Source organism: Pseudomonas sp. BAV 4579 (genome assembly GCF_009765395.1).
GTDB classification, from domain to species: domain Bacteria; phylum Pseudomonadota; class Gammaproteobacteria; order Pseudomonadales; family Pseudomonadaceae; genus Chryseomonas; species Chryseomonas aestiva.
Genome location: NZ_WHOV01000006.1, coordinates 1 through 54832, shown reverse-complemented (window position 1 = coordinate 54832; position 54832 = coordinate 1). Strand labels below are relative to the sequence as shown.

The following is a 54832-nucleotide window of genomic DNA, read 5'->3' as shown; positions in this document are numbered from 1 at the left end:
CGCCGACTGCTTCCAGCGCCTCGACCTGACCGGTCGCCACGTGGTCATCACCGCCGGCCCGACCCAGGAAAACATCGACCCGGTGCGCTACATCACCAACCACAGCTCCGGCCGCATGGGCTTCGCCCTGGCGGAAGCGGCGGCGGAGGCGGGCGCGCGCGTCAGCCTGGTGAGCGGCCCGGTGCATCTGCCAACCCCCGATCGCGTCGAGCGCATCGACGTGATCAGCGCCCGCGACATGCTGGCCGCCTGCGAGGCGCTGATGCCCTGCGACGTGCTCATCGCCTCGGCGGCGGTGGCGGACTATCGTCCCGAGGTCATCGCGCCGCACAAGCTGAAGAAGGACCCCACCCGCGGTGACGGTCTCCTGCTGGAGCTGGTGCGCAACCCGGACATCCTCGCCACCCTGGCGGGGCGCCCGGATCGGCCCTTCAGCGTCGGCTTCGCCGCGGAAACCCAGAATCTGCTGGAGTACGCCCAGCGCAAGTTGCGTGACAAGAATCTCGACCTCATCGTCGCCAACGACGTGGCCAACCCGGCCATCGGTTTCAACAGCGAAGACAACGCGGTCACCGTGATCGACCGTGGCCTGCACGAGATCCGCTTCGAGCAGACCAGCAAGGGCAAGATCGCCCGGCAACTCATCGCTCTGATTTCCACCCACCTGAAAGACACTGCCCAGACCCATGCATAGCCTTCAAGCCAAGATCCTCGACCCGCGCCTGGGGCGCGATTTCCCGCTGCCGTCCTACGCCACTCCCGGTTCGGCCGGCCTCGACCTGCGCGCCATGCTGCAGGAGGATCTGCTGCTGGAGCCGGGGCAGACCGTGCTGATCCCCACCGGGCTCGCCATCCATGTGGCCGATCCGTCGCTGGCGGCGCTGATCCTGCCGCGCTCGGGTCTGGGCCATAAGCACGGCATCGTGCTGGGCAACCTGGTCGGCCTGATCGACTCGGACTACCAGGGCGAGCTGATGGTCTCCTGCTGGAATCGCGGCCAGACCACCTTCACCGTGAGCGTGGGCGAACGTATCGCCCAGCTGATGCTCGTACCTGTGGTCCAGGCGCACTTCGATATCGTCGACAGCTTTACCGAGACCGAGCGGGGCGCTGGCGGCTTCGGACACTCCGGTACCCGCTGACGCCAGACACGCAAGACGCGCCGTGACATAAAGGAGAAGAACGGCATGGCAAGGGGCAAGAACGGCAAGGATGTGCGCAAGGCGGCTCCCCGGGTCGCGGTTTTGCCCGGCCTGGGCGCGGGGCTGCTGCTGGCGCTCGCCGGCCTGCTGCTGGCCGCGTTGCTGCTGTGGTTCCTGGTGTTGCAGCCGCAGGGCGCGCGCAATCAGGAGCAGCAGGCGGACCAGGCGCTGCAGGCCCAGGCGGCCTCTCTCAATCAATTGCTGGTCGGCCTGACCCGCCGGCTGCAGGGCGTCGCCGGGGATGCCCTGGTGTTGCAGGCCTTGCAGGGCGATGACCCCGCGGCGCGTGCGGCGGCGGAAAGCCAGCTGCGCGAGCGCCTTGGCGTGGTCGATGTGCTGGTGGTGCCGGCCGGCATGCGCCAGATCGAGGACGATCGCCCCGGTCCCCTCAACTATGCCGCCCTCGATCTGCTCAAGCGCCTGGAAAGCGGCCAGCGGACCCCGCCGGAAGCCTATCGCGTAAGGGATCGCTGGCTGGTCTACAGCGCTCAGCCCATCCGCCGTGGCGATCAGCTGCTCGGCAGCGCCGTGCTGGTGGAAGCACTGCCGGACGTCTTGCAGGGCTGGGCCACGCCGCCGGCGAACGTTGGCCAGTGGCGCCTGCTGCAGCAATTTCCCGGTGGCAGTGTGCAGGTGCTGGCCAGTGGCGGCAGCCCCGGTGATCCGGCGCTGATGCGCCGGCTCGCGACCGGCAGTCCGCTGTGGACGCTGGAGCTGGCACCCGCCGCCGAGGCCGGTGCCGATACGCCCCTGGGTATTCCGCTGGTGGCGCTGCTGCTGGCGCTGTTTGGCGTGCTGACGGGCTTTTGGCTGTTTTCCCGGGAGCTGTCACGCCGGCTCCGTGACGACGTCCGCAGTCTGACGGCCTATGCCGAGGAACTTGAATCCAATCAGATAGCCAAAAGCCCGACTTTGCGCCTGGCGGTAATGGAACCCGTGGCCAAGTCGACGGCCCGATTGGCCAGCCGATCGGCCGGGTCGTCGCCGGACCTATATGCTGCGGCACCTAGCGATGCCGTGGCCAAGACCCTGGCGGAGTTTGCCGACAGAGGCCGCGCTCAGCAGAGCGAGCCGCTGTTCCAGACCACCGACATCCTCGATATCAGTATCCTCGACGAAGACCAGGATCTCCTGGGATTGGAGAAACCCCCGATGAGCACTACCCCGCAAGCCCCCCAACTCAACGCCAGCATCTTCCGCGCCTACGACATCCGTGGCGTGGTGGGTGACTCCCTGACCGCCGAAGCCGCCTACTGGATCGGGCGCGCCATCGGCTCGGAGAGCCTGGCGCGTGGCGAGCCCAACGTGGCCGTCGGCCGTGACGGCCGCCTGTCCGGCCCCGAGCTGGTCGCCCAACTGATCAAGGGCGTGGCCGACAGCGGCGCCAATGTCAGCGATGTCGGCATGGTGCCGACCCCGGTGCTCTACTACGCAGCCAATGTGCTCGAAGGCAAGTCCGGCGTCATGCTGACCGGCAGCCACAATCCGCCGGACTACAACGGCTTCAAGATCGTCATCGCCGGCGAGACCCTGGCCAACGAATCCATCCAGCGTCTGCGCGAGCGCATCGAGACCGGCGACGTGGCCAGCGGCCAGGGCCAGATCAAGCAGGTCGACGTGCTCAAGAGCTATGCCGACTACATCCGCAACGACGTGGTGCTGGCCAAGAAGCTCAAGGTGGTGGTGGACGCCGGCAACGGTGTCGCCGCGGTCAATGCCCCCCAGCTGATCGAGTCCCTGGGCTGCGAGGTCATCCCGCTGTTCTGCGAGGTGGACGGCAACTTCCCCAACCATCATCCGGATCCGGGCAAGCCCGAGAACCTGGAAGACCTGATCGCCAAGGTCAAGGAAACCGGTGCCGACCTGGGCCTGGCCTTTGACGGTGACGGCGACCGCGTCGGCGTGGTGACCAACGAAGGCAAGATCATCTATCCCGACCAGCTGCTGATGCTGTTCGCCAAGGACGTGGTCTCCCGCAACCCGGGCGCCGACATCATCTTCGACGTCAAATGCACCCGCCGCCTGAACAACCTCATCGCCGGCTACGGCGGTCGTCCCATCATGTGGAAGACCGGCCACTCGCTGATCAAGAAGAAGATGAAGGAAACCGGCGCCCTGCTGGCCGGCGAGATGAGCGGCCACGTGTTCTTCAAGGAACGCTGGTTCGGTTTCGACGACGGCATCTACAGCGCCGTGCGCCTGCTGGAGATCCTCAGCCAGGAGAAGAACAGCGCCCAGCAGGTGTTCGATACCTTCCCGGTAGACATCTCCACCCCGGAGATCAATATCCAGGTGACCGAAGAGAGCAAGTTCGGCATCATCGAGACCCTGCAGCGCGACGCCCAGTGGGGCGATGCCCAGATCACCACCCTGGACGGCGTTCGCGTTGATTACCAGAACGGTTGGGGTCTGGTGCGTGCGTCCAACACCACGCCGGTGCTGGTGCTGCGCTTCGAGGCGGAAACCCTCGAGGAGCTGGAGCGCATCAAGACGGTGTTCCGCAAGCAGCTGCTGGCGGTGGAGCCGGATCTGAATCTGCCGTTCTGACCTCGGGTCAGCGGTAGCACAGAGGGCGCCTAGGCGCCCTTTGTTTTTTCTTAGTCGACCTTGAGAGGTGAGCCATGACCCTGAGCCGCGAGGATGCCTCGCACGTCGCCGAGGTGCTGTCCGAGGCGCTGCCCTATATCCGCCGGTTCGTCGGCAAGACGCTGGTGATCAAGTACGGCGGCAACGCCATGGAGAGCGACGAGCTCAAGGCCGGCTTCGCCCGTGACATCGTGCTGATGAAGGCGGTGGGCATCAACCCGGTGGTGGTGCACGGCGGCGGTCCGCAGATCGGCGACCTGCTCAAGCGCCTGTCCATCGAGAGCCACTTCATCGACGGCATGCGCGTCACCGACGCCCAGACCATGGATGTGGTGGAGATGGTCCTGGGCGGCCAGGTCAACAAGGACATCGTCAACCTGATCAACCGCCATGGCGGCAAGGCCATCGGCCTGACCGGCAAGGATGCGGGCCTGATCCGCGCCACCAAGCTCAAGGTCAGCCGGCAGACGCCGGAGATGACCAAGCCGGAGATTATCGACATCGGCCATGTCGGCGAGGTCACCGGGGTCAACATCGACCTGCTCAACATGCTGGTGCGTGGCGACTTCATCCCGGTCATCGCGCCCATCGGCGTGGGTCCGGAGGGCGAGTCCTACAACATCAACGCCGACCTGGTGGCAGGCAAGGTGGCCGAGGCGCTCAAGGCCGAGAAGCTGATGCTGCTGACCAACATCGCCGGCCTGATGGACAAGCAGGGGCAGGTGCTCACCGGGCTGTCCACCGAGCAGGTCAATTCGCTGATCGCCGACGGCACCATCTACGGCGGCATGCTGCCGAAGATCCGCTGCGCGCTGGAAGCGGTGCAGGGCGGGGTGCAGAGCGCCCACATCATCGACGGTCGGGTGCCCAACGCGGTGCTGCTAGAAATCTTCACCGACGTCGGCGTCGGTACGCTGATCTCCAACCGCAAGCGCTGAGCGCTTTCGCTCGGACCCCAAACGGCGCCCCAGGGCGCCGTTTCTATTGCTGGCCCGGACTCACTGCTCCCAGCTGGCCTTGGGCAGGGTCAGGCCGTGCTGACCGTTGTAGGCCGCCCGCTTGGGCGACTCCCAGCCCTGCAGCAGCGCTTCCTCGACCCGGTAGATCTCCACCCCCAGCGGACGGCAGACCCTGAGCGGGTCCTCGGCATCGGGCCCCCACATCGCCAGGGACAGATCGCCGCCCGGGCAGGTGGACAGGGCGCAGAGCACGTCGATTTCGGCGAAGAATTCCAGATAGTCGCCGGGCCTGGCCGGGCAGGCCTTCATGAAGTACAGGTCATCGTGGTTGAGGCCGGTGCACTGGAAGATGTTCAGCACATCGTGGACGTCGAATTCGGTGAGGCCGTGGGGCAGCACCGCGCGGGTGAGATTCGAGTGGCAGTGGTGGTGGAAGTCCTCGCCAGTGAGCATCTTGTTGACGTAGGGATCGCAGCGGGTGCCGAGCAGGTCATGCAGGCGGCCGCCGTGTTCGTCGATGCCGTAGCCGGCCAGGCTGTCGTCGGTGATGGTCAGCAGGGGCCGCAGGAAGGGCAGGTTGGACCAGAGGCGGTCATGGGTGCTGACGTGGGCGCCCTGCAGTTGCCGGGTGCGCGCGGCCCACATGCGTTCGCGCGGATCCTCGGCGTTCCAGACGTTGAAGTCGCCGACCTGAGGCCCGTGCGGGGTGGTGACGCGGAACAGATGGCCGGCGGGGACCTTCCAGGCGCGACCGGTACGGATCGGGATCTCGAATTTCTCGATCAGGGTGCGTCCGTCCTTGCGTTCACGCAGCCGATCATAGAAGGCCTGATCGACCTGCAGGGCGGAGCCCTGGGTGGACTGGTAGGCGGCGGGGTAGTCCTTGTACATGGGAGGTCTCCTCGGTCAGAGCGGCCTGGCTGCGCTGAGCAGATCCAGCAGCCGGTTTTCGGAATCGTCGAGATAGCTGGCCATGGCCTCGCCCGCCGCCTGGCGGTGCCCGGCGGCGAGCAGGTCGTGGATCTGGCGGTCGCGGGCTATCCAGGGCCGCTGGAAGTGTTCCTCGTCGGGCGCGAGGGAAAACAGCAGGCGCATCTGGGCGGCGACGGTGGCGAAGAATTCATCGAACAGCGGACTGCGCAGCAGGCCGACGATGTGCTGATGGAAATGCAGGCTGTGGGTGCCAAGGGCGCGCCAGTCCTCGCGCGACTGCGCCAGTTCGGCCGCCTCCAGGGCATCCAGCATCCGATCGGACTGGTATTCGCGCAGCGGGCGGCTGGTGAGGATGGCCTGCAGTTCCAGGGTGCGACGCACCTGGAAGATGTCGCGCACCTCGGCCAGGCCCAGGCGCCGCACCATGACCCCCTTGTGGCGAACATAGGTGGCCAGACCCTCGCGATCCAGCTGGTGCAGGGCTTCGCGGATGGTGTTGCGCGAGGCGTTGTAGGCCTTGACCAGCTCACCCTCGACCAGCGCGGTACCGGGCAGCAGGCGGCCGCCGATGATGTCTTCGCGCATCTCCAGCAGCAGTTGAGCCCCCAGGGACAGCGCCGCCGTTTCCTTGCCGCTCATGAGTCTTGGCTATCCGATTGTTCAACAATGCGTTGCAAACGGACTTGCACGATGAGTGCCAGAAATCTCGAGTGCAAGAGGCTGAGCACCCAGGATCAGGGCGTCGGCCACTGACGAGGAGGTCGTCTGCTGATAGCCAGCCAGAGGTCTGGTGGGTGTCAGGAGCAGGTCCGGGCGTTGCGCCCTGCCGGCTCAGCGATCCGTGTCGGGGGCGCCTTCCAGGCGCTGCATGCGCGCACGGTCGGCGTCGAAGGCGGCGCTGGTGCTGGTGCGCATTTCGGCGTAGCGCTGCAGATCGGTCTGCAGACGCACCTGATCGGCCGCCGCGGCGTCGAGGCGTGCCTGCAGATCCGCCGGGAGCGCCTGGCCATTGCGCTGCTGCACCGCCGCCTGCTCCATCAGCTGGCTTTGCAGCTGGCGCGTGGCCTCCAGGTTGGCCTTCTTGATCTGCAGCACGCCGTCCAGCTCGGCCAGCTTGCGCGCCTTGGCGCGGTCGACGTCCTCGACATTGCTGTAGAGCTTGCGCAACTGGCCATCGACGACCGCCTGCTGACGCTCGCGCGCCTGGCGATCGAGTTCCGCGGCGGGCAGCGCCGGCGCGACCTTGCGGATCACCCGGCCCTGTTCGTTGAGCACGTCGTAGCCCTTGCCGGCGTACTCCGGCGGCACGCCCTGGCGATCGATGACCAGGGTACCGTTGCGGTCCAGGTAGCGGTACAGCTCGGCCGCCTGACCGGCCAGCGGCAGGACGATGAGCAACAGGCTGGCAGCGGCGCGACGTACGACCATGGCCGTCTCTCCTGGGGCTGACGGCTAGATGCCGTATTGGGCGCGATAGTCCTGGACGGCGGGCAGATGACGCTTGAGCTCGGCATCCTCGGCCAGGTACTCGAGCACCTGATCCAGGGCGACGATGCTGAGCACCGGAATGCCGTAGTCACGCTCGACTTCCTGGATGGCCGACAACTCGCCGCGCCCACGCTCCTGGCGATTCAGGGCGATGAGCACCCCGGCCGCGCTGGCACCCTGGCCTTCGATGATCTGCATGACCTCGCGGATGGCGGTGCCGGCGGTGATGACGTCATCGATGATCAGCGCCCGACCGGTCAGGGGCGCGCCCACCAGCAGGCCGCCTTCGCCGTGATCCTTGGCTTCCTTGCGGTTGAAGCACCAGGGCACGTCGCGGCCGTGGTGCTCGACCAGGGCCACCGCCGTGGCCGCGGCCAGGGGGATGCCCTTGTAGGCCGGGCCGAAGAGGACATCGAACGGCAGATTGGCCTGGACCAGCGCATCGGCGTAGCAGCGGCCGAGCTGGGCCAGCGCCGAACCGCTGTGGAACAGGCCGGCGTTGAAGAAATAGGGGCTGATGCGACCCGATTTCAGGGTGAATTCACCAAAGCGCAGAACTCCGCGCTCGATGGCGAAACGAATGAAATTACGCTGGTACGCCTGCATATAAGTCCTTGCGCGGCTTGTATTTAGCTAAACCGGTTTAGCTCGGGTATCATACATCCACGATTTTTTGGGGGCCATTTATGCGGATCATCAGCTTGAACGTCAATGGTATTCAGGACGCTGTGGAGCGGGGCCTGCTGCCTTGGCTCAAGGCGCAGAATGCCGACGTGATCTGCTTGCAGGATACCCGCGCCTCTTCTTACGACATGGACGACCCGGCCTATGCGCTGGAGGGTTACATCCTCTATGCCTGCGATGCCGAAGTGCCGTCCCAGGGCGGTGTCGCGCTCTATACGCGGGTCCAGCCGAAGGCGGTGATCAGCGGCCTGGGCTTCGAGTCCTGCGATCGTTTCGGTCGCTATCTGCAGGCGGACTTCGACAAGGTCAGCATCGCCACCCTGCTGCTGCCTTCGGGCAAGCGCGGCGATGAAGATCTGAACATGAAATTCAAGTTCATGGACGACTTCACCCACTACCTGAACAAGCAGCGCCGCAAGCGCCGCGAGTACATCTATTGTGGCTCGCTGTACGTGGCGCACCAGAAGCAGGACGTGAAGAACTGGCGCGACTGCCAGCAGATCCCCGGTTTCCTGGCCCCCGAGCGGGCCTGGATGGACGAGGTGATCGGCAACATGGGCTATGTGGATGCCCTGCGCGAAGTGAGCCGCGAAGGCGACCAGTTCAGCTGGTGGCCGGACAGCGACCAGGCCGAGCACCTGAATCTGGGCTGGCGCTTCGACTACAACATCCTCACCCCGGGTCTGCGTCGCTTCGTCCGCTCGGCGCGCCTGCCGCGGCAACCGCGCTTCTCCGAGCATGCGCCGCTGATCGTCGACTACGACTGGACCCTGAGCATCTGATCCACGCGGTGCCCGGAAACGAAAAAACCAGCCCGAGGGCTGGTTTTTTGTTGGGTGGCTATTTCACCAGGATCACCGGTAAGGGCACCTGGTGCACCACGCGATGGGCCACCGAACCGAGCAGCAGGCCACTGAGCGAACCCAGGCCGCGGGTGCCCATGACCACGGTGTCCACCTCCAGGCGCCGCGCCGTCTCGCCGATGGTCTCGGCGATGCCACCGAAGCCGACGTGGGTCTGGGCCTCGATACCGGCTTCGAGCAGGGCAGGGCGCGCCCTGACCAGGATATCCTCGGCCTTGTCCTGCAGGCTGCCGCGCCATTCGCGCAGGATGCGGTCATCGAAGGGCGCGCCATAGATCTCCGGCTCGTTCTGCACGTTGAGCAGGTGCAACTCCAGCGTCAGCCCGGCCTTCACCAGGTCGAGGATATAGCGCAGAGCGTTGTCGGCGCTGGGAGAACCATCGTAGGCGACCAGGACAGTGTGCATGGGGCATCTCCACGAGAGGGGTGTGCCTTCATGCTAGACCCTGGCTGTCAGGGTCGCTTGATCCCGATCAAGCCTGTGGCCTCAATGGCCCACCCAGTTGCGCGCGCCTTTGGGAATCACCTCGGATTCGTCCAGCTTACTGGCGAACATGCTCACGGCTTCCACGGCGTCGCTGGCGCCATCGCGGATCTGCACGATCACCGCGCCGGCCTGGTCCGCCAGCTCGACGCCCTTGACCGCGCGCCCCTGGGTGCTCTCCATGCTGGCCACCGCCTGCTGGGTTTCGTTGAGAATCCGGCCGATCATCTCGGCAATCTCTGCCGTGGCGCTGCTGGTGCGCCCCGCCAGCTGACGAACCTCGTCGGCGACCACGGCGAAGCCACGGCCCTGGTCACCGGCGCGCGCCGCTTCGATGGCGGCGTTGAGCGCCAGCAGGTTGGTCTGGTCGGCGATGCCGCGGATGGTGTTGACGATGGCGGTGATCTGCTCCGAGCGCTGACCCAGCTGGCCGATCACCTCGGCGGAGGCGCTGACGTTGTGCGCGATCTCGCGCATCTCGCCCGCGGCAGCCTGGATGATCCGGGTGCCGTGCTCGGCGACCTTCTCGGTTTCGGCGGAGATGTGATAGGCCCGCGAGGCGCTGCGGCCGTCGCTTTCGTGCTTTTCCACCCGCTCGCTGATGTCGCTGGCGTACTTGACCACCTTGTACAGCCGGCCGGTGGCGTCGTACACCGTGTTGTAGCTCGCTTCCAGCCAGATCACCCGGCCATGCTTGCCCAGACGCTTGAACTGGCCGCGAAAGAATTCGCCGGCGTTGAGGCGGCGCCAGAAGTCGGCGTATTCGCTGCTATTGACCAGGGCCGGCTCGCAGAACAGCCGATGCTGCTGGCCCTGGATCTCCTTCAGGCTGTAGCTCAGGGTGGCCAGGAAGTTGTCGTTGGCGTCCAGGATGCGTCCGTCCAGGTCGAACTCGATGCGCGCCAGGGCGCGGTCCAGCGCCTTGAGCTTGCTCTGGGCTTCGCTGTCGCGCTCGACCTGGGCGGTGATGTCGAGGGCGTACTTCACCACCTTGGCGATCTTGCCGCTGCTGTCGGGCAGCGGGTTGTAGCTGGCTTCCAGCCAGAGGGTACGGCCCTGGGCATCCAGGCGCTGGAAGGTGCCGGCGATGAAATCGCCACGCTTCAGGCGCGCCCAGAAGTCGCCATAGTCGCGACCCTGGACCACGCTGGCGGGGCAGAGACGACGATGGTGCTGGCCGACCAGGGCGTCGGCGCGGTAGCCGGTCAGGCGGAGGAAGTTGTCGTTGGCGCGCAGGACGGTGCCGTCGAGATCGAACTCGATCACCGCCATGGAACGCTCCAGGGCCTGGGTCAGGCCCTGATTGGCATGCTGCTCGGCTTCCAGCCGAGCGATGGTCTTCTTTAGATGCGCATTGAACATGGCAGAACTCGCTGGCTGGGGCAAAGGCGTAACCAGCCTATCGGCGCCAGGAGAGCCGACTTGATAGGACCCGGCGAACGGCAGAACTCGCCCCTTGAGTGGCTGTCGCAAACGCGCCGGCCCGGGGCGTAAACAGGCATCTTGGGGTCAGGGGCGGGGCCTACCATCGCGGCAAGGGGGTGGTTTTCACCGCCACAGACTTTAGGAGCGCCGCGATGTTCAGCAAGCAGGACCAAATCCAGGGCTACGATGATGCGCTGTTCGCCGCCATGGGCGAGGAAGCGCGGCGCCAGGAGCATCACCTGGAACTGATCGCCTCCGAAAACTACACCAGCCAGCGCGTCATGGAAGCCCAGGGCAGCGTGCTGACCAACAAGTACGCCGAAGGCTATCCGGGCAAGCGCTACTACGGTGGTTGCGAGCATGTCGACAAGGTCGAGCAACTGGCCATCGAGCGCGCCAAGCAGCTGTTCGGCGCCGACTACGCCAACGTCCAGCCGCACTCCGGTTCCCAGGCCAACTCGGCGGTCTACCTGGCGCTGCTGCAGCCCGGCGACACCATCCTCGGCATGAGCCTGGCCCACGGCGGTCACCTGACCCACGGCGCCAAGGTCAGCTCCTCCGGCAAGCTGTACAACGCGGTGCAGTACGGCATCAACACCGACACCGGGCTGATCGACTACGACGAGATCCAGCGTCTGGCCGAAGAGCACCAGCCCAAGATGATCGTGGCGGGCTTCTCCGCCTACTCCAAGACCCTGGATTTCCAGCGCTTCCGCGACATCGCCGACAGCGTGGGTGCCCTGCTGTTCGTCGACATGGCCCACGTGGCCGGCCTGGTCGCCGCGGGTGTCTATCCGAATCCGGTGCCCTTCGCCGACGTGGTGACCACCACCACCCACAAGACCCTGCGCGGCCCCCGTGGCGGCCTGATCCTGTGCAAGGCCAACGCCGACATCGAGAAGAAGCTCAACGCCGCGGTATTCCCGGGCGCCCAGGGCGGCCCGCTGATGCACGTCATCGCCGGCAAGGCCGTGTGCTTCAAGGAGGCCCTGGAGCCGGGCTTCAAGACCTACCAGCAGCAGGTGATCAGAAACGCCCAGGCCATGGCCGGCGTGTTCAAGGCACGCGGCTACGACGTGGTCTCCGGCGGTACCGACAACCACCTGTTCCTGGTCAGCCTGATCAAGCAGGGCATCACCGGCAAGGACGCGGACGCCGCCCTGGGTCGCGCCTGCATCACCGTGAACAAGAACGCCGTGCCCAACGATCCCCAGTCGCCCTTCGTGACCTCGGGTTTGCGCATCGGCACCCCGGCCCTGACCACCCGTGGCCTGGGCGTCAGTGAAAGCGAACGCGTCGCGGGCTGGATCTGCGACATCCTCGACCACCTCGGCGATGCCGATGTGGAAGCCCAGGTGGCGCGCCAGGTGGCCGCGCTGTGCCGCGACTACCCGGTTTACCGCTAGTCGCCGCGCGCCTGACGCAACCCTTATCCAACCCCTTTCCCCCTCGCGGAAAGGGGCGTCGTCTGCAGGAGTCTCCAGATGCAACGCTATTCCGGCTTCGGCCTCTTCAAGCACTCCCTAAGCCATCACGAGAACTGGCAGCGGATGTGGCGCACCCCGACGCCCAAGCCGGTGTACGACGTGGTCATCGTCGGTGGTGGCGGTCACGGCCTGGCCACCGCCTACTACCTCGCCAAGCAGTTCGGCGTGAAGAGCGTCGCGGTGATCGAGAAAGGCTGGCTGGGCGGCGGCAACACCGCGCGCAACACCACCATCGTCCGCTCCAACTACCTGTGGGACGAGTCGGCGCACCTCTATGAGCACGCCATGAAGCTGTGGGAAGGCCTGTCCCAGGACCTCAACTACAACGTCATGTTCTCCCAGCGCGGCGTCTACAACCTCTGCCACACCCTGCAGGACATGCGCGATTCCGAGCGCCGGGTCAGCGCCAACCGCCTCAATGGCGTCGACGGCGAACTGCTCGACACCCGCCAGGTGGCCGAGGAGATTCCCTACCTGGATTGCAGCAAGAACACCCGCTATCCGATCTTCGGTGCCACCGTGCAGCGCCGCGGCGGCGTGGCCCGTCACGACGCCGTGGCCTGGGGCTTCGCCCGCGCCGCCGACGCCCTGGGCGTCGACCTGATCCAGCAGACCGAGGTCACCGGCTTCCGCAAGAAGGACGGCAAGGTGATCGGCGTGGAAACCAACCGCGGCTTCATCGGCGCCCGGCGCGTCGGCGTGGTCACCGCCGGCAACTCCGGGCACATGGCCAAGCTGGCCGGTTTCCGCCTGCCGCTGGAGTCCCACCCGCTGCAGGCGCTGGTCTCCGAGCCGATCAAGCCCATCATCGACAGCGTCATCATGTCCAACGCGGTGCACGGCTACATCAGCCAGTCCGACAAGGGCGACCTGGTGATCGGCGCCGGCATCGACAGCTGGGTCGGCTACGGCCAGCGCGGTTCCTACCCGGTGATCGAGCACACCCTGCAGGCCATCGTCGAGATGTTCCCGATCCTCTCGCGGGTACGCATGAACCGCCAGTGGGGCGGCATCGTCGACACCTCGCCCGACGCCTGCCCGATCATTTCCAAGACCCCGGTGGAAAATCTGTTCTTCAACTGCGGCTGGGGTACCGGCGGCTTCAAGGCCACCCCCGGCTCGGGCAACGTCTTCGCGGCGTCCCTCGCCTCCGGCGAGATGCATCCGCTGGCCAAGCCCTTCTCCATCGACCGTTTTCACACCGGCGCGCTGATCGACGAACACGGCGCAGCGGCCGTCGCGCACTAAGGAGCCCGAGCATGTTGTACATCCATTGCCCCCACTGCGGGGAATTGCGCTCCGAAGAAGAATTCCACGCCGCCGGCGAGGCGCACATCCCGCGTCCGCTGGATCCCGAGGCCTGCAGCGACGCGGAGTGGGGCGATTACATGTTCTTCCGCGACAATCCGCGCGGCCTGCGTCACGAGCTGTGGGTTCATGCTTCGGGCTGCCGCCAGTACTTCAACGCGACCCGTAACACCGAGACCTACGAAATTCTCGAAACCTATCCGATCGGCGAGCAACCCCGCTTCACCGCCGAGCGAGGAGATCGCACATGAGCCAGGTCCATCGACTCACCCAGGGCGGTCGCCTGGACCGCAGCCAGGCCATCACCTTCACCTTCAACGGGCAGACCTACCAGGGTTTCAAGGGTGACACCCTGGCCTCGGCGCTGCTGGCCAACGGCGTGGACGTGATCGGGCGCAGCTTCAAGTACTCTCGTCCGCGCGGCATCGTCGCCGCCGGTGCCGAAGAGCCCAACGCCATCATGCAGATCGGCGCCACCGAGGCCACCCAGGTGCCCAACGTTCGGGCCACCCAGCAGGCGCTGTACCAGGGCCTGGTCTCCGCCAGCACCAACGGCTGGCCGAGCGTCAACAACGACCTCATGGGCATCCTCGGCAAGGTCGGCGGCAAGATGATGCCGCCCGGGTTCTACTACAAGACCTTCATGTATCCGCAGAATCTGTGGATGACCTACGAGAAGTACATCCGCAAGGCCGCCGGCCTCGGCCGGGCGCCGACCCAGGTCGATCCCGACACCTACGACAACTTCAACCAGCACTGCGACGTGCTGGTGGTGGGCGGTGGCGCCGCCGGTCTGGCCGCGGCCCTGGCCGCCGGTCGCAGCGGCGCCCGGGTGATCCTGGCCGACGAACAGGAAGAATTCGGTGGCAGCCTGCTGGACAGCCGCGAGCGTCTCGATGGCGCTCCGGCCGCCGACTGGGCCGCTAAGGCCGTGGCCGAGCTGCAGGGTCTGGACAACGTGGTGCTGCTGCCGCGCGCCACGGTCAACGGCTACCACGACCATAACTTCCTCACCATCCACGAGCGGCTCACCGATCACCTAGGTGATCGCGCGCCCCATGGCCAGGTGCGTCAGCGCCTGCACCGCGTCCGCGCCACCCGCGTGGTACTGGCCACCGGCGCCCACGAGCGGCCGCTGGTGTACGCCAACAACGACCTGCCGGGCAACATGGTGGCCGGCGCCGTGTCCACCTACATCCGTCGCTATGCCGTGGCCCCGGGTCAGCGCCTGGTGCTGTCCACCAACAACGACTACGCCTACCGCGTGGCCCTGGACTGGCTCGAAGCCGGTCGCCAGGTGGTGGCCGTGGCCGATGCGCGGCCCAACCCCCGCGGCGCCTGGGTCGAGGAAGTGCGCAAGCGTGGCGTGCGCGTCATGGGCGGGACCGCCGTGAGCGAAGCCCGCGGCAACACCCGGGTGACCGGCGCCAAGATCGCCACCATCGACCTCACCGCCTTCCGCACCCTGGGTGGCGGCGAGTGGGTCGACTGCGACCTCATTGCCACCTCCGGCGGTTACAGCCCGGTGGTCCACCTGGCCTCGCACCTGGGCGGTCGTCCGCAGTGGCGTGAAGACATCCAGGCCTTCGTGCCCGGTCCGGCACCGCAGAAGCGCGTCTGCGCCGGCGGCGTGAATGGCGTCTTCGCCCTGGGCGATGTGCTGGCCGACGGTTTCGAAGCGGGCGCGACTGCCGCCGCCGAAGCCGGCGCCAAGGTGGTCAGCGGCGAGCTGCCCCAGGCCGAATTCCGCCAGGAAGAGCCGAGTCTTGCGCTGTTCCAGGTGCCCCACGACAAGCCGTCGTCGCGGGCCCCCAAGCAATTCGTCGACCTGCAGAACGATGTGACCGCCGCCGGCATCGAGCTGGCCTGCCGCGAGGGCTTCGAGTCCATCGAGCACGTCAAGCGCTACACCGCCATGGGCTTCGGCACCGACCAGGGCAAGCTGGGCAACATCAACGGTCTGGCCATCGCCGCCCGGGTGCAGAGCAAGGCCATCCCGGAAGTCGGCACCACCATGTTCCGCCCGAACTACACGCCCATCACCTTCGGCGCCATCGCCGGACGGCATTGCGGCCACCTGTTCGAGCCCAAGCGCTACACCGCGCTGCACGCCTGGCACCTCAAGCAGGGCGCCCTGTTCGAGGACGTCGGCCAGTGGAAGCGCCCCTGGTACTTCCCCAAGGCGGGCGAGGACCTGCACGCCGCGGTCAATCGCGAGTGCCTGGCCGTGCGCCGCAGCGTCGGGCTGCTCGACGCCTCGACCCTGGGCAAGATCGACATCCAGGGCAAGGACGCGCGGGAATTCCTCAACCGCGTCTACACCAACGCCTGGACCAAGCTGGACATCGGCAAGGCCCGCTATGGCCTGATGTGCAAAGAAGACGGCATGGTCTTCGACGACGGCGTCACCGCCTGTCTCGCCGACAACCACTTCCTGATGACCACCACCACCGGCGGCGCCGCGCGCGTCTTCGAATGGCTGGAGCTCTACCACCAGACCGAATGGCCGGAACTGGAGGTGTACTTCACCTCGGTCACCGACCACTGGGCGACCCTGACCCTGTCCGGTCCCAACAGCCGCAAGCTGCTGGCCAAGCTGACCGACATCGATCTGGACAACGCCGCCTTCCCCTTCATGGCCTGGAAGGAAGGCCAGGTGGGCGGGGTGCCGGCGCGGGTGTTCCGCATCTCCTTCACCGGCGAGCTCTCCTACGAGATCAACGTGCCGGCCAACTACGCCATGGGCGTGCTGGAGCAGGTGGTCGCCGCGGGCAAGGAATTCGACCTGACCCCCTATGGCACCGAGACCATGCACGTGCTGCGGGCGGAGAAGGGCTTCATCATCATCGGTCAGGACACCGATGGTTCGGTCACGCCCCAGGACCTGGGCATGGGCTGGGCGGTGAGCCTGAACAAGAGCTTCTCCTTCATCGGCAAGCGCGGCATGCATCGCGTGGACTGCGTCCGCGAGAATCGCAAGGAGCTGGTGGGCCTCAAGCCCCTGGATGCCCGCGACGTCCTGCCGGAAGGCGCGCAACTGGTGTTCGAGCGCAACCAGCCGATCCCCATGGACATGGTCGGTCACGTGACCTCCAGCTACCACAGCGCGACCCTGGGCTACGGCTTCGCCATGGCGATGGTCAAGGGTGGGCTGGGCCGTATGGGCCAGACCGTCTACGCCCCGCTGGCCGATGGCCGCTACATCGCTGCCGAGATCGTCTCGCCGGTGTTCTACGACCCCAAGGGTGAGCGGCAGAACGTCGCCTAACGAGGATAGCGCCCCATGAACAACATCAATGTCTACGACCAATACTCCGCCAAGGCGCGCGCCGAATCCCCGCTGTTTCACGCCGAGCTGAACAAGCTCGTCGGTCGCGGCCCGGCCACCGCCGGGGTGACCCTGCGCGAGCGGGCCCTGCTGGGGCACCTGGTACTGCGTGGCGACGCCCATGACGAAGGCTTCACCGGCGCCGTGCAGAGCGTGGTCGGTCTGGAAGTGCCCGGTCCGCTGGCGATCACCCAGAAGGGCGAGAGCTCGCTGCAGTGGCTCGGTCCGGACGAGTGGCTGCTGGTGGTACCCGGTGGCAGCGAGTTCGCCACCGAGCAGGCCCTGCGCCAGGCCCTGGGCGAGCGCCATGTCGCCATCATCAATGTCGGTGGCGGCCAGACGCTGGTCGAGCTCAAGGGACCCAAGGTGCGTGAAGTGCTGATGAAGTCCACCTCCTACGACGTCCATCCGGACAACTTCCCGGTGGGCAAGGCCGTCGGGACGGTGTTCGCCAAGTCCCAGCTGGTGATCCGCCACACGGCGCCGGACACCTGGGAACTGGTTGTGCGCCGCAGCTTCGCCGACTACGTCTGGCTGTGGCTGCAGGACGCGAGCGCCGAGTACGGACTGCGCATCGAGGCCTGATCGGTCGCTGCGTTCAGACGCTCCATCGAACCCGACCTGCGTTGCGCGCAGGTCGGGTTTTGTGATTCTGGCTTCATCTCCATGCAAAGGAATTCATCATGAGCCGCACGCCCGATACCTGGATTCTCACCGCCCAGAGCCCGAGTCGCCTCGGCACCGTGGACGTGGTCACGCGCTACCTGTTCGAGCAGGGCTGCTATGTCACCCAGCACCACAGCTTCGACGATCGCGAAGCCCAGCGGTTCTTCATCCGCGTGGAATTCCAGGTACCCAGCGACTTCAACGAAGGCCTGTTCCGCGTCGGCCTGGACCTGCGCTTCACGCCCTTCGACATGACCTTTGAACTGACCCCGCCCGGCTATAGAGCCAAGGTCGCCATCATGGTCTCCAAGGCCGACCACTGCCTCAACGACCTGCTCTATCGCCAGCGCATCGGCCAGTTGCCCATGGACGTGGTGGCGGTGATCTCCAACCATCCGGATCTGGAGCCCCTGGCGGCCTGGCACGGCATTCCCTATCACCATTTCCCGCTGGATCCCCAGGACAAGCCGGCCCAGGAAGCCAAGGTCTGGCAGGTGCTGCAGGAGACCGGCGCCGAGCTGGTAATCCTCGCGCGCTACATGCAGGTGCTGTCGCCCGAGCTGTGCCGTCGCCTCGATGGCTGGGCGATCAACATCCACCATTCGCTGCTACCGGGCTTCAAGGGCGCGCGGCCCTATCACCAGGCCTATGCCAAGGGCGTCAAGCTGGTGGGCGCCACGGCGCACTACATCAACAACGATCTGGACGAAGGCCCCATCATCGCCCAGGGCGTCGAGTCGGTGGACCATGCCCACTATGCCGAAGACCTGGTAGCCCGCGGCCGTGACATCGAGTGCCTGACCCTGGCGCGTGGGGTGGGCTATCACCTGGAGCGCCGCGTCTTTCTCAATGCCGGGCGGACGGTGGTGCTCTAGGTCTCCTTCCTACGCTACTGCGAGGCGCGTCCATGCGCTCGCAGCACCCCTAGCCCCTTGCGGTAGCCTTGCAGGTTTCCGACTGGGTCGCCATCTTGGTCGTAAGACGGGGACTCGGATCGTCATCAAGGCACTGGCAGCAAAGGCGCTCGTACGCCGAACCCTGTCGATTCCTACCAACGACTGGCGTTGAAACGTTTAACGTTATGCGTTAAATTTGTCCTTGACGAGCTACGTTAAGGTGGCCTGGTGATTCTGAGCTTCAAGTGCAAGGATACCCAGGCGCTTTTTACCGATGGCGACAATCGGAAGTGGAGTCAGATAGCCAGGGTGGCGACACGCAGACTGACAGCGCTGAGTGAGGCGGTGGAGTTGCGCGACCTCAGATCGCCGCCCGGTAATCGCCTCGAGCTCTTGGAAGGCAAGCGGAAGGGTCAGCACAGCATCCGCATAAATGACCAATGGCGCATCTGTTTCGAATGGACGCCGCAAGGACCCGCCAACGTCGAAATAGTCGACTATCACTGAAGGGGCCGGCACCCGCCAAACCAGGCGCTGGCTCAGATATCGATCAAGATCCGACCCGTGTCTTAGCCCTAGCTGGAAATAAAGAGGTAACGCCATGCTGACCAACGGAATGCGCCCGGTTCATCCCGGGGAGATTCTGCGGGAAGACTATCTGGTCCCCATGAACATGACGCCGTCGGCCTTGGCCCGTGCGCTGGGCGTCTCGGCACCTACGGTAAACGACGTGGTACTGGAGCGTCGTGGAATCTCTGCGGATATGGCCTTGCGGCTTGCCGCTGCTTTCGACACCACGCCGAATTTCTGGATGGGCCTTCAGGCCACCTATGAACTACGGGTGGCGGAAACCTCGAAAGGCGAGCTGATCCGCCAGCAAGTGAAGCCGCTGCACGTCGCCTGACGTACGCTTCGCCAGCTTGATCATGACCACCCGGACACCTGGGGTGCCTTTTGCGTTGTCTGGTCGCGCACGCTGCAGACGGGGTGTCTGGTGCACAGCCTTCACTTATCGCAGCGGGCAACAGGCACTGTGTCGGTTATAGAGGTGCGGGACCTAGACAGGTAGGGAAGAGGCGCGAGAGCGGGGCAAATCCTGAAGACTTCACGGACCTGCCAGGCTCCTGGCCACCCGCCTCTGCCGGAGAGAGGCGGGCGGCGGGCCAGGCGGTCAGCCCGCCTGGGACAGGGTCGAGCGGACCGCGGGCGGGACGACGTCTTCGCCGGCCTTTTCCAGATTCTTGCCCAGCAGGGCGTGGTAGAGCTCCTTGTCACCGAGGATGCCCACGGCGCGGCCGTCGGTCTCCAGCACCAGCTTGTGCCCGGTGTGGTAGCGGATCTCCAGGGCGTCGCGCATGCGGATGTCGGCCGGCGCCAGGGTCGGCTGGCGCTGCAGGCTGGTGACCGGCATACCCGGGGTCCAGCGTTGCAGGGCCAGGCTCTCGCCGCCGCGACGCAAGGCCTTGACCGTCTGGTTGTCCAGCGCCAGCCAGATGTCATGGCTGCGCTCCAGGCAGATCTCGTTGCCCTCGCGACCGCACTTGTCCAGGCCGCGCATCAGGCTGTAGCCGCTGAGAACGTTGAGCGGATTGGTGTGGGCGACGAAGGTGCGCACGTATTCGTCGGCCGGATTGAGCACGATGTCCTCGGGGCGGCCGTGCTGGATGATGCGGCCGTCCTTCATGATGGCGATGTTGGTGCCGATCTTCAGGGCTTCATCGAGGTCGTGGCTGACGAAGACGATGGTCTTGTTGACCTTGGTCTGCAGCTGCAGCAGTTCGTCCTGCAGTTGCTGGCGGATCAGCGGATCGAGGGCGGAGAAGGGCTCGTCCATCAGCAGGATGTCGGCATCCATGGCCAGGGCGCGGGCCAGGCCGACGCGCTGCTGCATGCCGCCGGAGAGGGAGTCGGGTTTCTTGTTGCGCCACTGGGTCAGGCCGACCAGTTCCAGCTTCTCGTCCACCAGCTTCTTGCGCTCGGCGGCCGAGCGGCCCTGCATCTCCAGGCCGAAGCCGACGTTCTCGGCCACGGTCAGCCAGGGCATCAGGGCGAACTTCTGGAACACCATGGCGATGCGCGTGGTGCGCATGTCCTTGAGCACAGTGGGCGAGCAGTTGGCGATGTCCACTTCGCTGCCTTTGTGCTCGATCAGCAGCTTGCCGCGGCTCACGGTATTGAGGCCGTTGATGCAGCGCAGCAGGCTGGACTTGCCCGAGCCGGACAGGCCCATCAGCACGCAGATCTCGCCCTTCTGGACCTCCAGGCAGGCGTCCTCGACACCCAGCACCTGGCCGGTTTCCTGGAGGATCTCGCTGCGACCCTTGCCCTGGTCGAGCAGCTCCAGGGCACGCTTGTTCTGCTTGCCGAAGATGACGTCGACGTGTTCGAAACGTATGGCGGTCATGACTTATTTAACCTCGCGAGGGGCGGGTTGCTTGCACACCCGGTCGAGCAGGATGGCGATCAGGACGATGGACAGGCCGGCTTCGAAGCCCAGGGCGATGTCCGCGGTGTTGAGGGCGTTCACCACCGGCTTGCCGAGGCCGTCGGCGCCCACCAGGGCGGCGATCACCACCATGGACAGCGACAGCATGATGCACTGGGTGATACCGGCGCCGATGCTGGGCATGGCGTGGGGCAGCTCGATGCGGGTCAGCAGCTGCCAGCGCGAGCAGCCGAAGGCCTTGCCGGCGTCCATCAGCTCGGCGGGAACGTCCTGGATGCCCAGGCAGGTCAGGCGGATCGGCGCGGCCACGGCGAAGACCACCGTGGAAATCAGCCCGGGTACCACGCCCAGGCCGAACAGGGTCAGGGTCGGAATCAGATAGACGAAGGTGGGGACCGTCTGCATCAGGTCCAGGACCGGGCGCAGGCCGGTGTAGAACCAAGGCTTGTGCGCGGCGATGATGCCCAGCGGCACGCCCACGGCGATGCACACCAGGGTGGCGAAGACCACCTGGGCCAGGGTTTCCATGGTTTCCTGCCAGTACCCCAGATTGAGGATCAGCAGCAGGGAGATGAGGGCGAAGATCACCAGGCCGATGCTGCGTTGCAGCAGATAGACCCCTACCGCGACCAGGGCAATGAAGGCCAGCGGGTTGAACCACATTAGGCCGGCGGTGAGGCCGTGGATGAGGCCGGACAGCACATCGGAGATCTTGTCGAAGACGCTGGCGCCATGCAGCGTCAGCCAGTCGATGAAATCGGCGATCTGCTGGCCGAGAGGGAGCTTGTGGTCGGTGATTAACATAACGGTGCCCGTCAGGTAGGGGTGGACAGATCGAAGCACGAGAACCGCGGATTCGTGCTTCGGCTGTGGCAGTACCCGCCCGAACTGGCGCGGGACAGTCGAATGTTAGTGTTCGCTCAGGGGGCCAGGGCGGTCTTCGCCGCCTCCAGCGCAGGCTTGCCATCGCGGGTGGTCACGCCGGCCAGCCACTGGTCGAGCACCTGCGGATGCGCCTTGAGCCAGGCCTTGGCGGCGGCGCTCGCGGCTTGTTTTTCGTTGAGGACCTTGTCCATCAGCTGGTTTTCCATGTCCAGGGTGAAGGACAGGTTGGTCAGCAGCTTGCCCACGTTGGGGCATTCCTGGACGTAGCCCTTGCGGACGTTGGTGTAGATGGTGGCGCCGCCATAGTTGGGACCGAAGACGTCGTCGCCGCCCTGGAGATAGGCCATCTTGAAGCGGGTGTTCATCGGATGGGGTTCCCAGCCGAGGAAGACCACCCACTGCTGGCGCCGCTCGGCGCGCTGGATCTGCGACAGCATCCCGGCCTCGCTGGACTCCACCAGCTTGAACTTGCCCAGGTCGAAGGTGTTCTTGTCGATCATGCCCTGGATCAGGCGATTGCCATCGTTGCCCGGCTCGATGCCGTAGATCTTGCCGTCGAACTTGTCGGCGTTCTTGGCGATGTCGGCGAAGCTCTTGACCCCGGCGTCGTAGACGTACTGCGGCACGGCCAGGGTGTATTTGGCACCCTCCAGGTTGGCGCGCACGGTCTCGACGCTGCCGTTGTCGGCATAGGGCTTGATGTCCGCCGCCATGCTCGGCATCCAGTTGCCGAGGAAGACGTCGATGTCCTTGTTCTGCAGGGACTTATAGGTCACCGGTACGGAGATCATGTTGGTCGTGGTCTGGTAGCCGAGGGCGTGCAGCACCTCGCTGGTCACGGCCGTGGTCACGGTGATGTCGGTCCAGCCGACGTCAGCAAAGCGCACCTTGGCACAGGAAGCCGGCTCGGCCGCCTGAACAGCGAGCGGCGCCAGCAGGGCGGCACTCATGAGCCAACGGGAACAACCTTTCATGGACACATCTCCTTGCGTTTGGCGGGGTACCTTTCGGTGCGCCCCACGTGTATTTATCTGTAACCCATCCCCCCAGGCTCGCCTACCGCCTGCGTCGCTACCAGTGTACGCGGCGTCGTAACCAGAAGCGGAAATGTCGTATCCAGCGTGAGCCCCAGGCGCGTCCGCGTCCGGCCCGTGGCGGCCGAGCGAGAGAGGCGGGCAGTGGCGCCCTTCGCCGCGGCGGCCCGCTGCCCAGAGGTGTCGGCGACGGCTGGAGCGTTCGCGAATCAGTTGGCCAGACTGGCCTTCACCGCGGCGCTGCCTGGTGCGCCGCTGAGGGTGACGACACCCTTGAGCCAGGCGTCGAGCCGTTCGGGATTGCGCTTGAGCCAGTTGCGCACGGCGCGGCGCGGATTGTCCTTTTCGTTGAGCACCCGATCCATCAGCTGGTTTTCCATGTCCAGGGAAAACTCCAGGTTGCCCAGCAGCCGGGCCACGTTGGGACACTGCTGGGCATAGCCCTTGCGCACTACCGTGTAGACCGTCGCCCCGCCCTGGTTCGGCCCGAAGTAGTCATCGCCGCCGTCGAGGTAGGCCAGCTTGTGCCGGACGTTCATCGGATGGGGTTCCCAGCCGAGAAAGACGATCCACTGGTGGTCCAGCAGCTCCTTCATCCGCACCTGGGTCAGCATGCCCTGCTCGCTGGATTCATCGAGTCTGAAGTCGCCCAGGCCGAACGCATTGCTGGCGATCATCTTCTTGACCAGGGCGTTGCCGTCGTTGCCGGGCTCGATGCCGTAGAGGGTGTGATCGAAACGCTCGGCGAAGCGGGCGATGTCGGCGACGTTCTTCACGCCGGCGTCATAGACGTACTGGGGCACCGCGAGGGTGTAGCGGGCGCCTTGCAGGTTGGCGTGCAGGCGTTCGACCGTACCCGCATCGACCAGCGGCTGGCTGAGCTTGGCCTGCGCCGGCATCCAGTTGCCGAGAAAGACATCGGCCTCGCCCGCGGCCAGGGCGTCGTAGGTCTGCGGCAGGGACAGGCGCAGTACCTCGGTCTCGTAACCGAGGGCGCTGAGCAGATAGCGGGCCGTGGCGTTAGTGATATTGAGATCCGACCAGCCGACATCGGCCAGGCGCACCTGCTGACAACTCTCGACCTCGCCCGCTTGCACGGTCGAACTCAGCAACAGGCCGGACAACCACAGCGCTTGGGGGATTTTCATCCTGAACTCCAGGGTTCGCGAAGGGGAAGGGCACGGGTCACTGCACGTACCGGTCCGTCTGGCTCGGGCCTTGGTGGCTTTTCGCCATAAGTAGCCAAAAGGGCGACAGACGGTTGAAACGCCTGACCTACAACCGTGCCCACTGAGTCGCCATGCCACATTTTGGCGCGCGTTGGTTAAGTCCTGGTGTTACCGATGGAATACATCTGGCGAAGTGCCATCGGTAAAAGGTCGGTCTCGGACCCGAAAGGTCGCAAATAAAAACCCTAGCTAATCAACGCCATTGAGCGCTGCTGAATGGGTTATTCGCCCCAGACAGCCTGCCTGCGTGGGGGTTCACCCATTTTCGGCATGGGAATTGCGACATAACTTATGCGTCCGCGACACATCTTTCGCCCAACGTTGTCCGCCGCACCTCATTAGAGCCCAGCCAAGGGCCCCAGCCTGCGTGAAGGAGATTCAAACCATGTCGCCCATTCCCACCTCGTCACAGGCCCGTGCGATCCAGTCCATCGGCTTTCTGCTGCTGGACAATTTCACACTCATCTCCCTGGCGTCGGTGGTGGAGCCGTTGCGCATGGCGAATCAGCTATCAGGGCGGGAGCTCTATCGCTGGTGCACCCTGAGCCTGGATGGCCGCCCGGTGCGCGCCAGCGATGGCCTGCAGATCACTCCGGACAGCGCTGTGAGCGCCGCTCCGGTCATGGACATGGTGATCGTCTGTGGCGGTGTGGGCATCCAGCGCAGCGTGTCGCGCGAGCATTGCACTTGGCTGCAGAGCCAGGCGCGCCAGGGCCGCAAGCTGGGCGCAGTCTGTACCGGAAGCTGGGCCCTGGCCCGGGCCGGCCTGCTCGACGGCTACGACTGCAGCGTGCACTGGGAAACCCTGGCGGCCCTGCAGGAAGCCTATCCGCGCGTGGTGCTCAGCACCCGGCTGTTCACCATCGACCGCAATCGCTGCACCGCCTCGGGCGGTACCGCACCAATGGACATGATGCTGCACCTGATCGGCCGCGAGCATGGCCGCGAGCTGTCGGCGGCGATTTCGGAAATGTTCATCTACGAGCGCATCCGCAACGAGCAGGATCACCAGCGCGTCCCCCTCAAGCACATGCTGGGCACCAACCAGCCTAAGCTGCAGGAAATCGTGGCGCTGATGGAAGCCAACCTCGAAGAACCCATCGACCTCGACGAACTGGCGGTCTATGTGGACGTGTCCCGGCGCCAGCTGGAACGCCTGTTTCAGAAGTACCTGCACTGCTCGCCGTCGCGCTACTACCTCAAGCTGCGGCTGATCCGCGCCCGGCAGCTGCTCAAGCAGACCACCCTGTCGATCATCGAGGTGGCCTCGGTGTGCGGCTTCGTCTCCACCCCGCATTTCTCCAAGTGCTACCGCGAATACTTCGGCATCCCACCGCGCGACGAGCGCCAGGGTCCGACCATCCAGCAGCCCATCGCGCTGATGCCGCTGTCCCAGGAGCTGTCGCTGATGCCGGCCTCGTCTGCGCTGGCGGCCCTGAGCCAGGCCCAGGGCGAATCCACCTTCGCCAGCGTGCGGCTGTAAGCCGCCTCCGGCCACCTAGGTTCTGTACGAAGCATCAGCGAGCGTAGGCATTTTTCGTACAGAAACTAGCGACCGCTGGGCAAGCTGAGTAGTAGCGCCGCCGTCTGCAGGTCCGGCTGGCCGTCGAAACGACCCGGCCGGTACTTCATCTGGAAGGCGCCTATGACGTCGCGGGTGGCCGCATCGAGCACGCCGGTGCGCGGTACCGCATAACCGATCCGTGCCAGTTGATCCTGAAACCAGGCCGGCGGCGGCAGCACGCCGCCCAGGCTGGCCTGGCGCTGGGCGACCACCGCCGGATCCGGCCAGTTGATCAAGCCTGCTGCGGCCAGCCGCGCCCAGGGAAACAGCGGCCCGGGGTCCTGCTTGCGACCCGGGGCGATGTCGCTGTGGCCGACGATGGCGCGGCGATCCAGGCCGTGGCGCTGTTCGATGTCCTTGAGCAGCGGAATCAGCGCCTGGATCTGGGCTTCGCTGAAGGGATACCACTGGCGCCCGGCCGGGGTGTCGCGAAAGCCCAGGTTGACCATCTCGATGCCGATGGAGGTGGAGTTGAGCCAGGTGCGGCCTTCCCATTCGCTCACGCCCGCGTGCCAGGCACGGCGATTCTCGTCCACCAAGCGATAGACCGTGCCATCGGTGTCGATCAGGTAGTGGGCGCTGACGCCGGCCTGGGTCAGCAGCTTGAGCGATTGCTGGGAGCCGGCCGCGGTGTAGTGCAGCACGATGTACTGCACCCGGCTGTCCTGATCGCGGGCGGTATAGTCGTCATTGATGCGCGGACCGCTGGAGCAGCCGGCCAGGAGGAGGCCGCAGAGCAACCAGGGGAGGAGCTTGAAGGGCTTTCGCACGATTACCTCGCGAACGTGGAAGGGGTCAGGCCACGTCCAGGCGATCGCGTCCGGCGCGCTTAGCGCGGTAGAGCGCCTGGTCGGCACGTTCGAATACGGTATCGGCATCCTCGCCCGGCGCAAAGGCCGCGAGACCAGCGGACAGGGTGATCACCACCCGTTCGCCCTTGAAATGGAAGGGACAGGCGGCGACTGCGGCGCGTAACTGCTCGATCAAGGTGACCCCGCCGGCAACCGGTGTGGCGCCCAGCAGCATGACGAATTCCTCGCCGCCGAAGCGGGCGATGAAGTCGGTCTTGCGCAGGCGGCGCTGCAATTCGCTGGCGATGATCTTGAGCACCTTGTCACCGGCCAGGTGACCGTAGCCGTCGTTGATGCGCTTGAACAGATCGACGTCGAGCACCGCCAGCAGCAGGTCACCGCCATGGCGCTGCCAGCGGGCCACCTCCAGCTCCAGGCGCTCGCTCCAGGCGGCGCGATTGGGCAGCCCGGTGAGAGGATCGCAGAGGGCCTTCTGCCGCTGTTCTTCCAGGTGGCCGCGATACTGCTGGGCCTCGCGCTCCATGCCGGCGACACGCTCGGTGAGGGCGCTGAGTCTTTCGCTGGCTTCCTGCTCGCGGGTCTCGCGCTGGCTCTGCTGGTCGGCCAGGCTGGTCAGCAGACCTTCCAGGCGACTGTCCAGCGACAGCTTGAGGCTGTCCAGGTCCGTCGCCTCCTGCACCTCGCTTTGCAATTCGCTGACCTGGCCGCGCAGAGCGTCGCCAAAGGCGCGCTCCTGGGTCTGGCCGTCCTGACGCCCGGCGTGGACGTCCTGCAGACCGGTCTGGAAGGCGGCGAGACGCTCGTTGAGGCGGCGTAGGTAGAGCTGGAATTCGCTATGCCCGGAATGGTTGAGGGCCAGCACCAGCACTGACAGGTCATCGAGCACGGGTACCAATTCGTACCAGTTCAGACTGCCCTGGATGCGCTGGCGCAGGTGCTCGGCCTGGGGCTTGTGGCTGTCCAGCAGCGCCAGATCGTCGAGTAGTCGCAGCAGGGTGGCTTCCAGATGCGGCGCTATGGCGCTGTAGCCGGGTTCGGGTACCGGGGGCAAGGCATAGGCCGGATCGGCCTGGACTGCCAGGGGCTCTACAGGGGATTCAGATGGCGCAGCGGCTATACCTTCGACCGGCAGCGGCGGCGGTTCGGGCGTTGCCAGCGCTTCCGCCGCTGGCGAGGCTACTGGCGCCGGCGAGGCGTCTTCAGCTAGCGGACTCGACGTTGTCGCCGGCGCCTCTTCCGCAACCTCGCCCCGACCGCCCAGCAGGCGCTGCAGAAAGCCGGCGCGGGCGGGCTGTTCGGGGTGCAGATGACTCAGCGCCTGTTGCTGTAGACGACTGAATTCGCCGAGCAGCGCAGGCAGTTCGCCCGGTTGGTCGGCTGCGGCCTGGGCGCGCTTGGCAAAGCCCTTGAGCGCCTTGCGCTGGTCGCGCGGCAATTCCAGGGTCTGCAAGAGCCGGCAGAGTTCGGCGAAGGCCTCGGCCACCTGGCGCGCGCGCAATTCCCGGCGCTGCTCGGAGTCGAGCACGGTACGCTCCAGGCGCGGAATCAGCTTGGCGAGATCGGCGTCACTGTCGTCACGGCGGAGGATGTCGCGCAATTCGACCAGGCAGGCGTCCACCGCCGCGTCGTTGCCTTCGGCGGCCAGGCTGCTGCGCACGAGGCCACGACGCACCAGGTCCAGGCGGTTTTCCCACCGGCTTTCCAGGCGCTCGAGATGCTCGAGGCTCTCCAGGTATTTGCTTTTCCAGCGTTCGACGTCCGCGCGCTCCATCCGCCCGCTCCAGAGGCTTGAGGGTGGCCAGCAGGCAGGCACGATGGGGCGCCAGCCGACTTGTCAGAACCTGTTCACGATCTGCTGCGTGTCGGCCAAACGGCGTTGAAAAGGCCTTCGGAATGCTCATTTACCATTCGTAAACTGCGCTTCCTCAGGTGTTTTCGCGGGGCCGCCTAGGCCTTGTTTGTCTCTAGCTCGCGAGATCTTGAACAGGCTCTTGGTGGCTAGGGTATCGGCGGTTTCGGGGAAAGTTTGAGCAGGACGACCGGAGGCCGCTTGGGAGGGACGAGCTAAGGAGCCGCCGCCGCGGGACGCGGCGGCGGGTGACGCTTACTTGGCGGCGCGTTCTTTCTGGATCAGGAAGTCGGCGACCTTCAGGGTTTCGTCCGGACCACCCGAAGAGCCCAGGTCGAAGCGGTACTTGCCGTTGACCACCATGGTCGGCACGCCGGTGATCTGGTAGGCCATGGCCAGCTTCTTGTCCTTTTCCACCTGCCCCTTCACGGCGAAGGAGTTGTAGGTGCTGAGGAATTTTTCCCGATCCACGCCCTGGGTGGCGAGGAAGTCGGCCATCTCCTCGGGGGTGGCCAGCTTCTTGTGCTCCTTGTGGATGGCGGCGAAGACGGCGTCATGCACCTTGGCTTCCACGCCCATGGCTTCCAGGGTCACGAACAGCTGACCGTGGACGTTCCAGATGCCGCCGAACATGGCCGGCACGCGCTTGAAGGAGACGTCGTCGGGGAGCTTCTTGGACCAGGCGTTGAGGGTGGGCTCGAAGGCGTAGCAGTGCGGGCAGCCGTACCAGAACAGCTCAACCACTTCGATCTTGCCGGGTTCGGACACCGGAACCGGACTGCTCAGTTCGGTGTACTGCTTGCCGGCCTGGATGTCGTCGGCATGGGCGGCCGCGCCGAACAGACTGGCGGCGGCGAACACGGCGGAGAAAAGCAGGTTGCGCATGGGACTACTCCTGGAAGAAGGCACGCCCACCAACCGGGCATGACGGATTGCGGGCATTGTAGCCGGGTGCATCGCCGCGCCTAGTCGCCGCAGCGCCCGAGGCCGGCCATGTTCAGGCTTCGTTCAGGTTACCAGGGGCGCGGCTCTCGCCCGGCGCATCCGATATACTGCTGGCTTTGCCGCGCGCTCGCGAGTACCCCCATGTCCAGCTTCAAGAATCCCATCGTCGGTCTGTGCCAGCAGGCGTCCTTTCTCATCAGCGCCGCCAAGGTCGATCAGTGCCCGTTCGACAGCGGTCGCGAAGTGGCCTTCGCCGGTCGCTCCAACGCCGGCAAGTCCAGTGCGCTGAACACCCTGACCCACGCCAACCTGGCGCGTACCTCGAAGACGCCCGGGCGTACCCAGCTGCTCAACTTCTTCACCCTCGACGACGAGCGGCGCCTGGTGGACCTGCCCGGCTACGGCTACGCCAAGGTGCCGATCCCGCTCAAGCAGCATTGGCAGGAGCACCTGGAGGCCTATCTGAGCAGCCGCAATTCGCTCAGCGGCGTGGTGCTGATGATGGATATCCGCCATCCGCTGACCGAATTCGACCGCCTGATGCTGGACTGGGCCCAGGCCAGCTCCATGCCGCTGCACATCCTGCTGACCAAGGCTGACAAGCTGGCCTTCGGTGCCCAGAAGAATGCCCTGCTCAAGGTGCAGCGCGACGTACGCCAGGGCTGGGGCGATACCGCCAGCATCCAGCTGTTCTCGGCGCCCAAGCGCCAGGGTATCGAGGATGCCCAGCGCGTGCTGGCCCGCTGGCTGGGCCTCGACGAACCCGTCGCCGAGGCATAAAAAAACTCCGGACTTCCATCGGGGGAGGGGAGAAGTCCGGAGTTCAAGACTGGACCGCCAAAGCAGGGGTCCAGCATCTGCCAACACTAAACAGCAAAGGAGCAGAACGGTTATCCGAACCGTTCAGCAATTCAGACGGGGCGCCTTGAGAAAGGTTCGCCCCGTCCGAACAGAAAGCCGGCGCCCTGACTAGCGGCCGCTGGCGAGCCCCAGACCCTCGTCGGCGCCCAGGTGCACGTTCATGCACTGGACCGCAGCACCCGCCGCGCCCTTGCCCAGATTGTCCAGCCGCGCCACCAGCGTCATCCGCTCGGCATTGCCATAGACGAAGAGATCGGCGCGGTTGGTGTCGTTGCTGGCCTGGACGTCGAAGAAGCCATTGTCCAGTTCCTCCTCGGCGGCCACCGACGCCACGCGAATGAAGGCTTCGCCATCATAGTGACGGGCCAGCGCCGCCTGCAGGTCGGCCACGGTGGTGCCCGGACGCAGCTGGCTGGCGTGCAGCGGAATGGTCACCGCCAGACCCTTGAGGAAGGGGCCGACGATGGGGCTGAACACCGGCGCGGCGGCCAGGCCGCTCTGCACGCGCATTTCCGGCAGGTGCTTGTGGCCCTGGCCCATGGCATAGGGACGCGGACTCAGCAGGCGGGCGTCGCCGCCGGCTTCGTAGGCGGCGATCATCTGCTTGCCGCCACCGCTGTAGCCGGTCAGGGAAAAGGCCGACAGCGGGGTGTCCGGGGCCAGCAGGCCCGCGTCCACCAGCGGCCGGGCCAGCAGGATGAAGCCGGTGGCGTGGCAGCCGGGATTGGCGATGCGCTTGCTGGCGCGCAGCGCCTCGCGCTGACCGGGCGCCAGTTCCGGCAGGCCGTAGGTCCAGCTGCTGTCGGTGCGGAAGGCCGTGCTGGCGTCGATGATGCAGGTGTTGGGATTGGTCACCAGGCTCACCGCTTCGCGAGAACCGGCATCGGGCAGGCAGAGGAAGGCCACATCGGCGGCATTGAGGAAGCGTGCGCGTTCGGCCGGGTCCTTGCGCTTGCTCTCGTCGATGCGCAGCAGTTCGATGTCCGAACGACCGGTCAGGTAGTCCAGCAGACGCAGGCCGGTGGTGCCTTCCTGGCCGTCGACGAAAACTTTGAAGCTCATGGCGGTGCCTCTCGCGGATGGGCGCTGAAAGCCTCGATTGTAGCGATTCACGCCGACCAGGGGTACGTCGCGGCAGGAGATACAGTTCGCTCCCGATGAAGCGGTGCAGAGTGGCGTCGCAGAGCGATCACCACGGGCATGTCTAGTACAGATCGACCTGCTTTAAATTTGTACGGGTACAGTGTTCTCTGGCTGTAAGTGGTCTACCCGCGCCGTACGGATGAAGCTTGAGGCTCCCTTGCTGCGCTGGAGATCGCCATGGACAGCCGGTCACTGCTTACCTCACCCATAGAATCGTCGGGTTTTCGCCGCCGCTTTCACCCACTGCTCGCGCTGCTGGTCCGCTGGCACCGGCGCCTCGTCACACGCCGGCAGTTGCAGCGCCTGGACGCTCGCGCCCTGGCCGACCTGGGGCTGAATCTCGCCGATCAGTACCGGGAAGGCGGCAAACCCTTCTGGCGGGAGTGAAAATCTGCCTCGGGATGCGACTTCCTCGGGCTGGCGGTAGTCTCAGTCAGGCCTATCCAGACGGGAGTCCCCCATGAAAACCCTGCACCTGGGCGCCGCCGCGGCGCTGTTCTGCCTGTCCACCGCCGCCTCGGCGTCGAGCTTCTATGTCACCACCGACATCATCGTCAACGCCATCGATGCGACCTCGGACACCACCTCGTCCATCACCGGCTCCTTCAAGAACGACAAGCTGGTCCAGGAAGCCCGTGACGATGCGGCCACCTACGTCGGCAGCGCCGGCGACATCCGCGGCGTGCGCCTGGAAGCGGCGCTGGACCACCTGCGCAGCCAGGCGCCCGAACTGCGTCAGGCCAGCGATGACCAGCTGGCCCAGGCGATTCTCGCCATCTGACGCGCAACACCGCGATACCCCCCGTACCCCGTGGCTGCTAGCCCGGAACGGGGGGCTGCGTTAGCCTTGGCGACCATCTGCCACCGGAGGGTCGCCATCCATGTATATCCGTCGTTCTGCCGCGCTGTTGCTCGGTCTCTGTCTCGCCACGCCGGTCCTGGCGTTCGACTCCACCACCGAGGGTCTGGTAAAGACCATCTATGGCACCAGCCAGATCACCACGGCGCCGTTCCAGAACAAGCTGGTCCTGGCAGCGCGTGACGATGCCGCAGCCTTCGTCGCCACCGACGGTGCCCTGCGCGGCGCCCAGCTGGAGGAAACCTTCCGCGCCCTGCGCGCAGCCGATCCGGCGCTGCAGGCTTCCGACCGGGAACTCGCCGCGGCGATTCTGAGTCAGTAGTCCGTTTCAATTCCGTGACATCCCTGGAGTATCCATGCGCCGTTCCCTGCTTATCGCCGCTGCCCTGACCCTGGGCGTTTCGAGCCTGGCTCAGGCCCAGACCCTGGTGGCCACCAGTAACATCGTGGTGCGGGCGCTGCAGCGCAGCATCGACTTCACTTCCGACACCACCACCTCCATCCGCGACGCCAAGATGATCCAGGCCGCGCGTGGTGATGCCGCCAGCTTTGTCGCCACCGACGGCGACATCCGTGGCGTCCAGCTGGAAGAAGCCTTCCGTAGCCTGCGCGAACAGTTCCCGGCCGCGCGCCAGGCCAACGACTTGCAGCTGGCCCAGGCCATCCTGGCGCTGTGATGAACCGCGCCGGCCGGCTGCGGCAGTGGCTGGCTGGCCTTGCGGCCGGCCTGGCCCTCGGTGGGGCTCAGGCCGCCCTGCACCTCGAACTCGATACCCAGGGTCTGACGCCCGAGCAGATCCAGGCGACCCAGCAACTGCTGGCTGAAGCCCAGGCGCTGTTGCCACCCAAATTCAAGGCAGCGCTGGATGAGCGCATCCCGGTGCGCTGGAGCAGCGAGCTGCTGGAAGAAGCCTATGGCGAGGCGGACCGGCGCAATCTGCTGCTCAATCGCCGCCTGCTGCCCAGTCTGGTGGACGGCAGCGACACCCGCATCCAGACCGGCCGACCCCATGGCACCCAGCACCGCGAACTGCTGGCCACGGTGCTGCACGAGCTGACCCACTTCTATGACCGCGAGCGCGTCTGGACGCCTGAGCAGCGCCAGCTGATCCTCTCGTGCGGCGGCCTAGGGCTGACCTCCGACCAGCTGCCGGTGAAATGCCAGGGCCAGGCCGGGCGCAGCTACACCCTGTCCGACGATCCACGGCTGCTGGACCTGGCCGGCTGGCAGGTAAAAACGCGCAAGCACGGCAATCGCGAGTCGAAGAATCTCTTCATCGCCCGAAGCCCCGATCTCTATGAAGTCACCAACCCGAAGGAATTCGTGGCGGTGAACATGGAGTACTTCCTGCTCGATCCGAGCTACGCCTGCCGGCGGCCGGCGCTGCAGCGCTATTTCGCCGAGCACTTCGGCTGGTCGCCTGCGCATGACGCCTGTCCGGGGCGCTATCCCTATCTCAACGCCGGCAACGACTTCGGCGAGGCGCCCCTGGGCTGGATCGATCCGGAGCGGGTCTATGCGGTCGACTACCTGCTGGCCGAGGGCAACGAGCAGGTCATGAGCCGCTGGGGCCACAGCATGCTGCGCCTGGTGGTCTGCGCCCCCGGTCGGCCGCGCGGCCCGGATTGCCGGCTGGACCTGCAATACCATCTGGTGCTGTCGTTCCGCGCCTTCGTCAACGACGTCCAGCTCTCCAGCTGGCGCGGCCTGACCGGCTCCTATCCGTCGCGGCTGTTCGTGCTGCCGCTGGCCCAGGTGGTGGACGAGTACACCAAGGTGGAGTTGCGCGGCCTGCAATCCGTGCCGCTCAAGCTGACCCGTCCGGAGATCGCCGACTTCCTTGAGCGGACCGCCCAGGTGCACTGGAGCTATGACGGCCAGTACTACTTTGTGACCAACAACTGCGCGGTGGAGACCTTCAAGCTGCTGCACGACGGGGTGCCGCGCCTGGCCGCTGCCCAGCTCGATGTCATCACCCCCACCGGGCTGATGGATGCCCTGAGGTTCAAGGACCTGGTGGACACCTCGGTACTCGACGATCCGCGCGAGGCCTTGCGGCTGGGCTATCGCTTCGACAGCTTCCGCGAGCGCTTCCAGGCGATGTTCAAGGTGGCCCGGGAGCGCCTGAAGCTGCCCCAGGCGGATGTCGAGGCCTGGCTGGCGCTGACCCCGCAGCAGCGTCGCGAGCAATTCCAGCGCGCCGACCTGCGCGCCAGCGCCGCCCTGCTGCTGCTGGAGCAGGCGGCCTATCGCCGGGCGCTGCTGCAGGCGCAGACCGAGCTCAAGGATCGCTACCTGGGTGAGGACGCGGTGGACAAGGCACGCTTCGGCAAGGCCGGCGGCGCCCTGGAGCAGATCCTCAAGGACAGCGGCTACCTGAGTCGTCCGGCCGAGTTGCTCGGCACCGACGGCTACGGCCTGCCGCAACCGGGCGAGTGGGAACAGCTGACCGCCGAGAGCCAGAAGCGCCAGGCGCACCTGCGCAGCCTCAGGGACACCCTCAACAACGAGGTCCGCCAGCTGCTCTCGCCGGAGGCCCGCGATGGCCTGGATCTGACCGAAGCCAACCTGGATCTGCTCGGCAAGCACCTACGCGAGCTGAACAAGGCCAGCGGCGGGTTGGAGTTGAAGTAGGGCGGTCGGGACGTTGTTGGGCTTCGCTGCGCTCAACCCGACCTACGGTGCCTGCGTAGGTTGGGTTGAGACGGCGCCATCGTCGAAGCCCAACAGCCCCGGCATCCGCTAGCGCTTCGCCTTGCCCTGGGGTTTGGCGGGTGCCGCAGGTTGCGGGCGTTCCAGCAGGGCCAGCAGCTGTTCCGGCGGGACCTCCTGGCCGTTGAGCAACAGCCGCCCGGCGCTGTAATTCAGGGTAGCCACCAGATCCTCGCCTTCAGCCTTGAGCAGGCCGCTGTTGAGGCCGATGCCGGCCAGGGCTTCGGCGGTCGCCTGGGCCTGTTGCTGCATGGCTGGCTGGCTGCGCTGGGCGCCCGCCTGGAACAGGACGCCATCCACCAGGCTGCCCCGCGCCACCGACAGGCGCGCCTCGAGACCCGCCAGCAACTGGGCCGCGAGTTGCTCCGGTGGCAGATCGTAGGTCGCCGGCTTGGCCAGGGTCAGGTCCAGGCGCAGGCGGTTGCTGCCGCCGGGGGTGTCGAGACGCAGCTCGTCCACCACCAACCGGGGACGCGCGGCGAGCACATCGCCGAGATGCTGCTGCAGGGTCGCCTGGGTGGTGGGATCAAGACCTTGCTCGGTATCCAGCTGCAGGTGCTGCAGCAGCGCATTGAGCTGAGCCAGGGCCGGGCTGTCGAGATTGCTGTAGTGACTGCGCAGGGTCGCCTTGCCCAGGGTCTGGCCGGCGATATCGAGCTGGCCGAGGCTGGCGTTGAGCGTGCCCGCCAGCTGCTGGCCCTGTTGTTGGGTGTCGCCCTGAAGCTGCAGATCCCGCAACTCGACCGCGGGCTTGCCGGGCATGGCCAGCAGCAGGCGGCCGAGGCGCAGCTGACCCGGGCCGAGCCAGAAGCCATCGGCATTGCGGCGATTGTCGCCGGTCAAGGCGAAGCCTTCGGTCTCCAGCTTGGCCCAGCCCTCCGGCGTGCGCACATTGAGGCTGAATTGGCCGACCGTGCTGTCCAGGCGCAGTCGGCTGGCCTCCATGTCGGTAGCGAAGGTGGCAGTCAGGCCGGAGAAGGCCACCGCGCCCTGGGGCTGGTCCAGGTGCAGGGCGGCCAGGGTCAGACCGCCGTCCACCGTGCGGTCGTAGCCCAGGGTGGCGTCGAGCCGCACGGGTTCGGCGCCCTTGGCCAGGGTGAAGAGATCGGCGGTGAGCGGCGTGCGCGCCAGGGTGAAGCGGTTGACCGCCATGACCGGCGCCAGCTGCAGGGATTTGAGGCGGGTCAGGGGGAAGGGGCCGTGCTGGATGTCGTCGAGCACCCGCAGCACTTCCACGGGCGGGCGGTCCTCGGCCTGCACGCTCAGGCTGAAGGTAGCTGTGCTGCTGAATACACCGCGTTGCAGCTCAACTAGCTGAAGCTGCACGGGGTACCCTGGCAACTGAGTCTGCAGGGCTACCTGAGCCTGGCTCGCGGCCTGGCGCAACTCGCCCTCTAGCCGGGTACCGGTATACCAGGCGCCGCCTACGGAGGTACCGACGGTGACTAGGGTCACGCCGGCGAGGGTGGTAAGTAGCGGTTTCTTCATGGCGACCAAATCCCTTTGTATGAGGCACACGGCGGCGCGCGGCCGATTGGAAGCGGAGTGTACGAGAGCGCCGGGTGGATGCCGAGGGGGAGCGGCCGGGATCGGCTCGCCGGGCCGCAGACTGTGATGGCTTTCCGGCGACGTCGGCGCCGAGTCGACGACCGCGGCGGTGGATGCTAGCGTGCCGCGATCCCCACTGCCGGAACCTCCGCCATGACCGCTTTCCCGTGCCTGCCTGCCGTTTCCATCCGTTCACTGCCGGGGGTGCCGGCATGAGCAGTCAGCGTCCGGTCGAGGGCCTGCAACTTCCCGCCGAACTCCTGGCCCGCGCTGAGGCGCTGCTGGCCCAGGGTGGACGTCGCCTGCTGGGCATCGCGGGCACTCCGGGCGCGGGCAAGTCGACCGTGGCCGAGTTGCTGGCGGCGGCGCTCGGCGAGCGTGCCGTGGTGGTGCCCATGGATGGCTATCACCTGGCCAATCGCGAACTGGCGCGTCTGGATCGCGCGCAACGCAAGGGCGCGCCGGACACCTTCGATGCACGCGGCTATCGCGCCCTGTTGCAGCGGCTGAAGACGCCGGTGGCCGGGGAGACCGTCTATGCGCCGCTGTTCAATCGCGAGATCGAAGAGCCCATCGCCAATGCCATTCCGGTCCACGCCGACACCCAGCTGGTGATCAGCGAGGGCAACTACCTGCTGCTGACGCAGGCGCCCTGGAGCGATGTCGCCGAGGTGTTCGACGAGTGCTGGTACGTGCGTGTCGATCCCGCGGAGCGTCGCGAGCGGCTGGTCGCCCGCCACATGCATTTCGGCCGCAGCCGCGCGGACGCCGAGGCCTGGGTGGAAAGTACCGACGAGCCCAATGCGCGATTGATCGATGGTGACCGGGCACGGGCGGATCTGGTGGTGGAGTGGCGGGATGGCGCGGCTGCCGGCAAGGCTTAGGCCCGTTCCCGCTGCCATTCGGTCGGGCTCGCGCCGGTGATGCGGCGAAAGGCGCGGGCCAGGGCTGAGGGACTTTCATAGCCGACCTCGTCGGCGATCAGCGCCAGGGGGCAGCGCTACTGCAAGCGCTGATGCGCACGCGGGCGAATCATCAGCATGAGGCTGGGCTCGACCTAGTCCCGCCGCTCGCCCCGTGCGGTTTCGAAGCTCAGGCGTCCGCCGCGCAGCAGATGGACCTGGCCCGTACCTACCGGCCTAGAGCTCTGGCCTGGCAGGGTCAGATCAATGACTCGAAGTTGGAGAGATGGCTAACGAACTCGGGGAGCTGTTGCTTAAGCAGCGTGTCAAGGAGCTCGCGGGGCGTATGAATAGGGTTCTTCAAAGAAGCACGCTGTCTTCGGGCCGCTTCAAGCACAGCTGCTTGATCCAAGTCCCAGATGTCGGACAGGAAGACGTCGGGATGCAACGCCTCGATCTCATAGCACTTGAGGAACTCAGTAGGAAAGTCCCTGAGGTTGTAGGTGACGATGACCGAAGCACCGCATTTGATGGCAGCAGCCAAGACATGCCGGTCGTCTTCGTCTGGCAGGTCGAGCCCTTTCACCAAAGGCTCATAGTCCTTCACAAGACAGTCAGGAGCCGCCCGGTTCATGAGTTCGACAGTGCGATCGAGCTGCGCGCTTGTCAGGTCGGGACGGTTTTTCAGCACGTTTCTCGTCCACTCATCATGGATCTGGTCGGACCAGCGCGCTCGATACGCTCCAGTCAGGGCCAATTGCATCAGCTAGTCGCGCAGAGGTGCGGGGTACAGAACACAGGCATCGTAGATGACGGTGAACGGTGAATGTCTCATCAATACCCCATCTTAAGCGCTTGGGCTTGCGCAGCTAGTTCTTCCATAGCGTCCTGACTCGCCCTATCACGGTCAGCTTTGTAGACCATGAGGTCGGTGAACCTAATACGTCGATGGCTACCGGTTTTGGTGTGTGGAATCTGGCCTTCGTCCAGCAGCTTAACGAGATGAGGGCGCGAGACATTAAGCATGTCGGCGCATTCTTGGGTCGTCAGTTCTGCATGAATCGGCACTACCTTCACGGCGTTGCCTAAGGCCAATTCGCTGAGTATGTCCCCGAGCAACTTAAGCGCGAGCGTAGGTAGTTCAACAACCTGGCGTTGCTGGGCCTCATCAACCAGTTCAATACGCTGAGTATCCAGCGTCGTTGAAACGAAAGCAGCGATCTGACGGCTTGATTCAGTAGCCGTAGCGATTGCTTTTTCATCCGGGAGAATGGTTCGAGCAAGATCGGCGGTGGTCATGATGTATCTCCCAAAGGCAACGCACATTTCTGGCGTCTCATACGCCACTAGCGGTTATAGTCGAAATAAACGAAACGTACAATATTCGAAATAAACGAAAAGACCATTGATGCCTACTTATCACTGCTGGAGTGACATGCACGTCGACCACTGATACCTGCCGACCGCGGGAGGCGGCCGGCAGCCTTGGTCAGGCAACGGGGATGGGGTTGTCGGCCAGCGCCTGGTTGAACTGGTTGATCAGCGCATGCTCCTGCGGGCCGGGATTGGCCCGCAGCGGCACCACACGATCCACTAGCACCTGGGTCTCGGCAGCGACCAGCTTGTCCAAGGTCTAGGAGACGAAAGCGTCCAGTGGCATGGCGCGGCTGTCGCCAGCAGTTGCTGGTGGAGACCTAAGCCCTGGCCATCGAGCCGTCGCTCACACTGCTGGATTTCGTCCGCTTGGCCGGCGCCCAGGCGCGCCGCACAGCGGGGATCTGTACCGGTGGCTTTGCGCTGGTCGCGGCCGGTCTGCTCCACCGGCGCCGGGCTACCACCTATTGGTCCTTCGCACGGGCCATGCAGGAGCGCTATCCACAGATCCGTGTCGAGGAGGACCGCATCTTCATCTTTGACGGCCCCGTGTGGACCACCGCCGGCCTGGACCTGGCCCTAGGCATAGTGGAAAAGGACTTAGATATGGAGGTGGCGCATCGGCTGGTTATGCAGAAATTCCGCTCTGGCGGCCAGACTTAGCATTTAGAACTGCTGACCCTGATGCCCAAATCGGATCGGATTCAGACCGCGCTCGCATACGCCCGGCAGCACCTGGGCCGCCCCCTGAGTGTTGAGGAGCTGGCCGAGGTGCCTCACCTGAGTCCGCGGCAATTTAGTCGGGTGTTTATCGCCGAGACGAGGTAGTCACCGGCAAAGGCCGTCGAGGGGCTGCGCCTGGAGACGGCACGTTTGATGATCGAGCAGCCCCGTCATTCCCTGGAAACGGTGGCGCGGGAGACCGGCTTTCGCAATCACCGCCATCTGCGCGGATTGTTCATGCGCGGCTTCGGCGTGCCGCCACAGATGATCCGACGCGACGCCCGTCGTCTGGCCTAGCCCAGGCCTTAAACGTTTCACGTGGAACCTGGCAGGTAGCGTTGAAATGGCCTATCCGCATGCGCTATTCAGGCTGCGACTTAGCCTAGAGCCCCTTACGCGCGCTTAACAGGAGGCTTGATCTGCCACGGCTTGAGCGGCCTGAAAGGCGAGGTCTCCCAAGATGTCTGCGTGCGCTTCCTGGCCGCTCATCATGTACAGCATCTGTGTCCAGAGCACATCGTAGCTTGAGAGCCAAGCGAGCAGCTCCGGATCCAGCACGTGGACGTGGAGCAGTGCGGTGGCCGCGGCTTGTAAGCGATAGGGCCGCTCAGCCGGATAGTGAACGCGATAGGGGCGCTGCAGCGGGCCCTGCCAAGGCCGCCATGGCGTTCCGTCATCGTGTTCTACGCGGAGGTCAACGACCAGCTTACCCAGATCCTGCAGCAGCACGGCATAGGCCACTGCGGCAGTCCACGCTTCGGCTTGCTCGGCCTGCTCCTCGGGTGGCGCGCCGGCAGGTAACAGACAGGCCTGGCGCAGGCGAAGTGCGCAGATGACGCGGTGAAGCGCCTGATCGAGCATGCCTCCGGCGTACCGGTAGTGCCCGTCCTGTGAAGCGGGAAATTCCTGAACCAAATGGGCGTACCGCTGCAGGGGGGCGAGGTACAGCTGTGCGAATTGCTCGCGCGAGACCGCAGTGCGCTGCCAGATCTGTTCTACCAGGACAGTGCGCGTAGGCCGTGCCAACAAGACGTCTCCCGGTAGGGGGTGACGTAGGCGTTGAGCCGAATCTGTCGTAGGGCCAGGATCAGGCAGTAGAGAGGCGTCGGTACGACGATTGAGCCAATGTCTGAGCAGGCTGAGGTCTCTGGTGGCTAATCGCATCACCTGATGGAAAAAGCGTATGTGCTGGTTCACGGGTTGTGCCTGGTGGTTCAGGAATAAGCCTTTACTGCATCCCTTGTCGCAGCGCTTGGGTTCCCTTGCCGCCTGCGCTTCGTGCGTCTTGAGTGGCCGTTGCCAGCGCCTGAAGGGCCGCACCGGTCCGTAGGCCTGCCCAGGTCAGAGCCGTTATCCAGAACGTTGGAAAGGCGATGAACATCGTGGCCATGACAAAATTCAGCAACAGGTCACCGAAGGCGTTGTTCAGGCCAATCAGTGGATCGAAATTTCGATGGGGACGTCCGGCGCCAAAGCCCCAACCATAGAGAGCATCCAGGATGGTGCTATCGAGCCAACGTGCCAGCTGAAACCAGAACTCCACGAAGAAGAGCGCAAACTGCACGGTGCTGAGCGTCAGCGTGGTCTTGAGGTCGTAGGTGCCTATGACCAGCAGCAAGGGAAGGCCAATCACCAGCGCCATTTTCAGCAGCGACAGCACCATCGGCAGTGCCTGACGCACGACGTCCATAGCGGGAAAGAACCCCAGGGATCCCAAGGCCAATCCCGTGTCTCCGGCCAAACGGGCGGCCATGTTAGGCAGCGACATATCCACCTGGCCGCCATAGTCGGTATAGACCTGACCCTGATTCAGCTTCTGCTGGCGCGGCGCGACGACAGTGCGTATGACCGCATCGTCTACGGTCTGCCGGGAGACAAAGCCTGCCCACTGCGCCAAGCGGTTCAGCAGGCCGGCATCAACCTGGGTCAGCAATCGCTTGCGCAGCCCACGTCCTGAATCGGACCACCATTGGCGACAGGTTGGATAGCCTGCGCCGTTGGGACCCGGTGCCAGGCCTGCATCACGCGTCGCTTCGTAAGGCCAGGCGGCGCGTGGAGTACGCGCCCGGTCAATGTCATAAAAGCCGGGTGAGTTGAGAAAATAGCGCGAGCCGATCCAGGTGACGTCATAACGCTGATCCGCAGCCAGGCCAGGGCGCTGCATGAACAGCCGGGCGCGCGAGGGGCCGTAGCACTCACGGGTGAAGTCGGCTACTTCCTGTGCAAGTAGTGGATCGGCAATGCGTGTGGCATCGAGCTCCATACGGATCTGTCGCAAGTCCGTGCCGCAGGGAATGGCCGCGATGGCCGCACCGGTCACAGCCTTTGATAGCGCGTGCACAAAGAACCACCAGGTCGGTATCAGGGCCTGCTGTCCATTGAGCTGGGTATAGCTCAGGGCCCACCCCGTCTTGGCAGGGGCCGCAACGTCAACCTGGCATTGGCGGGAGCGGGTCATATCAAACTGAAGGGTGTTCAGCGATACCGGGATCATGGGAATCGCTGCAAAGGCGATGACGCCGATCGCTAGGAGCATGCGGCTTTCGATGCGTTGGGTAGAGAGCAGGCTCTGCTGACTTTCATCCGCACTAATGGTGCGGGTGTGCAGCCATTCCTGGATCACGATCAGCAGAAAGGGCAGCGCAAAGAGACCGCTGGCCAGCAAAAGATTCCAGATGCCGTTATGGATAAGCCAGCCGACCAGGGTGAGGTAGTACTCAAGGTAGTCCGTGGTGTAGAGCGTCATGACAGGGTGTCCTCACTACACGACGTGGGCCCAAAGGCGCCATTCCGCAACCGCCAGCGTCGACAGGGCGAGGCCTTCCAGCAGGTACAGACGTACCACGCCGCGCGATGACCCTTCGCGGGTACGTACCCGTTGGTGCAGCCCATACCAGCCCCACGCCGTGAGGCCATACAGGCACAGCCGCCATAGCAACAGGAGCATCGCGTGCGCCTCTAGCCAAGCGGTCCAGGCCTGTAGCCGATCTAGGGAGGGTTGGACGAAGTGCGGTGCCAGGAGAAACACCACCAGGAGCACCAGCGCGACTAGTGAGCGACGCCGCAGGCATTGCTCGCGTACCGCACGCCAGGTGAGTCGCCTCATGGCACATCCTCCTGAGGGGCCTGAATCACATCCAGGCGGCGGGGGGTGGCATCACCTTGGAAGATGCCGCCTGAGCGAGCGGCGCGTTCGCGTTGGCGATCTACCACGCGCGATGCCGCATTGGTCGTCAACGTCCTGCGCAGCTCCAGCTCGGTCTTCAGGTTACCGACCTCCTGGGTCAGGGTTTCCTGCTCGGTACGAAGGGTGCGCGTGGCGATCTCATTCGCAGCGACGTTGGGCTCCTTGAGACCGGTCAGCAGCAACCGCTGGAGCAACAGCGCTTGCTCCACGACGCGTGACAAGGCCACCTCGGAGGCGAGGCGCTCGCTCAGTACGTCTCGGTCCGGCTCATCGCGTAAGGCCTCGATGACACCTCGGGTGACGGGCAGGGCGCGGCTACCGGCAGCGGCGAGCTGCTCGAAGGTGGTGGGCATGGTGCCTGCGACGAGGTGGCGCAGCGCGCGCAGGACCTTGTCGTACTCCTCCTGGATCAGTGGCGTCAGGCCTACGCCGGGTGTGGTTTGGGTCTTGGTGCACTGCGTACAGGTTCTGAGTTCGCGCTCTCCCAAGACCCGATTGGCCCAAGCCGTCGCAGCGTGGGGCGACGGCCAGACCTGACAGATTAACCGGTCGTGGCACTGCGCGGGATCCAGGTCGGTGGTCTCTTGAGCATTTCGCCCGTTGAGCAGGTTGTAGCCTGCCCGGGTGACATCGCTGATCAGGCGGATCGGGGGCTGATCACGTCCTCCCGCTGGCGCACCGGCAACCCAGGGCACGCCCTGCTGACCCCCGCGGGTTTCAGCCTGCTCAACCGCAGACACTCCATCGCGACTGGCAAGGGTTTGTTTAAGCGCCATGCCTTCTGCCAACTGGTCCCACCCTGCGCTTCCGCCAGCGAGATCTGCCATGCGACCGGCCAGGGCGCGGCAACTGGCTTTGGAACGATCGAAGTCCAAGCGCGCCTGCAAGATGCCATTGGTGAGGAGGTTATACAGGGCAGGATCTGCCCGCTGGATGATGAGCGCGGGAAGTGAGGCCACCGCGCTGGTGGCGTTCTGGATGACGTTGTTCATCAGGCTGTGAAAGCCGTTGGTGACGCCATTGAGCTGGTTTTGCACCGTGGTCGATAGGCTCATGTCGCCGCAGACCAGGTTGCTGTTCCAGCCAACGCCCACACCGAAGCTCTCCATGTTGCCCGCCGGGCTCATGGACACCGCACGGCCGCCGCCAATGCTGTAGAACACCTCGTCACTGAAGACCGGTCCGCTGAGGTTGATGCCTGTGTTGTCCAGGCGAAGTGATTGTGCACCACTGCTGGTGAGCAGCAGCATGCCTGCGGCGAGGTGCAGGGCCCGCCAAAGGCCCATTCGATGAGGAGCGGTCATGGAGATACCTGCTGAGATCGCTACATAAAGTCCTGACTGCCTAGCAGCACCTGGCCCTGGCGCTCACAGCAGGCATAGGGGCGCCACAACGCCCAGGCATAGTCGCCTTGGGGCGCCTGCGGTCCTGCTTGGTCATGCGGGAACACCACGCAGGTGGACGAAAGTCGAGGCGCCAAGGGCTGCCACCTACCGGTCTGGGCATCGCCCTCTTTGAGCGGGCCGGCGGGCCAGTAACCCGGTTGCGGCTGCGCCCGCAGCGGCTGGTAAACGTGGGGCTGTCCCTCGCGTGTGACGATATCGCCTGCGCGTTGGGCGATAACGGCGGCGCCCTTGTAGTCATCGGCTTGATGCACAAAGCCGGTACGGGGATAGACGGTGCCCCAGAGGTTGGCCTGCGCGCGGGTACCAATCTCCCGTAGGCCGGGTGACACCGCTTCAGGATAGGCGCGCTCAGGTACGCCATATCGCCAGGCCAGGGTATCGAGGGTGCTGAGCAAATAGGGTTTGAACGGCGTGCCGGCGCCACTGCAGGTGTAGCCAAACTGGCCGGCGTACTGACCCAGGGCGGCAGCGCCGGGATGACCGATCACATCCGCATTTTTGAACAGGGCGAGGTTGTTTTCATGTGCTTCGCCGCTGGTTCCTGCGCCACCTGAGTGTGCCATGGAAGTCGCTGGGCTAAGCGTACGCAGGGCCTGCCACGGGTTTTCACCGGTGTTTGAATAGCTGGCAACGACGGCGTCCGGAACGTAATGCCTGACCTTGAGCGAGGTGCGGACGCTACAGCCGCTTAAGGTGCAATAAAGCCAGTAGCAGATGCCGACAACGCGATACTGCAGACAGTCGGGTGAAGCCACTGAAGCCACGATCGCCGGGGTATCCAGTGCCAGTGATGCGGTCGCGCTGGCAAGGGTGCCGGCCAGCAGCAGAGGAGGCAGGCGAGCAGAACGCTTCATGGCCGGCGGCCCTGCTGGCGTTCGATGCGTGCCACGGCCCGGGCCACGCTCGTATCGCCATAGACGACGTAGCGGTGATCAATCACTACGGCTGGCAGGTGGGTAAGGCCCAGATGCCAGGCCTGTATAAGATCTTGGTAGGCATGGGCCAGTTGCGGGGCGAGGGCCGGCCTCTGTTCCAGGCGATGGCGAACCCGCTGTTCAGCAGTCGCAAGGTCGGGTGGTAGGTCTCGAGAAAGCTCTCCTTGCAGACACGAGGCCTCGTCGAGCAGAACGACACGGGCACCCTGAGTCTGGGTAAGTGGATGGTGGCGGTCCGTATAGGCCACAACATTCATAGCCTCTGCGCGAAGGCAGGCTAGCCCCAGGACCAAGGGTCCCAGGCAAGTAGGGCGATACCGGGCGTTACGATGGGTCATGGCGGCAGTCGTCTCCAGGCGCAGGGATATGCCTAGTTCAAAAGACGACGAAGCCGAGTACCAGAAAGAATAGGGAAGCGGGCCTTACCGGATTTTAGCGACGTTTTTGCTTGAGCGCGCATGCGGTCAGCACCGGAGAACACCCTTCGTGGGCTGCAGTAATCGACGCTCAACAAAAAACTCAACTGGCAGCAGGTCTGGACCACGCTGCCCATGCTGCGTTGTAAGGCTGGAATGAGCGCTAGGCCAGCGCACAATCGCTCATAGGTATAGTGCGTCATGCGCCAAATGGCGGTAATGTATACGCCAAATGACGCTATAGGGTTTTGTTATGACTACTGTCACCAGCCGGTCGACCAAAGACTACAACCTAGCTAAGCCGACATGGTTTCTCATCCACATTGATGCTGGACAGCTTAGTGATTACGACATCTACAAACGCACTACAGAGGGCTTTCACCGTCACGATGTAGATGCATTGATTTCGGCATATCAGCCTTTGGCGCACAAAAAGATCACCAGCCGCATCATTGGCAAATCGATCCGTACGCTGCAACGCCAGAACAGCTCAGGCCGCTCCGAAAGGCTGGATGCTCTTCAAAGCGCTGTCGCGTTCCAGTACGCCAAGGTGCTAGAGGACGCGATCAATGTGTTCGGTGACCAGCAGCTTGCAGAGCAGTGGTTGAGTCGACCCTGTAAGTATCTCGACGGAGACATTCCTTTAGATGTCATCCATAACCCGATGGGGTTTCAGGCGGTCGAAGACTATCTAGAGCGGATTAAGTACGGGGTCTATCAGTGAATGCTTTGCCTTGGTCGGGAGCGTGGCATGCCTGGCGCCTCGACCGTGCTGAGTTTGCGGACACATGGGACAAAGGAATCGGAGCTCATAAGGTGGGTGGCCGATGGAATCCGCCGGGGCGCCACGTTGTGTACGCGGCTGCGGATCCTGCTACCGCGATCTTGGAAGTCGCGGTCCACACCGGGTTTGACCTGCTGGACATCGTCCCGCATGTGCTGACTTGCTTTACTGTACTTGATCCAGACCTGATCAAGGTCGTGCAACCCGAGGACGTTTTTAACCCGAATTGGTTAACAGGTGCCCGGCCTTCTCCGAATCAGTGTCAGTTCGGGGACAACCTGTTAGATAAGCATCCGTTTGTCCTCATCCCCTCCACGGTATCTCGACACTCGTGGAATCTGCTCATGAGCTGCGATTTGGCAGAGGGTTCATACCGGTTGGAAAGCCAGGAGCGGTTTGGCCTCGATACGAGATTGCTTAAAAAAGTGAGCGAAGAGTAGAAAGATCAAAAGCTTGTTAACGCGAACCCATCACTCTGCTTTGCGTTTCGCGTGCTTTCGGGAGGACTTTCCAGCGTGAAACCAGCCTTACGGATGTGAAGGACCGCTCCCGCTGACGGTAAATTACCGCCGCGCTTTGATAAATCGATTTGGCCTCGCTTGGGTGGAGCATGCAGATTGAGGTATGCGTTTTCTATAAAGCCTATGGCAGCGCGGCGACTGATAATCCCTGCGGATAATGAGCGACAGGTCTGCCTGAGCGGCCGCTCGTTCAGTTAGGCGGCGGCCTAGGAGGGTCAAGGAGGGCCGTGGTAATGCCACGCTGCCGGTCAAGCGCCTCTGCCATTTTGAACGCTGCGTCCAACTCGCTGAGCCCGTCCTGTTGCATATAGCGGTAGCGCTCAGCTTTTTCTTCCGGGTCGGTCATGGCCAAGGCTAGAACCAGGCTAGGTGGTACCACGCGAAAGAGCGTTTCCATCGACTTGGACAGGATAACCCCTTCGCTAAACTTGCCCGCTTCCTTGCGCGCCGAGCGCATCAAGGCCTTCTGCGCCGGCGTCAGCTCGCGAAAGCGGGCGATCTTCTCGACCTCATCGGGCGGCATCGACAGGCAGATCCACCACTCGATCATGTTGAGCATGGGTTCGGCCGCTGCTGGCAAGTCGTCCAGGTTCTGAGTGGCCAGCCAGAACCAGGCGCCGAGCTTTCGCCACATCTTGGTGATCTTGACCACATAGGGTGCCAGTAGTGGGTTCTTGGTGATGATGTGTCCTTCGTCGGTGACGTTGATCAAGGGACGCCCCAGGAACTGATCGCGCTCAGCCAGGTTGTTCACGGCGTTGATGAGGCTGACGTAGGCCACGGCAAGCTGCGCGCCATAGCCCTCCCGGGCAAAGGTCGCCAGATCCACTAGGGTGATGTCAGCCTCAGGCCACGGCGTGCCAGGGCGATCAAAGAGTTCGCCGTCGCTGCCCTGACAAAACAGGCTCATGGCTTCGGCCATGTCCAAGAGGCGAGCGCGTCGAGGTTCGGGAAGGGCGTTGTCGCGTGCCTGCTCGCGTAACGTGGCGCAGAGATCGCGGGTCAGCACGGGTTGTCCCTGCGCTACACAACGTTTGGCGGTCGCCAATAGGCACTGACGCAGCAGGCTCCGGTCTGCGCGGGTCATGCGTGCGTCCTCGCGTGGATCTCCGCCGGTAATCATCAGGCGCGCGATGATCTCCAGTTCGCCCAGGACATCACGCTGCTCATCCGACGCCTCCGACTGCTCACCCTCTGCACTGTCGAGCGCTTTGGGGGAGGTCGGTGTGACCAGCCGCCAGGCATCGGCGAAGGGGGCCAGGCTGATGCCGCTGCCCGGTGTGAGGGTTACGCGGTGAACGGATAACCCCAGGCGGGCGGCGAAGTCGGCAAACAGCCCAAAGGAGTTACCGGCCTCGACGATGAATAATCGAGGTCGGTACCGCGCGGTCACCTGCTGCAGCAGGTAATTCAAGGTCGCGCTCTTGCCCGACCCGGTTGGACCGAACAGAAACAGGTGGGCGTTCATCTGGCGATCAAGGCGGCTCAGCGGGTCGAAGGTCACCAGACCCCCACCTCGATTGAAGAAGGTGATGCCGGGATGACCCGTTCCCGTACTACGGCCCCAGACAGGAGCCAGGTTCGCGGCGTGCTGCACGAACATCAACTGGGTATACCAATGCCGGCGGTCGGCCGCAGGATCAAAGACTGCGGGTAGCCAACGAAGGTAGCTGTTAAGCGGCGCCACCTCCGCGTCTTCGCGTACCACTTGCAGGCCCGCTGTCAGCAGCACGTTGGTCAGCGTGTGGCAGCGTTGGCGCAGGCTCTCCATCGCCGGTGCGCGCACATAGAACGCCAGCGCACCTCGATACAACTTATGCTGTCCGCCGATCAGGGCCCGGGCCTGCTCGACGTCCTGGCGAGTGTGCAGGGAGGCGAGGGTATCGCCCACGGCCTTGCGTGCCAGCGTATTGAGCTGCGCCTCCAATCCATCCTGTGGCGTTGCGACTACTGTCAGGCACATCACCGTGCCCTCTGGCAGCTGATCCATTACCGCATTGAGGGCCTCACCATGCCGCATCTCACCGCTCAGGTGGCCTGCTTCCGGAGGCTGACGTAGTCGATCAACCACCAGGACGCGATGAGGTTGATTGTCGAAGTGCCACACCCCGGTGGTTCGGTCTGAGCGAGGTGGCGTGAAGAAAAGCCGCTGCGCAAAATCGGTCCCGCTGGCCAACTCCAGGGCGTCGGGTGGTGTCGTGTCCGGATAGCGGGTCAGGGCGTAGAAGCGTGCCTTGTCGGCATCGGTATGGCCCAGGTGAGTGGGATCGGGATTGAACCAGCGCAGCAGCCAATCGTGGATGGCGGCAGCGTCCAGGCGTGTGCTGGACACACCCGCGCTGGCAAGCGCTGCGGTAAGACGGTCGCAGGTTGCATTCAGATCCTGCTCAGGCGCTGAGACAGGGCTGCGGCGCGCGGTGGTAGGAATTCGCCGGTAGACGACCATCCGGGTACGTCGGTGCTGCCCACGCCAGGGCAACTGGGTCACGGTGGTGTCGTCGAACAGTCCGCCAGGCGTGCTGACCGCCTGCAGGTGGCGGGCGGTCAGACGCAGGTAGTAGTCCGTGAAGATGCTGTGACGCGCGAGAGGGCGGACGTAGTCGGACAGTGTGTTGAGGTAAGCCTCGAAGGTGGGCTCGTCCTGGGCATAGAACTGTACGACCCAGGGGCTCTCGTCGTGCTCATCGAGTGTTTCCTGCAGGGCGGTTTCTACGGCGTCGCGCGCTTGCGCGAACCAGTCAGGCTCGCGTCCTTCTGTCGCCAGTGGTTGCAACTCGAAGAAGGCTGCCACCGAGCGGCCATCGTCCAAGAGCATGCACTGCGCGTCAGGCAGGTATTCCACCCACGGCAAAAGATCGACGAACGAGGGCGCCTGGGCGTACAGCCTGTCCTGATCCGCCTGGGTAGCAGGCCGGCGTTTGGACGGGTCCAGGCAGGCGCCTGGGGCGGCCAGCCCGTGCTTGGCTAGCCGCATGACATGGGCCTGCCAGGCATCCGATGACTGCGGATCCGGTGTCGTCTGGCGCAGGCGCGGCCAGCGGAGCCAAGCGCGGCGCATCAGTAGTCCTCCACGCGCTCACCGGGCAGGGCGTAGGGTACGTGTCGATAGAGCGGAAATACTGTGCTGTAGCCTGGTACCGGAACCGACTCCTCGCCGGCCAAATGCGGGAAGACATACATCACCAGGTCAGGGTTGGGCAGGCGGGGAAACTGCTGGTTGAGGGAATGAGCGCGCTGGCGCAGGTCCGCACGCGGGCCGCTGGAGGGAGGCTCATCTCCGACGGACAACGGACGACGCACCTGCTGCCGGGCCTCGTTCAGGCGAACCTCGGCGCCTTGGACACTGCTCGTGTGGGTACGCCAGAGGTCGAGCATAGTGTGATCACCGGGCGGCAGTAGCGTGTCCTTGCTGGCGCACCCTGCCAGCGTAAGGATTAGCAGCGGGGTGGCAAGCGCGAAAGTCACGTCAGTCCAAGGGCGCTGCATGGAAGCCTCCAGTGAGATGATGAACGCGTCGCCCCTGGGGGGCGTAATCCAGCGTGACGGGCTGCTCCAGGTGAACCGCAACCTGGGCGCCGGGTTTGACGTACACCGCCGCGAAGGCTTGGCCATAGAACCGATTGACCCACTGCGACAGGTCTTGCATGCCACTGGCCAGGATTTGGTTGAGCGCCCCCTGTCCGGACGTGCTGGTGGTGCCGAACGTACCGGTGCCGCTGAAGACGGCATGCGTGCCCTTGTCGGCTGACAGGAGCGATGCCGCGCCAGCACCTGCGGCGGTGATCAAGGCCTGCGAGCCCAGGTACTGGGCCGCATTGCTACGCCGTTCACCCGCTACGCAGGGAATGCCTTGGTCATCGCTGATCCAGCCCAGGGCGTTGTCCGCTGACTCACCGCGTCGGGCCTGGCCGCTGGGCGGGTTATCGTCAGGCAGGGTGCGGATCGTGCCGTCGGTAAAGACAAAGGTCAGGCTGCGGATCTGCCCGCGGACGCAGGACAGGGTCCAGTCGCCGGAGGCCGTTCCGCTAACTACGGCGCCGGCCACGTCGGGCAATTCGATGCCGTTAGCCGTGAGGTTGTCCGGGCCGATCAGCACCTTAAAGGGGTAGGGGTCATTCACCGTGCCGTCGACGGGGACGCGGCCGATCAGGGCCGTCATGGCGACCGAGCCCACCAGGGTGGCATTGGCTGGCAAGGTATAGACCGGTTTGGCCGGAGCATCAGGCGCGTGGCTCATTCGGTCGTCAGGGGCTGGGCCAGGTGGCGATTCAGGGGCTAATCCAAGCTGCAGTGGCCGCGCCTGGCTCTTGCTGGACGCAGCGTCAGGCGGCACATCGCTTGGCTCAATCCAGCGCAGTGGTACTTCAGTCGACGCCTCTTGGGTGGGCTCCAGTCCGAGCCCTACCGGCAGCTCCGTGGCATCGTCCTGTGCGGGGGTGTGCAGGCGCTGCTTGACGTCGTTGAGCAGTTGTTCGGTCTGCTGCCGTTCACGCGCCAGCTGCTCCTGAGCCTGCTGCCGCTGCGCCCGCTCAGCCTGCAGGGCGTGTTCGATTCGCTGATCGACCAGCGCGGTTGCATCCTCTGGACGGCCGGGCGCATGACGTGAGTGCTGCACATCGCGCGTTGCAGTCTCCAGCTCCTGACGCAGCTGCTTGACCTGAGCTACCAGGGTCGCGACGGTATCCCGAGGGGAGTCACCTTCAATCCCCAGGGCGGCGCGTTCCTCGCGGGTCAGCGCATGAGCGGTTTCGGGGTCAACATCAGACGTACTGGGTGACCCGGTGCATCGCGTAAGGCCGATAGCAGTCATCATTCCGGCCAGGGGAATGGCTGCCCATTTGAGTAGGCTACTGATCTTCATCGACATTACCGTGGCGCAGCGCGGGCAAGACAGGAGGGCGAGGTGTGACGTCTGGGAAGGGCGTGATCCTGGGGAGCAAGGCACCCCGCAGTCCCTGGTGGCGAGTGACGAGATAGACCACTGTGGTATCGGTGGCCTGACCGGACGGGCCAAGGTCGGGGTGCTGGAAGGTGGCGGCCACAAAGTCGCCCTGTAGTGCCTCGGGCACCAACACGATAGGACGTGCGCTTTGATTGCTCAGGCGAATTGCGGTAACCCGCAGGTGCTGCAGTTGCCAGGCGGCGAGGGCGCGTGCCCTAACCGGTAGCCCTGGCAACAGGCTGTCCAGGGGCAGCTCTTGCTCCACCTCGGCGGAGCGAATGCCCTCGACCGGTTCAAGGGTTCGTAAGGGTGCATAGAGACGCTGCGCGGCATAGCGGGTCAGGGTCATCGCCAGGGCCGCGTCCGGAACGCTCTGTACAGTACCGGCTTCAGGCGTAGTCGGCGCAGGCCGCGACTCTTCGTCTGGCGCATCCAGGACGATACGAATCGGCTCTGCCGCTGGTTGCCCCGATTTTGCCGGCTCCGCGGCGACGTCGAGCAGGATGATCATGCCCGTTTGCACATCCTGTACCTGCAGCCGCGTGGGCGGAAGCACGGTGCTGGCGCGTAGGTACAGCGCGCCGCCGGTGCTTTGGATACGCAAGCGATCACTCAGGGCTGTAGGGACGCCAACGCGCACCTTGCGGTCAAGGAACACGACACGTTCCTGGCCTACCGTGAGCGGCACTGCGAGAGGCAGGCGTTTCCAGTGCAGGATCTGTGTGGCATGACCGGGTGCTGCCACACCGAGCCCAAGGAACAGCGCGGCGAGCAGGGATAGGGGCTGACGAGTCATGTGGCGGCTCCTGGGGCTTGAGCAGGCATCAGGTCCGGATGGATGTCGATGCGTTGTGGCGGCTGGGCATAGCAGTCCAGCGCAAGGCCGAACGGGTTGTGCTCTGGATCTTGATCCAGCCGTACGACCTTGAGCTGATAGCGCACCAGCGCCCGCTTGATCTGCTCGCTGCTGTAGTACTCGTCCGCCGTCAGATCCAGCGTGACGATCCAGTCGCGAGCCGAGATCACCTTGACCCGGCGCGCGGGATCCTCGCCGTAGCCGCGCCCTGGGATCTCGTAGACGCCCCGGACGCGTAACCGCAGCTCGCCGTTGGCGCGGCGACGCTGATAGTCCTGCTCGAGGAAGGCCTGGCAGGCGGGCGTGAGGTAGGCCGAGAGGGTTTTGAGGTTGCGCTGGTAATCCGCCTCGCCATCGCTGGGCCAGCGTTGTAGCTGCTGCCAGATGTAGAAGGCGAAGGCATAGACGTTTTCGGGCGGTACGTCCCACCAACTTCGCGTGCTGCCTGAACGCAGGTCAGGCGGGATGTGGATGGTCAAATCTCGCGGTGCGCTCCACCAGCCAAGGCCCAGTAGCAATGCCAGTAGGGCCAGGGCACCGGCGGCCAGGCGAAGGGTGCGTATGTGCGCCTGCAGATGCACGATTTCGTGGCGAAAGCGGCTCATGACCAGCGCTCCCCTTCACGCAGGACCGCCCGGGAACGTCGTGTGCTCCAAGTGCCTGAGCGCAGAATCAACGCCTGTCCGCCGACCCAGGCGGCCAGGAGGGGTAGGCGGGTTGCTACCTGCCATTGCAGGTGCCGATGCAGCCAGGTATCAGGTCGTCCGCGCTTGAGGGTCTGCAGCACTCCGCTGCTCAGGTAGAGCCCAACCGCCAAGGTAATGAGGATGCCGGTGGGCAGCACCGCCAGCTGCCCAACCACAACCGCCAGCGGCAGACTCAGCCCTGACCCGATCAACGCAAACAGCGTGGTGGCAAACCAGACCTCGTCCGCGATCAGCCCTCGGACAACGGCCGGTTGGCGATTGAGTCGGTGGGGCAGGAACAGAACCTGGCCGTCTTCGGCGCGTACGGTCTCCATGGTGAGGGGCAGCTCCGCGTGTCAGAGCACACCGATGGCGGTGGTCAGCAGCCAGATCCCCACGACCAACAGCATGGCGCCAACGGCCACGGTGAGACCAAATTGCCCCCAGGTGGCGCGACCGGTGTGGATCTCGGAGTAGCGGGTATAGGCGTGGTAGCACACGCCAATAAACATGGACGCCACAACCAGCAGGGCGACCAGCATGACGATGTCGTAGCCGTAGTTTTGCAGGGTTTGCAGGATGCCGGTGCCCTGCCCACGGGTGGGTGCTTCCATCTTGGGCAAGCCAGCGGCGTGGGCGCCTTCAATCAGCCCGATACCGATGACGGCCGTCAAGGGTTGAGCAATACGGCGAGGGCAGGTACGCAACAACGACGTAGACACGTTCAGGTCCTCCATAGGTCAGGAGAGCAGTAGAAAAATCAGGGCCAGGTACAGGAAGAAAAAACGCACCGCGACGCCCAGCAGCTGGCGTTGGGTCAGGCGATGTTCGGCCCAGCTCACGAAGGCCGTGCGCAGGGCCCAGACGCCCCAGAGCTGAAAGACGGCAAAGACCAGGCTCAGCACTACCGTGGAGACGGCGGCAGGGGTGAAGCCACCGCTGGCCTGAAAGGCCGCGCTTTGTGCGGCGGAGAGGGTCATGGCGAGGACGCCTCATGCGGATCAACCTCGCGGGCGTAGTCACCTGCCAGCGGCTGCAGATCCCTGGGCTGGGCACGGGACGGTGTCAGGTAGTGTTCGATGCCCTGGCGGATGCGCTGCAGGTCTTGCTGTAGGCGGGCATAGTCGAAGTGGTAGCGGGTGCCTGCAGGGGCTATGCGCGCAGCGGTCTGGACGGCCAGGTGTTCGGTGATCGTCAGCTGCCGGATGACGGCGGCTAGCTGCTCACGCTCAGCGTCACTGTCGCCCGCCTGGGCATGGGGGGCGCCTAGGGCAACCAAGAGCGGTGTGAGGAGGAGTGGCCAGTGAAGTAGGGCGAGGCCTTTGCGCGTTGCCATCTTGCTCGCGTCCTGAGCGATCCGATGGCGCGAAGGTGCCGTTTACTGAAGCGTCATGCCGTAGAAAATCCGATTTAGGGCATGCCCACTTTTTTGTTGACGTCGACTTCCCCAGAAAGCGGAGCACATGCCAGCCAGTTTGTTGGTTGCAACCGATAACCACGGACGTTAGATTTTGGCTGTCGTGGTCAATCCCACGACCGGGAGTCGAAACCCGAGTTGTCTGAGGGCGCGGAAAGGCGCCATAGCATAGTGGTCTTTGCGATGCATCGAACACTGCGATTCTATGGCGGACCGTGCGGGGCAGGCTTTTGCCTGGCCGGTTCCCTCGGACGCCGGTATTTCGACCCCCGTACGGTTCGCCACCCTTGCCGAGTCGAAACGGTATGAGTGGCTCTTCAACCTGTCCGAGGAGCATGCCGAATGCACCGACTGCCTTTTAAGCCCGGGCTCCACCTGGCACATCCGACTACGTGTCTTACCTCTCGCATGGAGGTGTGCCATGACTAGTCGTACTAGGGCTTGTCTGAAAAGTCGTGTTTGCTAGCCTGTTCCTGTGATGGCAAT

At 64.7% G+C, this 54832-nt stretch carries 54 protein-coding genes and 6 pseudogenes (1 of these 60 cut by a window edge); 24 read left to right on the top strand and 36 right to left on the bottom strand.

The genetic code is table 11. From position 1 onward, the window contains the following. The 4 genes from coaBC to argB all read left to right on the top strand — a co-directional run. Positions 1-694: the 3' portion of a bifunctional phosphopantothenoylcysteine decarboxylase/phosphopantothenate--cysteine ligase CoaBC gene (gene coaBC / locus GSQ95_RS03040; protein WP_158890683.1), read on the top strand. It extends 530 nt beyond the left edge of the window; the window shows 694 of its 1224 coding nt (coding positions 531-1224); its start codon lies beyond the left edge, outside the window; its stop codon occupies positions 692-694. Beyond that, positions 687-1142, top strand: coding sequence for a dUTP diphosphatase (dut, locus tag GSQ95_RS03035; protein WP_158890681.1), 456 nt, complete (start codon positions 687-689; stop codon positions 1140-1142). Before coaBC ends, dut begins: the two co-directional genes overlap by 8 nt. Positions 1143-2354: 1212 nt before the next feature. Continuing rightward, positions 2355-3749, top strand: coding sequence for a phosphomannomutase/phosphoglucomutase (gene algC, locus GSQ95_RS26255; protein ID WP_218568701.1), 1395 nt, complete (start codon positions 2355-2357; stop codon positions 3747-3749). Positions 3750-3823: 74 nt separating this feature from the next. Then, the gene (gene argB / locus GSQ95_RS03025; RefSeq protein ID WP_133860148.1) at positions 3824-4726 is read left to right on the top strand and encodes an acetylglutamate kinase; all 903 of its coding nucleotides are present in this window, start codon (positions 3824-3826) and stop codon (positions 4724-4726) included. Between the two features lie 60 nt (positions 4727-4786). Here the strand turns inward: argB and GSQ95_RS03020 are convergent, their stop codons facing one another. From GSQ95_RS03020 to pyrE, 4 genes are all read right to left on the bottom strand, one after another. Next, positions 4787-5638: a DUF1989 domain-containing protein gene (locus GSQ95_RS03020; RefSeq protein WP_158890677.1), complete on the bottom strand. Its 852-nt coding sequence runs from the start codon at positions 5636-5638 to the stop codon at positions 4787-4789. Positions 5639-5653: 15 nt separating this feature from the next. Further along, entirely contained in the window at positions 5654-6319 is a 666-nt protein-coding gene (locus GSQ95_RS03015) for a GntR family transcriptional regulator (protein WP_158890675.1), read from the bottom strand. Positions 6320-6511: 192 nt separating this feature from the next. Then, entirely contained in the window at positions 6512-7108 is a 597-nt protein-coding gene (locus tag GSQ95_RS03010; protein WP_158890672.1) for a DUF4124 domain-containing protein, read from the bottom strand. A gap of 24 nt (positions 7109-7132) precedes the next feature. Continuing rightward, positions 7133-7774 carry an orotate phosphoribosyltransferase gene (gene pyrE, locus GSQ95_RS03005; RefSeq protein ID WP_158890670.1) on the bottom strand — a complete coding sequence of 214 codons (642 nt, stop codon included), beginning with the start codon at positions 7772-7774 and terminating at the stop codon, positions 7133-7135. Positions 7775-7854: 80 nt separating this feature from the next. On the opposite strand from pyrE, the gene GSQ95_RS03000 reads away from it, so the two are divergent. Then, positions 7855-8634, top strand: coding sequence for an exodeoxyribonuclease III (locus GSQ95_RS03000; protein ID WP_027598631.1), 780 nt, complete (start codon positions 7855-7857; stop codon positions 8632-8634). A 58-nt stretch (positions 8635-8692) separates the two neighbouring features. Here GSQ95_RS03000 and GSQ95_RS02995 read toward each other — a convergent pair whose 3' ends face one another. The 3 genes and pseudogenes from GSQ95_RS02995 to GSQ95_RS27000 form a co-directional block, all read right to left on the bottom strand. Continuing rightward, positions 8693-9121 (bottom strand): universal stress protein, encoded by a 429-nt coding sequence (locus tag GSQ95_RS02995; protein ID WP_158973736.1) that lies wholly within the window; start codon positions 9119-9121, stop codon positions 8693-8695. Positions 9122-9202: 81 nt separating this feature from the next. Next, positions 9203-9679 (bottom strand): annotated as a pseudogene (locus GSQ95_RS27005) (methyl-accepting chemotaxis protein); the annotation flags it as partial. A gap of 111 nt (positions 9680-9790) precedes the next feature. Next, positions 9791-10561, bottom strand: a pseudogene (locus GSQ95_RS27000) (PAS domain-containing protein); the annotation flags it as partial. A gap of 215 nt (positions 10562-10776) precedes the next feature. Here GSQ95_RS27000 and glyA point away from each other — a divergent pair. The 8 genes from glyA to GSQ95_RS02950 all read left to right on the top strand — a co-directional run bounded on the left by glyA (position 10777) and on the right by GSQ95_RS02950 (position 19213). Further along, positions 10777-12030, top strand: a complete 1254-nt coding sequence (gene glyA / locus GSQ95_RS02985; RefSeq protein WP_158890331.1) for a serine hydroxymethyltransferase — start codon at positions 10777-10779, stop codon at positions 12028-12030. Positions 12031-12108: 78 nt separating this feature from the next. Beyond that, a complete protein-coding gene (locus tag GSQ95_RS02980) occupies positions 12109-13359 on the top strand; it encodes a sarcosine oxidase subunit beta family protein (RefSeq protein WP_158890329.1) in 1251 nt (416 codons plus the stop codon). A gap of 11 nt (positions 13360-13370) precedes the next feature. Continuing rightward, complete coding sequence (locus GSQ95_RS02975) at positions 13371-13670, top strand: sarcosine oxidase subunit delta (RefSeq protein ID WP_158890327.1); 300 nt, start codon at positions 13371-13373, stop codon at positions 13668-13670. After that, positions 13667-16687 (top strand): sarcosine oxidase subunit alpha, encoded by a 3021-nt coding sequence (locus GSQ95_RS02970; RefSeq protein ID WP_158890325.1) that lies wholly within the window; start codon positions 13667-13669, stop codon positions 16685-16687. Before GSQ95_RS02975 ends, GSQ95_RS02970 begins: the two co-directional genes overlap by 4 nt. A 15-nt stretch (positions 16688-16702) precedes the next feature. Then, positions 16703-17332, top strand: coding sequence for a sarcosine oxidase subunit gamma (locus GSQ95_RS02965; RefSeq protein WP_158890323.1), 630 nt, complete (start codon positions 16703-16705; stop codon positions 17330-17332). Positions 17333-17430: 98 nt separating this feature from the next. After that, positions 17431-18288, top strand: a complete 858-nt coding sequence (locus GSQ95_RS02960; RefSeq protein WP_133860137.1) for a formyltetrahydrofolate deformylase — start codon at positions 17431-17433, stop codon at positions 18286-18288. A 249-nt stretch (positions 18289-18537) separates the two neighbouring features. Continuing rightward, a complete protein-coding gene (locus GSQ95_RS02955; RefSeq protein WP_158890321.1) occupies positions 18538-18816 on the top strand; it encodes a type II toxin-antitoxin system RelE/ParE family toxin in 279 nt (92 codons plus the stop codon). 94 nt (positions 18817-18910) lie between these two features. After that, complete coding sequence (locus GSQ95_RS02950) at positions 18911-19213, top strand: HigA family addiction module antitoxin (protein WP_027598623.1); 303 nt, start codon at positions 18911-18913, stop codon at positions 19211-19213. Between the two features lie 267 nt (positions 19214-19480). Here GSQ95_RS02950 and choV read toward each other — a convergent pair whose 3' ends face one another. From choV to choX, 4 genes are all read right to left on the bottom strand, one after another. Then, complete coding sequence (gene choV, locus GSQ95_RS02945) at positions 19481-20713, bottom strand: choline ABC transporter ATP-binding protein (protein WP_158890319.1); 1233 nt, start codon at positions 20711-20713, stop codon at positions 19481-19483. Between the two features lie 3 nt (positions 20714-20716). Further along, positions 20717-21559 carry a choline ABC transporter permease subunit gene (choW, locus tag GSQ95_RS02940; protein WP_059316705.1) on the bottom strand — a complete coding sequence of 281 codons (843 nt, stop codon included), beginning with the start codon at positions 21557-21559 and terminating at the stop codon, positions 20717-20719. A gap of 116 nt (positions 21560-21675) precedes the next feature. Further along, positions 21676-22614 carry a choline ABC transporter substrate-binding protein gene (locus GSQ95_RS02935; protein WP_158890317.1) on the bottom strand — a complete coding sequence of 313 codons (939 nt, stop codon included), beginning with the start codon at positions 22612-22614 and terminating at the stop codon, positions 21676-21678. Positions 22615-22883: 269 nt separating this feature from the next. After that, positions 22884-23822, bottom strand: coding sequence for a choline ABC transporter substrate-binding protein (gene choX, locus GSQ95_RS02930; RefSeq protein ID WP_158890315.1), 939 nt, complete (start codon positions 23820-23822; stop codon positions 22884-22886). A gap of 466 nt (positions 23823-24288) precedes the next feature. Here choX and GSQ95_RS02925 point away from each other — a divergent pair, with 466 nt between their 5' ends. Beyond that, positions 24289-25386, top strand: a complete 1098-nt coding sequence (locus GSQ95_RS02925) for a GlxA family transcriptional regulator (RefSeq protein ID WP_037006569.1) — start codon at positions 24289-24291, stop codon at positions 25384-25386. A 65-nt stretch (positions 25387-25451) separates the two neighbouring features. Here the strand turns inward: GSQ95_RS02925 and GSQ95_RS02920 are convergent, their stop codons facing one another. From GSQ95_RS02920 to GSQ95_RS02910, 3 genes are all read right to left on the bottom strand, one after another. Then, complete coding sequence (locus GSQ95_RS02920; protein ID WP_158890313.1) at positions 25452-26237, bottom strand: N-acetylmuramoyl-L-alanine amidase; 786 nt, start codon at positions 26235-26237, stop codon at positions 25452-25454. Between the two features lie 25 nt (positions 26238-26262). Further along, the gene (locus GSQ95_RS02915; RefSeq protein ID WP_158890311.1) at positions 26263-28050 is read right to left on the bottom strand and encodes a GGDEF domain-containing protein; all 1788 of its coding nucleotides are present in this window, start codon (positions 28048-28050) and stop codon (positions 26263-26265) included. Positions 28051-28383: 333 nt separating this feature from the next. After that, positions 28384-29013, bottom strand: coding sequence for a thiol:disulfide interchange protein DsbA/DsbL (locus tag GSQ95_RS02910; RefSeq protein WP_133860131.1), 630 nt, complete (start codon positions 29011-29013; stop codon positions 28384-28386). Positions 29014-29214: 201 nt separating this feature from the next. On the opposite strand from GSQ95_RS02910, the gene yihA reads away from it, so the two are divergent. Beyond that, positions 29215-29853, top strand: coding sequence for a ribosome biogenesis GTP-binding protein YihA/YsxC (yihA, locus tag GSQ95_RS02905; RefSeq protein ID WP_158890309.1), 639 nt, complete (start codon positions 29215-29217; stop codon positions 29851-29853). A gap of 189 nt (positions 29854-30042) precedes the next feature. Here yihA and argC read toward each other — a convergent pair whose 3' ends face one another. Then, the gene (argC, locus tag GSQ95_RS02900; protein ID WP_158890307.1) at positions 30043-30996 is read right to left on the bottom strand and encodes an N-acetyl-gamma-glutamyl-phosphate reductase; all 954 of its coding nucleotides are present in this window, start codon (positions 30994-30996) and stop codon (positions 30043-30045) included. Between the two features lie 258 nt (positions 30997-31254). Here argC and GSQ95_RS02895 point away from each other — a divergent pair, with 258 nt between their 5' ends. The 5 genes from GSQ95_RS02895 to GSQ95_RS02875 all read left to right on the top strand — a co-directional run bounded on the left by GSQ95_RS02895 (position 31255) and on the right by GSQ95_RS02875 (position 34571). Next, positions 31255-31464, top strand: a complete 210-nt coding sequence (locus tag GSQ95_RS02895) for a DUF1127 domain-containing protein (RefSeq protein ID WP_158890305.1) — start codon at positions 31255-31257, stop codon at positions 31462-31464. A 73-nt stretch (positions 31465-31537) separates the two neighbouring features. After that, complete coding sequence (locus GSQ95_RS02890; protein ID WP_007160027.1) at positions 31538-31858, top strand: DUF2388 domain-containing protein; 321 nt, start codon at positions 31538-31540, stop codon at positions 31856-31858. Positions 31859-31958: 100 nt separating this feature from the next. Then, positions 31959-32258 carry a DUF2388 domain-containing protein gene (locus tag GSQ95_RS02885; RefSeq protein WP_158890303.1) on the top strand — a complete coding sequence of 100 codons (300 nt, stop codon included), beginning with the start codon at positions 31959-31961 and terminating at the stop codon, positions 32256-32258. A gap of 34 nt (positions 32259-32292) precedes the next feature. After that, positions 32293-32613, top strand: coding sequence for a DUF2388 domain-containing protein (locus GSQ95_RS02880; protein ID WP_158890301.1), 321 nt, complete (start codon positions 32293-32295; stop codon positions 32611-32613). Beyond that, entirely contained in the window at positions 32613-34571 is a 1959-nt protein-coding gene (locus GSQ95_RS02875) for a DUF4105 domain-containing protein (protein WP_178118370.1), read from the top strand. The genes GSQ95_RS02880 and GSQ95_RS02875 overlap by 1 nt, the downstream gene beginning before the upstream one ends. A gap of 108 nt (positions 34572-34679) precedes the next feature. Here the strand turns inward: GSQ95_RS02875 and GSQ95_RS02870 are convergent, their stop codons facing one another. Continuing rightward, positions 34680-36137 carry a YdgA family protein gene (locus tag GSQ95_RS02870; protein WP_158890297.1) on the bottom strand — a complete coding sequence of 486 codons (1458 nt, stop codon included), beginning with the start codon at positions 36135-36137 and terminating at the stop codon, positions 34680-34682. 272 nt (positions 36138-36409) lie between these two features. Between GSQ95_RS02870 and GSQ95_RS02865 the strand changes: the two genes are divergently transcribed. Continuing rightward, positions 36410-37081, top strand: coding sequence for a nucleoside/nucleotide kinase family protein (locus GSQ95_RS02865; protein ID WP_158890295.1), 672 nt, complete (start codon positions 36410-36412; stop codon positions 37079-37081). On the opposite strand, the pseudogene GSQ95_RS02860 reads toward GSQ95_RS02865, so the two are convergent. The 4 genes and pseudogenes from GSQ95_RS02860 to GSQ95_RS02845 all read right to left on the bottom strand — a co-directional run. Next, positions 37078-37191, bottom strand: a pseudogene (locus GSQ95_RS02860) (helix-turn-helix domain-containing protein); the annotation flags it as partial. The gene GSQ95_RS02865 and the pseudogene GSQ95_RS02860 overlap by 4 nt on opposite strands. Positions 37192-37358: 167 nt before the next feature. After that, positions 37359-37934 (bottom strand): annotated as a pseudogene (locus GSQ95_RS02855) (PIN domain-containing protein). Further along, positions 37934-38398 (bottom strand): helix-turn-helix domain-containing protein, encoded by a 465-nt coding sequence (locus GSQ95_RS02850; RefSeq protein ID WP_158890293.1) that lies wholly within the window; start codon positions 38396-38398, stop codon positions 37934-37936. The pseudogene GSQ95_RS02855 and the gene GSQ95_RS02850 overlap by 1 nt, the downstream one beginning before the upstream one ends. A gap of 190 nt (positions 38399-38588) precedes the next feature. Then, entirely contained in the window at positions 38589-38729 is a 141-nt protein-coding gene (locus GSQ95_RS02845) for a hypothetical protein (protein ID WP_256664460.1), read from the bottom strand. A gap of 83 nt (positions 38730-38812) precedes the next feature. Here GSQ95_RS02845 and GSQ95_RS02840 point away from each other — a divergent pair. Continuing rightward, a pseudogene (locus GSQ95_RS02840) lies at positions 38813-39493 on the top strand (GlxA family transcriptional regulator); the annotation flags it as partial. 105 nt (positions 39494-39598) lie between these two features. Here GSQ95_RS02840 and GSQ95_RS02835 read toward each other — a convergent pair. The 6 genes from GSQ95_RS02835 to GSQ95_RS02810 all read right to left on the bottom strand — a co-directional run bounded on the left by GSQ95_RS02835 (position 39599) and on the right by GSQ95_RS02810 (position 44981). Continuing rightward, entirely contained in the window at positions 39599-40360 is a 762-nt protein-coding gene (locus tag GSQ95_RS02835; protein ID WP_256664461.1) for a TraI domain-containing protein, read from the bottom strand. 64 nt (positions 40361-40424) lie between these two features. Beyond that, the gene (locus tag GSQ95_RS02830; RefSeq protein WP_158890289.1) at positions 40425-41942 is read right to left on the bottom strand and encodes a conjugal transfer protein TraG N-terminal domain-containing protein; all 1518 of its coding nucleotides are present in this window, start codon (positions 41940-41942) and stop codon (positions 40425-40427) included. A gap of 15 nt (positions 41943-41957) precedes the next feature. Continuing rightward, entirely contained in the window at positions 41958-42302 is a 345-nt protein-coding gene (locus tag GSQ95_RS02825) for a hypothetical protein (protein WP_158890287.1), read from the bottom strand. Next, the gene (locus GSQ95_RS02820; RefSeq protein ID WP_218580186.1) at positions 42299-43687 is read right to left on the bottom strand and encodes an integrating conjugative element protein; all 1389 of its coding nucleotides are present in this window, start codon (positions 43685-43687) and stop codon (positions 42299-42301) included. Before GSQ95_RS02820 ends, GSQ95_RS02825 begins: the two co-directional genes overlap by 4 nt. Before the next feature lie 20 nt (positions 43688-43707). Next, positions 43708-44643: a TIGR03756 family integrating conjugative element protein gene (locus GSQ95_RS02815; protein ID WP_158890285.1), complete on the bottom strand. Its 936-nt coding sequence runs from the start codon at positions 44641-44643 to the stop codon at positions 43708-43710. Beyond that, a complete protein-coding gene (locus GSQ95_RS02810) occupies positions 44640-44981 on the bottom strand; it encodes a TIGR03757 family integrating conjugative element protein (protein ID WP_256664459.1) in 342 nt (113 codons plus the stop codon). Before GSQ95_RS02810 ends, GSQ95_RS02815 begins: the two co-directional genes overlap by 4 nt. A 412-nt stretch (positions 44982-45393) precedes the next feature. Here GSQ95_RS02810 and GSQ95_RS02805 point away from each other — a divergent pair, with 412 nt between their 5' ends. Continuing rightward, positions 45394-45864 (top strand): antitoxin Xre/MbcA/ParS toxin-binding domain-containing protein, encoded by a 471-nt coding sequence (locus GSQ95_RS02805; protein ID WP_178118369.1) that lies wholly within the window; start codon positions 45394-45396, stop codon positions 45862-45864. Next, positions 45861-46364, top strand: coding sequence for an RES family NAD+ phosphorylase (locus GSQ95_RS02800; RefSeq protein ID WP_158890281.1), 504 nt, complete (start codon positions 45861-45863; stop codon positions 46362-46364). Before GSQ95_RS02805 ends, GSQ95_RS02800 begins: the two co-directional genes overlap by 4 nt. Before the next feature lie 271 nt (positions 46365-46635). On the opposite strand, the gene GSQ95_RS02795 is transcribed toward GSQ95_RS02800, so the two are convergent. From GSQ95_RS02795 to GSQ95_RS02755, 10 genes and pseudogenes are all read right to left on the bottom strand, one after another. Then, positions 46636-49503, bottom strand: coding sequence for a conjugative transfer ATPase (locus GSQ95_RS02795; RefSeq protein WP_158890279.1), 2868 nt, complete (start codon positions 49501-49503; stop codon positions 46636-46638). Further along, positions 49503-49931 carry a TIGR03751 family conjugal transfer lipoprotein gene (locus GSQ95_RS02790; protein WP_158890277.1) on the bottom strand — a complete coding sequence of 143 codons (429 nt, stop codon included), beginning with the start codon at positions 49929-49931 and terminating at the stop codon, positions 49503-49505. The genes GSQ95_RS02795 and GSQ95_RS02790 overlap by 1 nt, the downstream gene beginning before the upstream one ends. Beyond that, the gene (locus GSQ95_RS02785; RefSeq protein ID WP_158890275.1) at positions 49912-51306 is read right to left on the bottom strand and encodes a TIGR03752 family integrating conjugative element protein; all 1395 of its coding nucleotides are present in this window, start codon (positions 51304-51306) and stop codon (positions 49912-49914) included. Before GSQ95_RS02785 ends, GSQ95_RS02790 begins: the two co-directional genes overlap by 20 nt. After that, positions 51293-52183 (bottom strand): TIGR03749 family integrating conjugative element protein, encoded by an 891-nt coding sequence (locus GSQ95_RS02780; RefSeq protein ID WP_158890273.1) that lies wholly within the window; start codon positions 52181-52183, stop codon positions 51293-51295. The genes GSQ95_RS02785 and GSQ95_RS02780 overlap by 14 nt, the downstream gene beginning before the upstream one ends. Then, entirely contained in the window at positions 52180-52848 is a 669-nt protein-coding gene (locus tag GSQ95_RS02775; protein WP_158890271.1) for a PFL_4703 family integrating conjugative element protein, read from the bottom strand. The genes GSQ95_RS02780 and GSQ95_RS02775 overlap by 4 nt, the downstream gene beginning before the upstream one ends. After that, on the bottom strand, positions 52845-53180 hold the full coding sequence (locus tag GSQ95_RS02770) for a TIGR03750 family conjugal transfer protein (protein WP_372240042.1): 336 nt from the start codon (positions 53178-53180) through the stop codon (positions 52845-52847). Before GSQ95_RS02770 ends, GSQ95_RS02775 begins: the two co-directional genes overlap by 4 nt. Next, a pseudogene (locus tag GSQ95_RS26995) lies at positions 53162-53264 on the bottom strand (DUF3487 family protein); the annotation flags it as partial. The pseudogene GSQ95_RS26995 and the gene GSQ95_RS02770, both read right to left, overlap by 19 nt. Positions 53265-53285: 21 nt before the next feature. After that, entirely contained in the window at positions 53286-53666 is a 381-nt protein-coding gene (locus GSQ95_RS02765; protein WP_133860109.1) for a TIGR03745 family integrating conjugative element membrane protein, read from the bottom strand. A gap of 3 nt (positions 53667-53669) precedes the next feature. After that, positions 53670-53909, bottom strand: coding sequence for a TIGR03758 family integrating conjugative element protein (locus GSQ95_RS02760; RefSeq protein ID WP_133860108.1), 240 nt, complete (start codon positions 53907-53909; stop codon positions 53670-53672). Further along, complete coding sequence (locus GSQ95_RS02755; protein WP_158890267.1) at positions 53906-54265, bottom strand: RAQPRD family integrative conjugative element protein; 360 nt, start codon at positions 54263-54265, stop codon at positions 53906-53908. The genes GSQ95_RS02760 and GSQ95_RS02755 overlap by 4 nt, the downstream gene beginning before the upstream one ends. Positions 54266-54832: the final 567 nt, after the last annotated feature.

Coding starts and splice junctions, on each gene's coding strand:
- GSQ95_RS02965 (WP_158890323.1), top strand. CDS start 16,703: ATGAACAACATCAATGTCTACGACCAATACTCCGCCAAGGCGCGCGCC.
- GSQ95_RS02925 (WP_037006569.1), top strand. CDS start 24,289: ATGTCGCCCATTCCCACCTCGTCACAGGCCCGTGCGATCCAGTCCATC.
- GSQ95_RS02875 (WP_178118370.1), top strand. CDS start 32,613: ATGAACCGCGCCGGCCGGCTGCGGCAGTGGCTGGCTGGCCTTGCGGCC.
- GSQ95_RS02755 (WP_158890267.1), bottom strand. CDS start 54,265: ATGGCAACGCGCAAAGGCCTCGCCCTACTTCACTGGCCACTCCTCCTC.
- algC (WP_218568701.1), top strand. CDS start 2,355: ATGAGCACTACCCCGCAAGCCCCCCAACTCAACGCCAGCATCTTCCGC.
- GSQ95_RS02910 (WP_133860131.1), bottom strand. CDS start 29,013: ATGCGCAACCTGCTTTTCTCCGCCGTGTTCGCCGCCGCCAGTCTGTTC.
- choX (WP_158890315.1), bottom strand. CDS start 23,822: ATGAAAATCCCCCAAGCGCTGTGGTTGTCCGGCCTGTTGCTGAGTTCG.
- yihA (WP_158890309.1), top strand. CDS start 29,215: ATGTCCAGCTTCAAGAATCCCATCGTCGGTCTGTGCCAGCAGGCGTCC.
- GSQ95_RS02975 (WP_158890327.1), top strand. CDS start 13,371: ATGTTGTACATCCATTGCCCCCACTGCGGGGAATTGCGCTCCGAAGAA.
- GSQ95_RS02815 (WP_158890285.1), bottom strand. CDS start 44,643: ATGAAGCGTTCTGCTCGCCTGCCTCCTCTGCTGCTGGCCGGCACCCTT.
- GSQ95_RS02820 (WP_218580186.1), bottom strand. CDS start 43,687: ATGACCGCTCCTCATCGAATGGGCCTTTGGCGGGCCCTGCACCTCGCC.
- dut (WP_158890681.1), top strand. CDS start 687: ATGCATAGCCTTCAAGCCAAGATCCTCGACCCGCGCCTGGGGCGCGAT.
- GSQ95_RS02890 (WP_007160027.1), top strand. CDS start 31,538: ATGAAAACCCTGCACCTGGGCGCCGCCGCGGCGCTGTTCTGCCTGTCC.
- GSQ95_RS03010 (WP_158890672.1), bottom strand. CDS start 7,108: ATGGTCGTACGTCGCGCCGCTGCCAGCCTGTTGCTCATCGTCCTGCCG.
- GSQ95_RS02895 (WP_158890305.1), top strand. CDS start 31,255: ATGGACAGCCGGTCACTGCTTACCTCACCCATAGAATCGTCGGGTTTT.
- GSQ95_RS02865 (WP_158890295.1), top strand. CDS start 36,410: ATGAGCAGTCAGCGTCCGGTCGAGGGCCTGCAACTTCCCGCCGAACTC.
- GSQ95_RS02850 (WP_158890293.1), bottom strand. CDS start 38,398: ATGACCACCGCCGATCTTGCTCGAACCATTCTCCCGGATGAAAAAGCA.
- argB (WP_133860148.1), top strand. CDS start 3,824: ATGACCCTGAGCCGCGAGGATGCCTCGCACGTCGCCGAGGTGCTGTCC.
- glyA (WP_158890331.1), top strand. CDS start 10,777: ATGTTCAGCAAGCAGGACCAAATCCAGGGCTACGATGATGCGCTGTTC.
- GSQ95_RS02980 (WP_158890329.1), top strand. CDS start 12,109: ATGCAACGCTATTCCGGCTTCGGCCTCTTCAAGCACTCCCTAAGCCAT.
- GSQ95_RS02935 (WP_158890317.1), bottom strand. CDS start 22,614: ATGAAAGGTTGTTCCCGTTGGCTCATGAGTGCCGCCCTGCTGGCGCCG.
- GSQ95_RS02995 (WP_158973736.1), bottom strand. CDS start 9,121: ATGCACACTGTCCTGGTCGCCTACGATGGTTCTCCCAGCGCCGACAAC.
- GSQ95_RS02790 (WP_158890277.1), bottom strand. CDS start 49,931: ATGCAGCGCCCTTGGACTGACGTGACTTTCGCGCTTGCCACCCCGCTG.
- GSQ95_RS02810 (WP_256664459.1), bottom strand. CDS start 44,981: ATGAATGTTGTGGCCTATACGGACCGCCACCATCCACTTACCCAGACT.
- GSQ95_RS03020 (WP_158890677.1), bottom strand. CDS start 5,638: ATGTACAAGGACTACCCCGCCGCCTACCAGTCCACCCAGGGCTCCGCC.
- GSQ95_RS02885 (WP_158890303.1), top strand. CDS start 31,959: ATGTATATCCGTCGTTCTGCCGCGCTGTTGCTCGGTCTCTGTCTCGCC.
- GSQ95_RS02775 (WP_158890271.1), bottom strand. CDS start 52,848: ATGAGCCGCTTTCGCCACGAAATCGTGCATCTGCAGGCGCACATACGC.
- GSQ95_RS02780 (WP_158890273.1), bottom strand. CDS start 52,183: ATGACTCGTCAGCCCCTATCCCTGCTCGCCGCGCTGTTCCTTGGGCTC.
- GSQ95_RS02915 (WP_158890311.1), bottom strand. CDS start 28,050: ATGGAGCGCGCGGACGTCGAACGCTGGAAAAGCAAATACCTGGAGAGC.
- pyrE (WP_158890670.1), bottom strand. CDS start 7,774: ATGCAGGCGTACCAGCGTAATTTCATTCGTTTCGCCATCGAGCGCGGA.
- GSQ95_RS03000 (WP_027598631.1), top strand. CDS start 7,855: ATGCGGATCATCAGCTTGAACGTCAATGGTATTCAGGACGCTGTGGAG.
- choV (WP_158890319.1), bottom strand. CDS start 20,713: ATGACCGCCATACGTTTCGAACACGTCGACGTCATCTTCGGCAAGCAG.
- GSQ95_RS02870 (WP_158890297.1), bottom strand. CDS start 36,137: ATGAAGAAACCGCTACTTACCACCCTCGCCGGCGTGACCCTAGTCACC.
- GSQ95_RS02970 (WP_158890325.1), top strand. CDS start 13,667: ATGAGCCAGGTCCATCGACTCACCCAGGGCGGTCGCCTGGACCGCAGC.
- GSQ95_RS02760 (WP_133860108.1), bottom strand. CDS start 53,909: ATGACCCTCTCCGCCGCACAAAGCGCGGCCTTTCAGGCCAGCGGTGGC.
- argC (WP_158890307.1), bottom strand. CDS start 30,996: ATGAGCTTCAAAGTTTTCGTCGACGGCCAGGAAGGCACCACCGGCCTG.
- GSQ95_RS02960 (WP_133860137.1), top strand. CDS start 17,431: ATGAGCCGCACGCCCGATACCTGGATTCTCACCGCCCAGAGCCCGAGT.
- choW (WP_059316705.1), bottom strand. CDS start 21,559: ATGTTAATCACCGACCACAAGCTCCCTCTCGGCCAGCAGATCGCCGAT.
- GSQ95_RS02880 (WP_158890301.1), top strand. CDS start 32,293: ATGCGCCGTTCCCTGCTTATCGCCGCTGCCCTGACCCTGGGCGTTTCG.
- GSQ95_RS02785 (WP_158890275.1), bottom strand. CDS start 51,306: ATGAAGATCAGTAGCCTACTCAAATGGGCAGCCATTCCCCTGGCCGGA.
- GSQ95_RS02950 (WP_027598623.1), top strand. CDS start 18,911: ATGCTGACCAACGGAATGCGCCCGGTTCATCCCGGGGAGATTCTGCGG.
- GSQ95_RS02765 (WP_133860109.1), bottom strand. CDS start 53,666: ATGGAGGACCTGAACGTGTCTACGTCGTTGTTGCGTACCTGCCCTCGC.
- GSQ95_RS03015 (WP_158890675.1), bottom strand. CDS start 6,319: ATGAGCGGCAAGGAAACGGCGGCGCTGTCCCTGGGGGCTCAACTGCTG.
- GSQ95_RS02830 (WP_158890289.1), bottom strand. CDS start 41,942: ATGACGCTCTACACCACGGACTACCTTGAGTACTACCTCACCCTGGTC.
- GSQ95_RS02835 (WP_256664461.1), bottom strand. CDS start 40,360: ATGCGATTAGCCACCAGAGACCTCAGCCTGCTCAGACATTGGCTCAAT.
- GSQ95_RS02825 (WP_158890287.1), bottom strand. CDS start 42,302: ATGAGGCGACTCACCTGGCGTGCGGTACGCGAGCAATGCCTGCGGCGT.
- GSQ95_RS02795 (WP_158890279.1), bottom strand. CDS start 49,503: ATGCGCCGCGCTTGGCTCCGCTGGCCGCGCCTGCGCCAGACGACACCG.
- GSQ95_RS02805 (WP_178118369.1), top strand. CDS start 45,394: ATGACTACTGTCACCAGCCGGTCGACCAAAGACTACAACCTAGCTAAG.